The sequence below is a fragment of the Microcoleus sp. D2_18a_D3 genome, from assembly GCF_036702455.1.
Classification (GTDB): Bacteria; Cyanobacteriota; Cyanobacteriia; order Cyanobacteriales; family Microcoleaceae; genus Microcoleus.
The window spans coordinates 1-41,081 of record NZ_JAUBTK010000072.1; the positions used below are offsets into that span (position 1 = coordinate 1).

At 46.0% G+C, this 41,081-nt stretch carries 32 protein-coding genes; 20 read left to right on the plus strand and 12 right to left on the minus strand.

The window, feature by feature from the left end:
• The first annotated feature begins 682 nt into the window (after positions 1-682).
• The 5 genes from QUB06_RS25915 (at position 683) to QUB06_RS25935 (ending at position 8,670) form a co-directional block, all read left to right on the plus strand.
• The gene (locus tag QUB06_RS25915) at positions 683-1,969 is read left to right on the plus strand and encodes a chemotaxis protein (protein WP_333437728.1); all 1,287 of its coding nucleotides are present in this window, start codon (positions 683-685) and stop codon (positions 1,967-1,969) included.
• A gap of 202 nt (positions 1,970-2,171) precedes the next feature.
• Complete coding sequence (locus tag QUB06_RS25920; protein WP_333437729.1) at positions 2,172-4,094, plus strand: response regulator; 1,923 nt, start codon at positions 2,172-2,174, stop codon at positions 4,092-4,094.
• Positions 4,095-4,352: 258 nt separating this feature from the next.
• Positions 4,353-4,514 carry a hypothetical protein gene (locus QUB06_RS25925; protein ID WP_333281436.1) on the plus strand — a complete coding sequence of 54 codons (162 nt, stop codon included), beginning with the start codon at positions 4,353-4,355 and terminating at the stop codon, positions 4,512-4,514.
• A gap of 24 nt (positions 4,515-4,538) precedes the next feature.
• Positions 4,539-8,000, plus strand: a complete 3,462-nt coding sequence (locus tag QUB06_RS25930) for a PAS domain S-box protein (RefSeq protein ID WP_333437730.1) — start codon at positions 4,539-4,541, stop codon at positions 7,998-8,000.
• Positions 8,001-8,283: 283 nt separating this feature from the next.
• Entirely contained in the window at positions 8,284-8,670 is a 387-nt protein-coding gene (locus QUB06_RS25935; protein ID WP_333437731.1) for a response regulator, read from the plus strand.
• Positions 8,671-9,361: 691 nt separating this feature from the next.
• Here QUB06_RS25935 and QUB06_RS25940 read toward each other — a convergent pair.
• A complete protein-coding gene (locus QUB06_RS25940; RefSeq protein WP_333281442.1) occupies positions 9,362-9,505 on the minus strand; it encodes a hypothetical protein in 144 nt (47 codons plus the stop codon).
• Positions 9,506-9,866: 361 nt separating this feature from the next.
• Here QUB06_RS25940 and iscB point away from each other — a divergent pair, with 361 nt between their 5' ends.
• From iscB to QUB06_RS25955, 3 genes are all read left to right on the plus strand, one after another.
• Positions 9,867-11,141, plus strand: a complete 1,275-nt coding sequence (gene iscB, locus QUB06_RS25945) for an RNA-guided endonuclease IscB (protein ID WP_333437732.1) — start codon at positions 9,867-9,869, stop codon at positions 11,139-11,141.
• Between the two features lie 200 nt (positions 11,142-11,341).
• The gene (locus QUB06_RS25950; protein ID WP_333437733.1) at positions 11,342-11,653 is read left to right on the plus strand and encodes a DUF1830 domain-containing protein; all 312 of its coding nucleotides are present in this window, start codon (positions 11,342-11,344) and stop codon (positions 11,651-11,653) included.
• A gap of 5 nt (positions 11,654-11,658) precedes the next feature.
• Positions 11,659-12,078 (plus strand): hypothetical protein, encoded by a 420-nt coding sequence (locus QUB06_RS25955; RefSeq protein WP_333306801.1) that lies wholly within the window; start codon positions 11,659-11,661, stop codon positions 12,076-12,078.
• A gap of 223 nt (positions 12,079-12,301) precedes the next feature.
• Here the strand turns inward: QUB06_RS25955 and QUB06_RS25960 are convergent, their stop codons facing one another.
• The gene (locus tag QUB06_RS25960; RefSeq protein ID WP_333106534.1) at positions 12,302-12,655 is read right to left on the minus strand and encodes a DUF6464 family protein; all 354 of its coding nucleotides are present in this window, start codon (positions 12,653-12,655) and stop codon (positions 12,302-12,304) included.
• A 693-nt stretch (positions 12,656-13,348) separates the two neighbouring features.
• Complete coding sequence (locus tag QUB06_RS25965; RefSeq protein ID WP_333139561.1) at positions 13,349-14,080, minus strand: sucrose-phosphate phosphatase; 732 nt, start codon at positions 14,078-14,080, stop codon at positions 13,349-13,351.
• Between the two features lie 171 nt (positions 14,081-14,251).
• Between QUB06_RS25965 and QUB06_RS25970 the strand changes: the two genes are divergently transcribed.
• Complete coding sequence (locus tag QUB06_RS25970; protein ID WP_333437734.1) at positions 14,252-16,573, plus strand: iron uptake porin; 2,322 nt, start codon at positions 14,252-14,254, stop codon at positions 16,571-16,573.
• Between the two features lie 180 nt (positions 16,574-16,753).
• Here the strand turns inward: QUB06_RS25970 and QUB06_RS25975 are convergent, their stop codons facing one another.
• Together QUB06_RS25975 and QUB06_RS25980 are read right to left on the minus strand one after the other, a co-directional pair.
• A complete protein-coding gene (locus tag QUB06_RS25975; protein ID WP_333437735.1) occupies positions 16,754-20,095 on the minus strand; it encodes a PAS domain S-box protein in 3,342 nt (1,113 codons plus the stop codon).
• Between the two features lie 406 nt (positions 20,096-20,501).
• Positions 20,502-21,161 carry an HAD family hydrolase gene (locus QUB06_RS25980; RefSeq protein WP_333437736.1) on the minus strand — a complete coding sequence of 220 codons (660 nt, stop codon included), beginning with the start codon at positions 21,159-21,161 and terminating at the stop codon, positions 20,502-20,504.
• A 108-nt stretch (positions 21,162-21,269) separates the two neighbouring features.
• Between QUB06_RS25980 and QUB06_RS25985 the strand changes: the two genes are divergently transcribed.
• From QUB06_RS25985 to QUB06_RS25995, 3 genes are all read left to right on the plus strand, one after another.
• Positions 21,270-22,034 carry a Uma2 family endonuclease gene (locus tag QUB06_RS25985; RefSeq protein WP_333437737.1) on the plus strand — a complete coding sequence of 255 codons (765 nt, stop codon included), beginning with the start codon at positions 21,270-21,272 and terminating at the stop codon, positions 22,032-22,034.
• Between the two features lie 293 nt (positions 22,035-22,327).
• Positions 22,328-24,136: an aspartate kinase gene (locus QUB06_RS25990; protein ID WP_333437738.1), complete on the plus strand. Its 1,809-nt coding sequence runs from the start codon at positions 22,328-22,330 to the stop codon at positions 24,134-24,136.
• 289 nt (positions 24,137-24,425) lie between these two features.
• Positions 24,426-24,836, plus strand: a complete 411-nt coding sequence (locus tag QUB06_RS25995) for a hypothetical protein (RefSeq protein WP_333437739.1) — start codon at positions 24,426-24,428, stop codon at positions 24,834-24,836.
• 399 nt (positions 24,837-25,235) lie between these two features.
• On the opposite strand, the gene dcm is transcribed toward QUB06_RS25995, so the two are convergent.
• Together dcm and QUB06_RS26005 are read right to left on the minus strand one after the other, a co-directional pair.
• Complete coding sequence (gene dcm / locus QUB06_RS26000; RefSeq protein WP_333437740.1) at positions 25,236-26,264, minus strand: DNA (cytosine-5-)-methyltransferase; 1,029 nt, start codon at positions 26,262-26,264, stop codon at positions 25,236-25,238.
• A 235-nt stretch (positions 26,265-26,499) separates the two neighbouring features.
• On the minus strand, positions 26,500-26,733 hold the full coding sequence (locus QUB06_RS26005) for a hypothetical protein (protein ID WP_333437741.1): 234 nt from the start codon (positions 26,731-26,733) through the stop codon (positions 26,500-26,502).
• Between QUB06_RS26005 and QUB06_RS26010 the strand changes: the two genes are divergently transcribed.
• Positions 26,725-27,108: a DUF4346 domain-containing protein gene (locus QUB06_RS26010; protein WP_333437742.1), complete on the plus strand. Its 384-nt coding sequence runs from the start codon at positions 26,725-26,727 to the stop codon at positions 27,106-27,108. The two genes, QUB06_RS26005 and QUB06_RS26010, sit on opposite strands and share 9 nt — an antisense overlap.
• Before the next feature lie 59 nt (positions 27,109-27,167).
• On the opposite strand, the gene psb32 is transcribed toward QUB06_RS26010, so the two are convergent.
• Positions 27,168-27,890 carry a photosystem II repair protein Psb32 gene (gene psb32 / locus QUB06_RS26015; RefSeq protein WP_333437743.1) on the minus strand — a complete coding sequence of 241 codons (723 nt, stop codon included), beginning with the start codon at positions 27,888-27,890 and terminating at the stop codon, positions 27,168-27,170.
• 132 nt (positions 27,891-28,022) lie between these two features.
• Here psb32 and QUB06_RS26020 point away from each other — a divergent pair, with 132 nt between their 5' ends.
• On the plus strand, positions 28,023-28,253 hold the full coding sequence (locus QUB06_RS26020) for a hypothetical protein (RefSeq protein WP_006635545.1): 231 nt from the start codon (positions 28,023-28,025) through the stop codon (positions 28,251-28,253).
• A 353-nt stretch (positions 28,254-28,606) separates the two neighbouring features.
• On the opposite strand, the gene QUB06_RS26025 is transcribed toward QUB06_RS26020, so the two are convergent.
• A complete protein-coding gene (locus tag QUB06_RS26025) occupies positions 28,607-29,152 on the minus strand; it encodes an NADPH-dependent FMN reductase (RefSeq protein ID WP_333437744.1) in 546 nt (181 codons plus the stop codon).
• 590 nt (positions 29,153-29,742) lie between these two features.
• Between QUB06_RS26025 and ftsH the strand changes: the two genes are divergently transcribed.
• Complete coding sequence (ftsH, locus tag QUB06_RS26030; protein ID WP_333437745.1) at positions 29,743-31,677, plus strand: ATP-dependent zinc metalloprotease FtsH; 1,935 nt, start codon at positions 29,743-29,745, stop codon at positions 31,675-31,677.
• 176 nt (positions 31,678-31,853) lie between these two features.
• Here the strand turns inward: ftsH and QUB06_RS26035 are convergent, their stop codons facing one another.
• Positions 31,854-32,408 carry a M23 family metallopeptidase gene (locus tag QUB06_RS26035; RefSeq protein WP_445251425.1) on the minus strand — a complete coding sequence of 185 codons (555 nt, stop codon included), beginning with the start codon at positions 32,406-32,408 and terminating at the stop codon, positions 31,854-31,856.
• A 480-nt stretch (positions 32,409-32,888) separates the two neighbouring features.
• Between QUB06_RS26035 and QUB06_RS26040 the strand changes: the two genes are divergently transcribed.
• Positions 32,889-33,269: a hypothetical protein gene (locus tag QUB06_RS26040; RefSeq protein ID WP_333437753.1), complete on the plus strand. Its 381-nt coding sequence runs from the start codon at positions 32,889-32,891 to the stop codon at positions 33,267-33,269.
• Positions 33,270-33,436: 167 nt separating this feature from the next.
• Here QUB06_RS26040 and QUB06_RS26045 read toward each other — a convergent pair whose 3' ends face one another.
• Positions 33,437-34,246 (minus strand): phytanoyl-CoA dioxygenase family protein, encoded by an 810-nt coding sequence (locus tag QUB06_RS26045; protein ID WP_333437747.1) that lies wholly within the window; start codon positions 34,244-34,246, stop codon positions 33,437-33,439.
• A 169-nt stretch (positions 34,247-34,415) separates the two neighbouring features.
• On the opposite strand from QUB06_RS26045, the gene QUB06_RS26050 reads away from it, so the two are divergent.
• The 4 genes from QUB06_RS26050 (at position 34,416) to QUB06_RS26065 (ending at position 38,843) form a co-directional block, all read left to right on the plus strand.
• Positions 34,416-35,864 carry a RecQ family ATP-dependent DNA helicase gene (locus QUB06_RS26050; RefSeq protein ID WP_333437748.1) on the plus strand — a complete coding sequence of 483 codons (1,449 nt, stop codon included), beginning with the start codon at positions 34,416-34,418 and terminating at the stop codon, positions 35,862-35,864.
• 195 nt (positions 35,865-36,059) lie between these two features.
• A complete protein-coding gene (locus tag QUB06_RS26055) occupies positions 36,060-37,025 on the plus strand; it encodes an RluA family pseudouridine synthase (RefSeq protein ID WP_333437749.1) in 966 nt (321 codons plus the stop codon).
• Between the two features lie 209 nt (positions 37,026-37,234).
• Positions 37,235-37,723: a hypothetical protein gene (locus QUB06_RS26060; RefSeq protein WP_333437750.1), complete on the plus strand. Its 489-nt coding sequence runs from the start codon at positions 37,235-37,237 to the stop codon at positions 37,721-37,723.
• On the plus strand, positions 37,713-38,843 hold the full coding sequence (locus QUB06_RS26065) for a formylglycine-generating enzyme family protein (protein ID WP_333437751.1): 1,131 nt from the start codon (positions 37,713-37,715) through the stop codon (positions 38,841-38,843). The genes QUB06_RS26060 and QUB06_RS26065 overlap by 11 nt, the downstream gene beginning before the upstream one ends.
• A gap of 24 nt (positions 38,844-38,867) precedes the next feature.
• Here the strand turns inward: QUB06_RS26065 and QUB06_RS26070 are convergent, their stop codons facing one another.
• The gene (locus QUB06_RS26070) at positions 38,868-40,832 is read right to left on the minus strand and encodes an AAA domain-containing protein (protein WP_333437752.1); all 1,965 of its coding nucleotides are present in this window, start codon (positions 40,830-40,832) and stop codon (positions 38,868-38,870) included.
• Between the last annotated feature and the right edge of the window lie 249 nt (positions 40,833-41,081).

Consider the following 41,081-nt stretch of genomic DNA (forward strand, 5'->3'; position numbering starts at 1 on the left):
TTTAGTCGGGGTACTTCGCGTAGCGCTCAGATTAATCCCCTCTAAATATACCGAGGGACTTCCCGGCTGGAAGTTAAAGAACAAAATATGAATGCCCCTGTTGTGAGGACGGAACCTGGGGCACAGCAGGCGCGGTCGATCCAACAGACTTGATATGACAGTAGTCAGAAAGTAGGTAATAGAAGGCCCGGGAGCCAGAGAGCTAATTTCTCCCTATAGTTGTCATCTTTCTTCTGGGCGAGTGACCCGCGCTCCAGCGCTTTACGAGCGCGAAAGCGGTAGGAGAAAACGGGGGGAAGGGATACGGCTGTATAATCGATCGCTTCTGGTCGTGTTTGTAAACCGGGTTGTTGATGGAAACTAAGCAATTCCACTCCCATTGCTGGGGTGAAGTTAGCACGCGCCTTTGTTTTCTGAGCTGATTCGGCTAATGGTACGTCCTTAACCCAAATAAAAATGTTTAACCCTTAACGACAGAACAGGGGACTAGCTACGCATCCGCTTGGTGTCATTACTCAAAAAACCTAGACATCAAAGGTGTCAGGCTGCTCAACTGAAAATGAAGTTTTAGGCCCGAAGCCCAGTCACTTCCGTGCTGGGTCGTTGACTACTTTCAACAATGTTATTCCAGTATTATATTAATATATAATTTGTTAACTTGTACTTAACACTATCCGGGTAAATGAGCAATCCAACTCAACTCACCCCCGATTTCACGATCGGACATCTGCCGTGTCACGACTTCCAAGTGAGCGCTACAACTCCAGGACAGGTAGTGGCTGAAAGATTTGAGCAAGAACCAGACCTGCCGGGAGTCATTATTACTCATGAATCACAAGTATTGGGCATGATTTCTCGCCTCAAATTTCGAGAGCAAATGAGTTTTCCCGATCGCGTAGAACTGTACGGGTCACACCCGATTCGATCCTTGTTAGATTTTCTGAGAATTCCGCCTTTGCTGCTTTCGGAAAACTGGAAAATTGACGATGCCGTGCAAGCGTCTTTCAACAGGCACAAAGACTTAATTTATGAACCGATTATTGTGGTAATGGAAAACCAAAGCTACCGCCTGTTGGACGTTCAAACTCTGGTAATTACCCAGTCACAACTTTTAGCGCAAGCTAACAAAGTTATTCAAAAATACCGAGTAGAAAGACACAAGTATTTGGCGCTACTTCAACAAGAACAGGCTAAGGTTCACGAATGTAATGAGCTTTTAAAAATCCAACAACGTCAAATAGAAAAGTTGCATACGAATCCCAGTGCCCAGCAAGTGGCACTGGTCAAACAAGCTGAAGAAATTGCTCAAATGAATCAGCGATTTGTGAGGATTGCGAAACTGATTTCTTCCGAAGGTCGCCAAGCATTTCAAGCTACTTTTCAAGGTGCTACTTCTATTTGCAACAATACAGAGAAAATTTTGGGCGTGGGCAAAGCAATAGCTAATGATTTAGAAACGGTTAACCGCACTTCCCGAACCATCCGGGAGGCGATCGAACAAGTCAGGCATTTAGCAGTACAGGTGGCTGTAGTTACCAATCAAATGGGAAGTCAGCCCAGCGGTCTGAGCAAAGTGAGTCTAGAAATTGGCAGACTGGCAAGTAAAACTTTTGAATTGGGGACTCAAATGGAGCAAATTGCCAGTCGGTTTAAACTGCGAGTTCACGAACTCACGGAGGCAGCAAGAGCGGGTGCTAATGTCGCTAAATCCGTGACGATCAAGATCGATCGCGCAGAAATGGCCCTGCTAGAGTTGGAAGAATTAATAGCGGAAAAAAAATTTAATTCATTGAGCGCTATCCAAGAACCTTTGGCAGGCATAAAAAGTGTTACCGCTGATTCTTTAGTTCAAGAGATAGAACACGCCGAAGTAGCGGTCTCCGAGTTAGAAGACTTAGTTAAACATCAAGATTCCTCGCAATATCTGATTCAAAAGATTCAGCAGGCCCTGAAGTCCAAAAAGCCATAAAATCCCAGCCCGAATCTAATGAAATATTTCGAGAAGAAAACAAATAAAATAAAAATAATAATTTAGAATTATTCTATTTGCAGAAGACTATTTGTTATACTGAAGGTGGGGAATTTTTAAATTAAGTTGTAAAAAGGCTATTTAATTAGCCCCAAAAACCGATAAAAAGTTCCAATAATAGTTGGAAGGACAGGTGACGTTTATGAAAATCCTGCTGGTAGAAGATGACACAATTACAGTCAGTTTGCTGACTCAAGCGCTGAACTCTCACAATTACAATGTGAATGCTGCTGCCGACGGTGAAACAGCGTTGCATTTGGTGCAGGCATACGATTACGACCTGATTGTTTTGGATGTGCTGATTCCTAAACTCGACGGCATTAGTTTGTGTCGGAAATTGCGATCGTCCGGCTGCCAAATGCCGATTTTACTGCTGACAGCGCTAGATAGCAGCAACGATCGAGTCCAAGGTTTAGAGGCGGGTGCAGACGATTATGTGGTCAAACCCTTTAATCTCGAAGAATTAATCGCTCGAATTCGGGCTTTGCTGCGCCGGGGTAAGGCAACTTTGTCGAGTACAAATTTAACATGGGAAAAACTGCAAGTCAACCCGGACACTACGGAAGTAACTTATGCCGAAAAAGTGCTGCACTTGACTCCCAAAGAGTACAATTTGCTAGAACTTTTCCTGAGAAATCCTCGGCGCATTTTCAGTCGCAGCGCCATCCTCGATCGCATTTGGTCGGCCGGCGAATTTCCTCAAGAAGAAGCCGTTACCGCTCACATCAAGGGGCTGCGGCAGAAGCTGAAAGCAGCCGGGATGACAGTAGATTTAGTGGAAACCGTGTACGGATTGGGCTATCGGCTCAAAAGTCTGCCGGAGGAGATTGAGAGCCAACAAGTTGAGCAGGAAACGCCAGAAACTGCTAAAACTCAAGAGACTTTATCTACTGAATCTAGCGGGTCGAGTCAGGAATTAAACAAAGATGAGCGCCGTCTCAAAGTCTTGAATGCGATTGCACAAATGCGGGAAAATTTAAAAGCTAATTTTATAGAAAAGGTGGCGATATTCGATCGCGCGATCGCTCAACTGAAAAACGGAAGCTTGGAGGGCGAAGTGCGCGAGGAAGCCCAGGCTCAAGCTCACAAATTAGTCGGTTCTTTGGGCACGTTAGGGCTGCCGAAAGGTTCGGAAGTTGCGCGCCAGATAGAACATTTGTTCAAGCCTGAAAACATCTGGAAACCGGATACGGCTCAGCAGATTGAAGGCTTTCTGCATCAGATCAAACAGATATTCGATCGCCCGTCGCCCGAACCAGAAGGCGATTTGGTTCCTGCGGTTTCCCAAAAGCGCCGAATGCTGATTGTTGAGGATGATAATTTTGGGAGCGATCAACTCAAAACAGTAGCATCCGGTTCCGGCTTCCAGATAGAAGTCGCCAACTCTCCGCAAGCGGCAAGAAATGCGATTTCTCAACAGCCTCCCGACGCGATTTTGCTGGATTTGACATTTTCCAGAGCTCAGGAAAACGGACTTTCTCTCTTAGCCGAACTCCGCAGTGAAAAGCCCGAAATTCCGGTGATGGTTTTTAGCGGGCACAATCAATTGAGCGATCGAATAGAAGTTGCTCGTTTGGGAGCTTCCGGCTTTTTACACAAATCTATGCCCCCAGCAGATATACTCAAAGCAGTCGCCCAAGTTCTCGACCAGACTGGCCCTGCTGAAGCTAAAGTTATGGTGGTAGACGATGACGTGCATCTATTGGCTGCACTGCAAGTGATTCTAAAACCTTGGGGATTTCAAGTAACAACATTGGACGATCCCGAAAAGTTCTGGGAGGTACTCGAAACGACTTGTCCGGATTTGCTAATTTTAGATGTGGAGATGCCCGGTTACAGCGGTATCGAGCTGTGTTTGGCAGTTCGCAACGATTTGCGCTGGAGCAAGCTCCCCGTGCTATTTTTGACAGCTCATTCCGAATCGGAAATAGTGCGCCAAATGTTTGTCGCAGGTGCTGACGACTACGTGAACAAGCCGATCGTGAAACCGGAATTGATTGCTCGCCTCCTGAATCGTTTGGAGCGGACTCAACTGAGAAACAGACTGGCTCAGGCACAGCGCTAATCCCATTTTAGATTTAAAAAATTAAAGAATTAAAGAATTGAAGAAGTGGGAATGACTGATGAGATATGGGTTTCGATCGCGTACCTACACTTGTATTCTTTTTTTTTAATGGGATAACTAGGAGCAAATATGCAGTGCGTGTCCGAAACAAATCAGGAAGCCTTAGCCAAGACTGGGGATTGTTAGATTGTGTGATTGCGACGCGGTGCTGTTGATTGATGCTAGCCCGCCGAGAACACAGACGGGAGCATCTCACTTATGCAGCCCTCCGCTAGAAATTGGAGCCAGGAGTCAGGAGTCAGGAGTCAGGAGGAAAGAAGAAGAAGGAAGAAGGAAGGAGGAAGAAGGAAGGAGGAAGAAGGAAGGAGCCATAATAAGTGTTTTTACAAATATGAGATGCTCCCACACAGACTAATTTAGAGAAGTATTAATCAGTTGAAAGCAATGGTATTGCCCTCAGACACAGGCACTCTCAATAACAGCGACTGCGAACTAATTTACGCCCCGGGTTCCATTCAACCTCACGGCATCCTTTTGGTGCTGGAATCTCCGGCGTTGAAAATTTTGCAAGTTAGCAACAATACTTTTGAGGCGATGGGCCTTTACCCCGAACAACTTTTGGATCAATTTTTAGAGGAGTTTGTCGAGACTGAGGAAATTGAGGCTATTGAAAAAGCTTTATTTGAAAACGACCAACAACGTAACGCGCTCAGATTATCATTCAAAAGTCAAGACCGCAAGTCTTTTTTTGAGGGGACGCTACATCAATCAAATTCAGCATTAATTGTTGAACTAGAGTCGGTTGTTTCCCCAAAAACAACCGATTGTTTCAATTGTTATAATTTAGTCCAAGAGCCGATCGACAAAATCCACAGAACACCAAACCTACAAGTGCTGTGTCAGACAGCAGTTGAAGAAGTGCGGAGGATCATCGGTTTCGATCGGGCGATCGTCTATCAATTTGATGCCACCGGGGCGGGGCAAGTTGTCGCCGAAGACAAAGTAGAAAGTTTGGCTCCTTTATTGGGACTGCACTATCCGGCTACCGATATCCCCGCCCAGGCAAGAAACCTCTTCCACATGAATTTAATTCGGTTTATTCCCGATATTAACTGTCAGCCTGTAGAACTAATTCCTCACTGCAATCCGCTGACGGGTCGCCCTTTAGATATGGGCGGTTCTTTGTTGAGAACCGTTTCTCCTTGCCACGTTCAATATCTCACAAATATGAACGTTGCCGCTAGCATGACCCTAACATTAATCAAAGATAAAAAACTCTGGGGATTGATCGCCTGTCACCACCCAACACGAAAGTATGTCAACTACGAAACAAGAACCGCTTGCGAACTGCTAGCCAAGTTTGTAAATCTAGAACTCAGCTACAAAAAAGATAGCGAAGACCGGGAATATGCAATTTATTTAAAAGCACTTTGCCAAAAATTTATCACGGAAATTTATCAAAAAAACTGCTTTGTAGAAGGTTTACTAACATACCGAGATGAATTGCTGGCTTTAGTGGGTGCTACTGGTGGAGTTGTGTGTGCAAATGAAAGTTTAACAACCATCGGGCAAACCCCGGAATTGGTAGAAATCGAAAACTTAATTGCTTGGATAAAAACTCAAATAAATAATGAGGTTTTTTATACAGATTCTCTCTCAAAACTGTATCCGCCCGCCGAGAAGTTTAAAGAAGTTGCTAGCGGTTTGCTGGTACTTGCCATGTCCGAGATGCAAAATTATTACATTTTGTGGTTCCGTCCCGAAGCACTTCAAACTGTCAACTGGGCAGGTCCACCAGAGGGGCAAATTGAACTTAAAGCGGATGGCAGCCGATTGATGTCTCCTCGCATTTCCTTTGAGTTGTGGCAAGAAACTGTGAGGTCAAAATCTTTGCCTTGGCAGCCGTGCGAAATCGAAATAGCCCGAGAACTTCGAGTTGCTATTACTAGCATTGAGTTGCGGAAAACCAATGAGCAACTCAGCTTAGCTTTGTCGGCTACCAAAATTGGATTTTGGGACTGGGACGTGCAGAAAAATCGCATAGTTTGGTCGAGGGAACACGAAGAGTTGTTTGGGTTGATCCCGGGCACTTTTGCCGGAACTTATCAAAGTTTTGCAGCTTGCGTTCACCCCGAAGATTTAAAAAGTATGGAGAATGCTATAAATCAGGCGATCGCCCAGCGATCAGATTTCTGTCACGAAAAGCGCGTGGTTTGGCCCGACGGCAGCATTCACTGGATGGAGGGGAAAGGTAAGTTTTTTTACAACGAAGCAGGCGATGCAGTGCGGATGGTGGGGACTGTTACAGAAATTACCGATCGCAAAGCTAGAGAATTACAGTTGCGCCTGTTGGAATTAGTAGTCACCACCACTAACGACGCCGTGTTAATTACCGAAGCTGAACCGATTGAGGAACCGGGCCCGCGAATTCTTTATGTCAACCCAGCTTTCACGCGGATGACCGGCTATACCCTAGAAGAAGTTGTGGGCAAAACGCCGCGCATCTTGCAAGGACAAAAAACAGATCGCGCCAGTCTCCATCGAGTTCGGACAGCTTTGAAAACCTGGCAGCCGGTGCGGGTTGACTCGATCAATTACCGCAAAGACGGGACGGAATTTTGGGTAGAAATGAGCATTGTGCCGATAGCGGACAAAAATGGTGAGTTTACCCACTGGGTATCAGTGCACCGGGATATTAGCGATCGCAAATTTGCTGAAGCCGCCCTCCAACAGCTCAACGAACGGTTAGAAATGCGAGTTTTGCAGCGCACCAGAGAACTAGAAAGCTCTCAAGCAGAACTCCGGGAAAGCGAAGCTTTATTTCGCTCTCTGAGCGAGAGTTCCCCCGTGGGTATTTTCAAAATTGATACTGAGGGGAAATGTACCTATACAAATCCTCGCTGTCAAGCAATTGGTGGCTTCACACCTGCAGCAGCTTTAGGAAACGGCTGGATGCGGTTTGTTCACCGCGAAGACCTCAAACTAATTCTGTCTAAGTGGCCCCAATCGCAATCGCTAGATGGGGAATTTTCCTGCGAATTCCGCCACATCCAGCGAGACGGAACCATCCGGTTTTGTCGGCTTAAAACAGCTCCGATTTTTTCCGACAGAGATCAACTAATTGGTCACGTCGGCACAGTCACAGATATCACAGAAAGTCGGGCAATTGAAAAAATGAAAAATGAGTTTATTTCGATTGTCAGCCACGAACTGAGAACGCCGCTTGCCTCGATTCGCGGTTCTTTAGGTTTGCTGGCGGCTGGGGTACTAAAAAATAAACCGGAAACTGCCAAACAGATGTTAGAAATCGCTTCGAGCGATACCGAACGGTTAGTGCGTTTGGTAAACGATATTCTAGACTTAGAGCGGCTCGAATCAAGCCAAGTTATCCTCGTCAAGCAGTGGTGCGATGCCCAGGTTTTGATGCGGAAGTCTGCAGAATCTGTACTTTCTTTGGCTGCTGAAAATAACATTGATTTGTCGATTTTGCCCCAAACAGCAAAAATTTGGGCTGACCCCGACAGAATCGTTCAACTCCTGGTAAATTTGTTGAGCAATGCGATTAAATTCTCGGCTCCAGGGAGTACAGTAACTGTCAGGGTTGAAGATTTGGGCGATTCCCTACGGGATAGCTACGCTTCACGGGTTTTATTTGAAGTCAAAGATCGAGGGCGGGGGATTCCTACTGATAAACTAGAAACTATCTTTGGACGGTTTCAACAGGTGGATGCTTCTGACTCCCGCCAAAAAGGAGGTACGGGTTTGGGTTTGGCTATCTGTCGCAGCATAGTACAGCAGCACGGGGGCAGAATTTGGGTCGAAAGTGTTGTCTCACAAGGAAGCAGTTTCTATTTCACAGTGCCCGCACAGTTGGAAGGCGAAGGGGGAAAAAGTTTTGAGTTTTGAGATTGCTTTGATAAGACATCGCGAAAGCTAACGTTCCTCGCAACGCACGCGGGGAGAATGAGTTTGCAAGGGCTATATATCGATTTTTCTGTTCTCGGTTTAAGTAGGTGAGCGGCATAATATAGCAAACGCGCCCGACGATTAGGACGTTTTTAAGTGCTGAAACTCTTAATTTTATTGCTTCTTCCTTCTGCTATATCTGTCAAGAAACCCGGTTGAGGAGGCAGCGTGCGTAAGTTTTTTTTCGGTTTACCATGATTAATTTAAAATTTGAGTTTTAATTATGTCAGCAAAGCGCATTTTGGTAATCGATGATGAAAAAAACCTCTGCAGCGTGATTCAGGCCTGTCTGGAACATTTAGGCGGCTGGTTTGTACTAAGCGCGCCCGACGCCAGCCAAGGATTGCTTTTAGCTGAAACTCAACTCCCTGACGCTATTCTGCTAGATGTGATGATGCCGGATATGGACGGAGTTACTCTGTTTGGTTTGCTGCAAAACAATGCGGCTACTCGCGGGATTCCGGTGATTTTCCTGACGGCTAAGGTGCAGGCGATGGATTTGAGCGAATTTGCTGATTTGGGGGTAGCGGGGGTGATTGCAAAGCCTTTCGATCCTTTGAGTTTGGCACAGCAAGTGGCGGAAATTCTGGGTTGGGAACCGTTGCTTTAAACTTGGGGAAAATGCGATCGCAGATAGGATATCAAACTCGGCAGTTGAAACCGCTACTAGACAAACAAAGTCGGCCCAGGCCGACGGAAGAATCAAAGTGGCATTAAAGCCGGATGACGATCGAAAATCCCCTTTCTCATTCCCTTGATTCTTGCAAAATTCACGCAATTATGTTATTAAACCGGGTTTATGCGTCCAGGAAAGTTCTAGTTTTTCCTGCTATTTTCATAATTTCCTCATTTTTTTGATTTAGCTTTGAGGTGGATCGGTGATTGGTTAATTTAAACTCTGATTCCCTAGAAGTTCTAGAGATGATCTCAGGGAGTCGGGGTTTTTTGTTACCCGCAAAGGCGATCGGCTATCATCGTATTTACAGGCAGAAGAACTCCTCCAGAAGTTACGCACACTTGCCTCAAAAACGGTTTTTTTAAACCCGGAATCACAGATGCAGCCAAGTTTTTTGCTAAAAAACCCGGTTTCAGCCTGCTAATCCAAGATTTACGCAGAATTCCCTCAGAAACCGGGTTTTTTAACCCCGGAGCACAGATGCAGCCAAGTTTTTGGCTAAAAAACCCGGTTTTTGCCTAAGTGTTGTAATCCCTGCTTCGGCAAAAGTATATTTATTAAAAAAAATGATGGTCTTCATAATTTCCTCATATTTTTTAGATAAAGTTTACTCCTAGCTCTGGATCTAAAGGTCGATCGCACTCTCAGCACCATTCCGCTGCCAAAGAGCGAACCTGTTGTCAGGAGAGTTCGGGGCAGTGACGGTACTTTCGATTAACTCGTGCCACAGCACAACCAACCTAAATAAGTCAGGATCTAGGCCCTGCATACCAAACAAACCGGGTTTTTTACCGGGAAAAACCGGGTTTCTGCGCCAGTCCTCTAAGTGTTGGCAGGATAACTAAATGCTAAAAAAATTAATAACTGAGGATGTAAGGAACCCCACGCTTAAAAGCGGGGGCTTTTAGGAAGTCCGGCTCGTTCCGAGCGGTGCAAGAAGAAAGCCCGAACCTTACCAGAGACAGGATTAGACCTACGTTTTTAGAGTCATGATACCGGAAAATGCGACGCTAGTTTTCCGCTCTATCGCCAAAAGTTAAACAGGATTAACGGGGTTAAACCAGTGCTTTTGGCATAACAAGCTCCTAAAACATTCTCGAAGCGAACTTTACCCAGCAATGGAGGACTTTGTGTCTAATTTCGTTTTTCTACTTGATATCCACAAACGACCGCTCAATCCAATTCGTCCAGGATTGGCTCGCAAATTGCTAACCACTGGCAAAGCTGCTGTTTTTAAAAGATATCCATTCACACTCATTCTCAAGGTAGAGATAACAGCACCCCAGGAACCAATCACTCTTAAATTAGACCCTGGCTCCAAGGCTACTGGAATCGCATTAGTGCGAGGAGAGAATATAATCTTTGGTGCAGAGCTAACTCACCGAGGTCAAGCTATTAAAGCTAGTTTGGAGTCTCGCCGTTCATTGCGTAGAGGTAGGAGAAATCGTCATACTCGTTATCGGAAAGCTAGATTTCTAAATAGAACTCGCCCGAAAGGGTGGTTGGCTCCCAGCCTACAACATCGTGTCGAAACAACCCTAACCTGGGCAACTAGATTGATGAAAGTCGCTCCCATTGGTTCTATTGTTCAAGAACTTGTGCGGTTCGACTTACAACAACTAGAAAATCCAGAGATTAATGGACTGGAATATCAGCAAGGCGTTTTATGTGGTTACGAGATCCGCGAATATTTGTTAAACAAATGGGATAGAAAGTGCGCGTATTGTGGAGTTACGGATACACCGCTACAAGTCGAACACATTCATCCCAAAGCCAAAGGTGGATCTAATCGCATTTCTAATCTTTGTCTTGCTTGCGATGCTTGCAACAAAAAGAAAGGCACTCAAGATGTTGAGCAATTCCTATCTAAAAAGCCAGAGATTTTGAAGCGGATTCTATCTCAAGCACAACGTCCCTTAAAAGACGCAGCAGCCGTTAATTCGACTCGTTGGGCGTTATTTAATCGACTCCGTATGACTGGTTTACCAGTTTCTACTGGTAGTGGCGGCTTGACAAAATTCAATCGCACTCGTTTGCAGCTACCTAAATCTCACTGGTTAGATGCTGCTTGCGTAGGTAAAGTCGAAGAATTAAAGGTGCCGACTTCTCAACCGCTGCTAATAAAAGCAGCAGGACACGGTACTCGACAAATGTGTGGCACGGATCGGTTTGGCTTCCCAATTCGTCACAAGTCGAGAAAGGAAATTCATTTCTGTTTTCAGACTGGCGATATCGTTGGCGCGACAGTCACCGCAGGCAAGAAAGTCGGCTATTATGTGGGACGAGTTCTTTGTCGTGCATCCGGCTCGTTCGACCTTGCTACAACGAAGGGAAGAGTAGCAGGAATTAGTCATAAATATTGCAAGCCTATTCACAAAAAAGATGGCTATTCCTATGGATTTTGATTCAAGGCGACTGAAGTCGCAGCCGCTTTCCTCCCCATGTCGGTAGCCCGGGGCTTCTCGCTCGTTTTCTGGTGATTCGCGCTCTCGAATAACACCCCAAAAATAAGTCGGTCGTTTGAACAAGAGCCAAACTCGTAATTGCTACTAACAGGCAAGGCCAAGTCTCAGTAAGTTTTTGAAAGAGTGTGGAGATTTTTTAAATGTCTGATCAGCTATCTTATAAAGGTAACAACCAGATTCTGTGCTATTACGCAAATGTTAGCAACCAAGTTCAGGTGGTTCGGATTGGGAACATTCCTAATTGGTACTTTGAAAGAGTGATGTTTCCGGGACAGCGACTGATGTTTGAAGCTGCTGCTGAAGCAGTCTTAGAAATTCACACTGGTACGGTGGCAAGTGCTATTTTATCCGACAAGATTCCCTGCTACGTGCTGCGGGTTATAGAAGAGGTAAGTTCCGAGTTCGAGCTGGTGATGACCGAAGAACGATGGGCGGTATTAGCAGCCGGTTAAAATTCATGAGAAATCAGACGAGATCGAGAACGGCCACAAAAATATTAGTTAACGAGTGTTTGGGGACGGGGAAAATGCAGAAAAATCTTGTCAATATTACCTTAGCTGTAGTCACAGAGGAAGTAGAAATTATCTTGGAGTCTTATCCGAAGCACCCATACCAACAAGCTTTTTCGCCTTCGGGATTGCGACAGGATTTAATTGCTTATGTGCTCAGCCGAGTTCCTAATAGATATACTGCGATCGACTCCCGCGAGTCTGTGTCAAACCAAACAGTTCAGGTTCGCTGTTCTTCAGAACAGTTGCTGCACATAGAAAATTTGATTCATACTGGCATTCGCGACGTGCTGCACAGCTATCAGAAGATAGATTACCGCGTTCCTGAAGAAGTTAAATTCGATTCCAGAGTTGCTAGTTGGTTGTGATAGTTTCTTGTAATTGAGGGAGACGCCGAGATTCTCGGCACTCTCGGTTGGACGAGGTGGAATTGTGTACTGACCGAAAGCATCCAGGATACAAGCCCCCGGATTCATCCGTCCAGAAATAAAAAACCTGTATCCGATAAAGGCGCCCCCGAATTTATCCGTGGGGTCAATGCTTAAATCTAAAATCTAAAATCTAAAATCTAAAATCGATTGACTTGATGGTTCAAGACTTTTGGTAATCGCAGCAGCAGTTGCACGGGCCATTGGGATTGACAGCACAGCGCAGAATTTCCGATCGAGCATTAAAGCGACAGCTAGCATCTCCGATAACCCAGATGCCGCTTACAAAAGTTCTTTCCGTCGGCGGTGTGGCCGACTGCACGTACAGGGCAATTTTTTGCAGTCGGTAGCGGCCGGATTTGAGTTGATAGCGGTGGTGGCGTTCCAAAACAGCGTAGGTTTGTCCCTCTAAATCTACATAGTTCCCCGGTTGTGGCGTCCAATCCAGCCGAAGGCTACCTAAATATTGGCGGGGGTGAGAGAGAATCACCTCTACGGGTAAAGTATTTTGTTCCATGTGGCGGTGCGTTGGCGAACTGAACTAAAGGGGCAAATAGTTGACTCAACCTACATCTTGTTCATCTAGAAAGATAAGTTTTTATAGAGAGAGTAATTTAGGTTTAGGCGCTCAACTTAACTATAGAACCTTTGGCGATCGAGGAATAGGCGACTCCCTCCACTACGTTGGGCCCAACAGGCTAGGAAATAAACTTCAACTCGCTTGAGGTAACTAAAGTTAAGTTCGATTAGGTTTGATAAAGCAGTACACGCTGATGGTATCGCAACTCGCAGGTTCGATCGATACGCGGTTGAGATTCCTGAACAGATTTTAAGTAACCACACAAAATTAACCCTCTTTTGTCACTCTGGGAAATTAAAAATGAGAACCAAATTTTCAACTGTAGGTTTATCAAGGATTTGAGCATTTATTTTCCAACAGAATGGCCCAAATCAAGGTTTTTGGTAAAAGTCTTATGCTATAACCATCCCACATTATTTTCTGCCGAAAGTGACAAAAGAGAGTTAATTACATAAAGACTCCTTGCTAGGCAAGGGTTTCAGTAGAAATATTGTGTAATTAATTCTGCACACCTACTTAACGGTTTGCAGGACTTGGGGTGCTTTGGGTGCGTTTGTAGTGATCACTGAAGTCCTCTGATTTGTATGAGGACTTCAGTGATCACTACAAACCAAAGGGAATTTGTGGCAATCAAAATTCCCAAAAATATGCCATTCCTTCCATGATTCCCCAAGCGCAAGCAGAACCAGCTAAATAATGATTTTCAGTGCCGCATTCGCGATGCCATTCTAAGAGTTCTGATAGAGCATTAGCGACGATTACTCCCCGGACATCCTGTTCAAACATACTGATATCATTGCCAGAATCACCGCAAACTAATGTTGCCTCAGATGGAATTTGTAGGCGTTTTTGTAAATAAGTAAGGGCATTGCCTTTATTGCTAGTTTGCGGTAAAAGATCCACATCGCTATTGCTGCTAAAAATGATTTGAGCTGGCAGTCCCGATTCAGTTAACTTTTCCTGCAAAGCCTGGACAGTCGAGCTATTTTCTGCTGCTGGTTCCAGACTATAACTGATTTTCCAAGGATTTTGTTCTTTTGGGGATTGGGGTTTAAGCTGGGAAAACTGCTGAGCTAAAGAGGCGATCGCCATTTTATCCCAGCCTTGAGAAAGATATTCCGCCCAATCTAAATCGAGGGTTCCGTCTTTGTAAATTTCACTGCCTACACCTGCGATCAAATAGTCCGGTGCTAGCAGTTGCTTTTGGGCAATTAATTCGCAAGTTGAAGCATAAGAACGCCCGGTAGCGTAAACCAAACAAATTTGCGATCGCTGTGATTGCAAGCGCTGGTTTAAAACTTGAGTTGCTTCGTCATCTCCGACTAGCGTGTTGTCTAAATCTGTAACTAATAAAAACTTCATTTGGGGAATTAGTCAGGAGTCAGTAGTCATCAGTGATTAGTGATGGGGAATCGAGCGCTTCCTAAAATAGTTTTAACTATTTATAAGAATTTGTTAAAAAAAATACATTTATAAGCAAGCTTATCGGTTAAGCTTGGCCAGATTTAATTTTCCACAAGTGGTGTGAGTTTTATGGTGAATAATGCAACCTCGGTTAAAGCTTTTTGGCTGTCTTTCTTGATTTCTGGTGCGGCAGTGCCTTTGGGGCCGATCTCCGCAACAGCTCAAATTCAGGATACCTCAACTCCAGAAGTTGCGCTAGAAGCGAGTGCCGTCCCTACGGCTACCCCAGACGCAGCGCTGGCAGCAGGTAAGATTGAGATACCGCAGTTAGCGGCGATTACCGCAGAGACTAACTCCGCAGTCGATCGCGCTTTACCCGACACAGATGCAGCAACAGTCGATCGCGCTTTACCCGACACAGATGCAGCAACAGTCGATCGTGCTTTACCCGAAACAGATATAGCATGGGTGAATCGCGCTTTACCCCAAACAGATGCAGCAACAGTCGATCGTGCTTTACCTCAAACAGATGCAGCAACAGTCGATCGCGCTTTACCCCAAACAGATGCAGCCACAGTCGATCGTGCTTTACCCCAAACAGATGCAGCCACAGTTGATCGTGCTTTACCTCAAACAGATATAGCATGGGTGAATCGTGCTTTACCGCAAACAGATATAGCAACAGTCGATCGTGCAACAACCACCCCAGAAATAACGGAGGCAATTCGCGAATTGCCTCCACAGAAGTTAGAAATTGCAAACTCTCCTCAGTCTCAACAAGTTGCTGAAGCCAGCAAAGTTGCCGACATCAGCAGCGAGACAGGCACCGCTGATGACCTCAGCATACAAGAAGACGCAGCACAAGTCACTTCTGTTTCCCAACTCTCCGACGTGCGGCCGACAGATTGGGCTTTTCAAGCCTTGCAATCCCTAGTAGAAAGATACGGCTGCATTGCGGGATATCCAGACGGCACATTCCGAGGCAATCGAGCAATGACTCGGTATGAATTCGCCGCCGGATTAAACGCTTGCTTAGACCAAATTACCAAACAACTTGGCGGTTCTACTGGGAATTTAGTCAAGCGAGAAGATTTACTTGCTTTGCAAAGATTGCAAGAAGAATTTGCAGCCGAATTAGCTACATTGCGCGGTCGAGTAGATGCTTTAGAAGCCCGCACGGCCGAATTGGAGGCCAACCAATTTTCAACTACTACTAAACTCAACGGATTTGCTTGGTTTAATCTGAGTGGAGCTTTTGCGGACAAGGGAGTCCGAGTTGAAGCAATAAATGCAGATGCTGCTCCGCTCGATCGAGTAGCCGGACGCGATCCTGTCACCAACAGACCGATCGTGCAGAGAGTGGACGACCCAGAAATTACTTTCAGCCACTTAATTTGGTTAACCCTCACTACTTCTTTTACAGGCAAAGACCAATTGGTTACACAGCTAGCTGTAGGTAACGGAAATTCACCAGCCAATCAGTATACTTCTCCGGGTCTTTTTAATACCTTTGGCACTCCTTTTCTCGACCAGACTGCTGGGGTGAATCCCAATGAAGTTATCCTGCGAGAACTTTATTATCAGTTCCCGGTTAGCAACAGGTTGCAATTAGTAATCGGCCCCAGAATTAATTTCTACCGCTACTTTGACAACAATAATTTTAGCTTTTTCGTGGACGGTGCGAGCAGTTTTAATTCTAACAATAGCACTTTGTTAACTGCTACCAAACGCGGCGCAGGTGCTTTGGCTTTGTGGGATATCAGCCGCCGATTGAAACTGCGTTTAGGCTATTTGGGCGAGAGTATGGAATTTTTGCCCAGTTCGGTGTTTAATTCGGCTTCCAATCCGTCTCAAGGCTTGTTTGGTGGGACAAATACGAGTACCGCCGAACTAACATTCAGTCCGAGCGATCGGGCAAATTTGCGGTTTTTGTACAGCCGTTCCAACATCCAGCAAATTGGCGGGCTAATCGGAGCACCGAATGGCAGGCCCCTTAACGGTTTGGCAGATGACGGTTTCGGTGGCCGTCTCGGCAATGCTACTGCCAATACTTATAGCTTTAATTTCGATTGGTCGCTCAGCCGCCGTTTCGGTCTTTTCGGCCGCTACGGCTACGCCGAAACCAATATATTTCCCAAGACTGACCGACCCGACGGCACGATCAAAACTCAATCTTATATGTTAGGATTTGCACTTCCTGATTTATTCAAAAAAGGAGCTGTGTTTACGGCCTCATTTTTAGTACCTTTTGACGTTACTGGCGGTCGGAGGTTTCTGGTTTCTGGCGGGGGGAATGGTGGCAAGCAGTACGAAATTGAAGCCACTTATTATTTCCCTGTCACCGAGAATATTTCGCTCGTGCCGGCATTTTATGCGATCTGGAATGCCAATAATTTCGATAACAACCCGACAATTTTTGTGGGCAATTTGCGGACGCAGTTTAGTTTTTAATTCCCAGCATAAATAGATACCGTAGGGTGCGTCGCTACCCTCCAATCTGCAATTAAAATAGAAAATCTGGTAGCGACGCACCATACAAGATACCCACGTTGCAGCCAAAAGAAACCGGGTTTTTTGGAAAAACCCGGTTTCTGGATATCGTACTGCGTCCAGGACGGTTCCTTTTTCCTTCTACTTAATTGGAATTTCGATGATAAATTCACTACCTTTACCGGGTTCTGAGAGGCACTGCAATTTGCCGTTGTGTTTTTCAACGACAATTTGGTGAGAAATTGATAAACCCAAACCTGTGCCTTTACCTACGGGTTTTGTGGTAAAAAACGGGTCAAACAAACGCACAATCTGATCTTCGGGAATGCCCTGACCGTTGTCTTTAATCCGAATTAAAATGATCTGGTCATCAATCGTTTCAGTTTGAATCGTGATAGTAGGAAAGGTAGAATCTGCGGTGTCTTTGGCTTGGCTGCTGCTTTCTTCCAAGGCGTCGATCGCATTTGCCAATACATTCATAAATACCTGATTTAAGAGTCCGGGATGACAGTTTATTTGCGGCAGTTCTCCGTATTCTTTAATCACTTTAATGCCCTGCCATTGGGCCTTGGCTTTCAGCCTGGTGTTCAACATTAACAAGGTACTTTCTAAACCTTCGTGAATGTCGGCAGTCTTGATTTTAGCTTCGTCCGCCCGCGAGAAATTGCGGAGAGTTTGAATAATTTCTACAATGCGCTCGCATCCGGTCTGCATCGAATTGAGCAACTTGGGCAGGTCTTCTGCTAGAAATTCTAAGTCTATATCATCGGCTTGTTGCTGAAGTTTTGCTGGAGGATTTGGGTACTCTTCTCGATACACTTGCACGATTTCTAATAAGTCTAGAACGTAGCCTCGGACGTGGCAGAGGTTGCCGGCGACAAAGCCAACTGGGTTGTTAATTTCGTGGGCAATTCCTGCTAGCACCTGTCCGAGGGAAGACATTTTTTCGGTTTGTACTAACTGCATTTGAGTTTGCTGCAAGTCGCTCAAAGCTGTTTGCAGTTCTTGGGATTTTTGCCGATCGCGATCGGCGGCGGCGGCCCGTTCTTCCTCAACTCCGATCGCCCCGGCAATAATTCCGATCAGCTTGCAGTCGGCTTCTGTGGGCGCGATCGACTCAGTGTTGACAACGCACACGGCACCCACGTAATTGTCGCCCAGCCGCACTGCTTGTCCCAGATAGCTTCGCAGTTGGTAGCGGATGACAGCGGGATCGGTTTGGGCGTAGATTGTGTTCTGCAAGTCAGGAATGGCAACAGCCCGATCGCTTCCTTTGCTGCATACGTCAGTGCAGACGTGGCCTTCGGCGCGATCGACCAGCGGGTAGTCCGGCGGCGCTTGCCAAGTCCCGATTGCGTGCAGCAGTCCGCCACCTAAGCGGCTGTAGATGGCGCAGCTTCCGCCCAAAAGCTCGCCGGCTAAGGATGTCAGCCGCTGGATGTTCTCAGCGGCGTCGGTGGTGAATCCCAAAAAGCACTCGTTGATTTTGCTGAGGCGGTACTCTGCTTGCCTGCGCGCCGTCATGTCGCGGGAGTTGATCACAATTCCTTTCACAGCGGGGTCTGCTAGCAAGTTGATGCCGACACCTTCGAGAAAACACCAAGAACCGTCAGCGCGGCGGAACCGACCTTCTAGGGCGATCGGATCGCCTGGATTTGCGATCAGTTTTTCGCCGTCGGACATCACCGAGGGCTGGTCGTCAGGGTGGATCAAATCGAGAGCAACTTGACCGGCGACTTCATCGGGTTCGTAGCCCAAAACTCTTTCTACAGAAGGGCTTTCGTAAACAATGCGACCGCTGGCGTCGAGAATAGTAATGATGTCGGAACTGTTGAGAATCAGCGATCGCCACTTAGCCTCATTTTGGAACAAAGCTGACTCGGCTTGTTTGCGATCGGTAATATCCTCTACCATTTGCAAAATAAACTGTGGCGTTCCCTGACTGCTGTCGATGACAGAGGCGCTGAGGCGTCCCCACCTGATGCTGCCGTCTTGGCGGAGGTAGCGCTTCTCGATTTGGTAAGCTTCGCGGGAGCCCGCCGCCAACTGTCGGTGCAACTCCCCCGAAACTGGCGCGTCTTCCGGGTGCGCCCAGTCGTCGAGGCCGACACCCCGCAGTTGAGCTTCCGATAGCCCTAGCATAGTTTGAAATGCCGGATTAGTGGCGAGCGCAACACCTTCGAGGGTAGCGACTACCATGCCGATCGCAGCGCGTTCAAAAATTGCTCGAAACCGCTGTTCGCTGTCTCGCAAAGCTGCATCCGCTTCTACTTCCTGGGTGATGTCCCGCCCCGCGACGGCTAAACCTTTGCGCGAACCGTCGGGGTTGAACAGCGGCACTTTCCGCACTTCAAACAAATTGCTGCCGCCTGTGGGCAAGGAGACAATTTGGCGGCTGGAGGTAAGAGTGCCTGCTTGCCAGGTGGTTTCGTCGGTTTCCTGCCAAGTTAGCAGGATTTCTCTGACTCTCGGATCGGCGGCGCCAGCTAGTTCGGCAGTAGTTTTGCCCTGGTAGTCTGCGGTTTCCCAGCCCAAAAGTTGGAGGGCGCAGTCGTTGGCAATCAGCCAGCGCCCTTCGCTGTCTGTGAGGTTGATCGCGTCGGGCACGGCGTTAATCGCGGTTTTCAGCCAATATTCTTGATTTCGCAGGGCTGCTTCGGCGCGCTTGCGATCGGCGATTTCGGCGACGGTTCCTTCGTAGTAAAGGAGTTCGCCGCTTTCGTCGCGGACTTCGCGAACGTTTTCCGAGATCCAGGTAGTGCTGCCGTCTTTGCGGCGGACGCAGGACTCAAACTCTTTCAGGGAGCCGTTTTTGCTGATTTCTGCCATGAAGGAAGCGCGGCGGGTGCGATCGGCGTAAAGGTTTTTTGCCGAACATTTTGCGATCAGTTCTGAGGGGGAATCGTAGCCGTACATTCGGGCGAGTGCCTGGTTGGCGCTGAGGTAGCGTCCGTCTGGGGCGGTTTGAAATATGCCTTCGGTGGCGTTTTCAAAGATGCTGCGGTATTTTGCCTCGGCTTGTTTGAGGGCTTCTTCTGCTTGGAAGCGATCGGTGATATCAGATTGAACGCCGATGAAGTGGGTAACGATCCCGCTGCTGTCGCGCACCGGCGAGATGGTGAGTTCGTTCCAGAAGGCGGTGCCGTCTTTGCGGTAGTTTTTCAGAACTACTTTGCAGTCATGCTGTTCTTTCAGGGCCACGCGGATTTGATCGACGGCTGCGCCATCGGTATCCGGGCCTTGCAGGAAGCGGCAGTTCTGCCCGATTATTTCGCTGCGATTGTAGCCTGTAATCCGCTCGAAAGCCCCGTTGCAGTAGACTATAGGCTTGTCCGGCCGGGTAGCGTCCGCGATCGCGATGCCGTTGCTGGTAGCTGCCAGGGCGCGATCGTACAGCCTCCATACTTCTTCTATTAAATTCGGTGTGCCGCCAGTACGAGTCGGCGATAGCGTTTCAGAAGGAATGCTTATATCTATCTGCATGAGTTTCTATAAATTGAGTTTATTGTAGATCCCGACTGGCAGCACACCCTAGACTTTAACAAAATTGCCTGTTTTCCACAGGCAGAAGTTAGAAGGCTATTATGCAGAATGTGGGCGGTAAATTCTACCTAAAAAAAATCTGGCTTCCCTCGTTTTTTTCTCTTTGCTTCTGCCTTGTGCCTTCTACCTTCAAAGGAATCCTACTTGTTAATTTATAATAGCTGTTCTTGGGATCACTCTATCTTTAGTATGGTTTACTTGGTAGGGTTTAGGTAGCTTACAAATTCGCGCACTTATTTTTTTTATTGAACCAAAATCAGATACCAGGAGTCTCTATTGAAATATTTTTAATAAAAAACCTAGGACTTAAACGATTCAAAATATGCTAATAAAAAACCAGTAAAAATTAATGTTGAACGAACACAGCAAGTTCTGAAATATCGTCGATCGCGAAAGTCGGTTCTAGGGCGAGACACTGATCGCGATCGCCATATCCGTAAGTCGCCCAACAAACATCTATCCCAGCATTTTTAGCAAACAGCAAATCAATCGCCGTATCGCCAACCATTAAAATTTGACTGTTATCCAACTCCGGGAACAGCGGTTTAATAATCGAGTGAAAAACCGCTGGGTTTGGTTTCATAATTATTTCTCCATTATCACCTAAAATTAAATCAAAAAAACTGTGAATTTTCAGTTTTTGCAGTAACAAATCCACAAAACTAACGTGTTTATTGCTGAAAACTCCCAGGCTCAATCCCGACTGGCACGCCAACTGCAACACTTGCTTGGCCCCGGTAAATAACTCTACCTGCTTTTCACCTTCCGCCCGATAATAAGAGCGGTAAGTTTCAACCCATTCAGGAATTGCGCTTTCCTCGATCGCCGGATGGAGGATTTTAAAAGTATTTGGTAAATTGATGCCGATGGTACCGATAATAGTATCAGCAGTAGGTGGAGTAATATTGAAATTTTCAAAAGTTTTAGTAAAGCAAAATACAATAGCTTTGTGAGTAATTGCCAAAGTGCCATCGAAGTCAAAAATAATTAACTTGTACTTACTCATATTTCTGAAAATTTTCTATATAGCAATCCGAGGTTTCCAATGACCTAATAGCCTTAATCTCTCATTCACCAATTATAAGTAAAATTTTTCAACATTCAAGAGGTCAACATGAGTGTCACCGAAAAACCAGAAATTATAGCAACAGATTTCCCAGACCACACTCAATTACCAGACTCCGACGGTACTTTTGTTAAAAACTTCCAAGAACATCCTCAAAGCATCCTGTTAACAACATCAATTCGACCCATTTTAGACCAAATTCATCCCGACGGACAATACTGCATCGGTCAAGATTCCGGTATTTACTGGCGAGTGGCCAGGCCCCCGGTACCGCCAGAAAGAGGAGCCGAAGCGCCTGATTGGTTTTACGTGCCCGACGTGCCGCCAACTCTTGACAGAAATATGCGCCGCTCCTATGTCATCTGGCAGGAATTAATGCCACCCCTGATTGTACTTGAATTTGTTTCTGGTGATGGCAGTGAAGAAAGAGATAGGACTCCTCGCCAGGGCAAATTCTGGATTTACGAGCGGATAATTCGGCCTGCTTTTTACGGCATTTATGAAGTCAAAAAGGCACAAGTTGAAGTGTATCATTTGGTAGAGGATCGCTTCGAGTTAGTCCCACAAAATCAGCGCGGACATTACCCGATCGCACAAATAGGAGTGGAATTAGGCATTTGGCAAGGGGTTTATCAGGGCGTAGAACTGCCTTGGCTGCGCTGGTGGGATGCTTCCAGGAATTTGCTGCCGGCCGCCGAGGAACGGGCAGAACAAGCCGAATTAGTGGCAGAACAAGAACGACAAAGGCGCATAGAAGCTGAGTTGCGAATTCAAGCTTTGGAAGCGCGTTTGCGAGAGTTAGAAGGCGAGTAATTCGATTTTAGATTTGAGATTTTAGATGTTAGATTGGGGATGACTGATGATTATCGGGATTGGGTTCTTCCTAAGTCATTGGCAATTCTTCAATTCTTTAATCAAAAATCTAAATTCCCATCAGTCGCAGGTTCCGGTAGGGACACGGCAATTCAGTGTCCCTAGGAATATCATGTGCGGTAAAAACCCGATCGCCTAGCAGCCTCCTCAGAAACTATATAAACATTCATCGGTTATTATCAAAAATTTGCGTATATTAACTTAAGTATTGCATCACTTTTTGTGTAAGTCCTATGGCACTAATTGTTCAGAAATATGGCGGAACCTCGGTTGGTACAGTCGATCGCATTTTGGAAGTAGCCAGACGAGTAGTAAAAACAGCACAGCTCGGCAACTCTCTCGTTGTCGTACTTTCGGCGATGGGCAAAACCACCGACGGTTTAGTTAAACTCGCCAAGGAAATTTCCGCAAATCCCAACAAGCGGGAAATGGATATGTTGCTTTCCACTGGGGAACAAGTCTCGATCGCACTTTTGAGCATGGCATTGCAGGAAATGGGACAGCCCGCAATTTCCCTTACCGGCGCCCAAGTCGGCATTGTCACCGAAGCCGCCCACACCCGCGCCCGGATTTTGCGAATTGACCCGAATCGGCTTGAAAGCCAGTTAAAAAGCGGTAAAGTCGTTGTGGTTGCTGGGTTCCAAGGTATCGCCGATGCCGGAGAATTGGAAATTACCACCTTGGGCCGTGGCGGTTCCGACACAACAGCAGTTGCCCTCGCTGCAGCGCTGCGGGCAGACAGATGCGAAATTTATACCGACGTGCCCGGAATTCTGACTACAGATCCGCGCTTGGTTGCCGACGCCCAATTAATGGACGAAATCACTTGCGACGAAATGCTGGAATTGGCGAGTTTGGGCGCAAAAGTCCTCCACCCGCGCGCGGTAGAAATTGCCAAGAATTACGGCGTGCCCCTAGTAGTGCTTTCTAGCTGGAGTGACGCCCCCGGTACCCGTGTAGTGTCCCCACCCCCGCAACCCCGGCCTTTGGAGGGCTTGGAGCTCGCAAAAGCGGTGGATGCGGTGGAATTTGACTTGGATCAGGCAGGGGTGTCGCTACTGCGTTTGCCCGATCGCCCCGGCGTAGCTGCGCGGTTGTTTGGTGCGATCGCGCAGCAAAACCTCGATGTAGACTTAATTATTCAGTCAATTCATGAAGGAAATACTAACGATATTGCCTTCACCGTGACGCGAAAATCTCTGCAACAAGCCGCAGCCGTTGCAGACGCAATTATCCCCGCCCTCGGCAAGAATTCTCGCCCCGAATTGGGAGAACCGGAAGTGAAAGCAGAAGAGCGGCCAATAGCTAAAGTTAGCATTGCGGGTGCGGGAATGATCGGTCGTCCGAGGGTAGCCGCGCAGATGTTTAAGACTTTAGCGGATGCAGGAATTAACATTCAAATGATTTCTACATCCGAGGTGAAAGTTAGTTGTGCGATAGATGCCGAAGATTGCGATCGGGCTGTTGCCGAACTCTGCAAAACATTTGATGTTGCCAACTCCCCTATTGGGCTGCGTTCATCCTCCCACAAACCGCCCGCAGTCCGCGCCGTTGCGTTGGATCTCAATCAAGCGCGTCTAGCAATTCGCCAATTGCCCGATCGACCCGGAGTAGCAGCAAAACTGTTTGGACTTTTAGCCGAGGAAAATATCAGTGTAGACACGATCATTCAGTCGCAGCGCTGTCACAATATTGACGGCATATTAACTCGCGACATTGCATTTACCGTAGCACAAATTGACGCAGAAGCGGCTAAAAACGCCCTCGAAAAAGCCGCCCCCGAATTTGGATGGGGCGAAGTAGCAGTCGATACACAAATCGCCAAAGTTAGCGTTGTCGGTTCCGGGATGGTAGCGCATCCGGGAGTAGCGGCAAAGATGTTTGAAGCGCTTTCCCGCCAGCAAATCAACATTCAAATGATTGCCACTTCCGAGATTAAAATTAGCTGCGTTGTGGATGAGGAACAAGGAGTAACTGCTTTGAAAGCAATTCACGCAGCCTTTGAACTTGCCGGCACCGAAAAAATCCAAGTTCCCGCCTAATCGAGGTTTGTAGTTGCGCTTCAGCGCCGGCAGACTCTGAATCCCAACTACAAGCTTAAAATTTTCATTAATTAGAGTTTTCGGTAGGGATACGGCAGTGCCGTGTCCTTGCAAATATCGCGGACACAGCAGTGCTGTATCCCTACAAATATATTCGGATTTGGACACCGTATTGCCGTGTTCATACCAATATCGATCGACCGTCAACGATCGAGTTTTGAGTGCAAATTTCACAGCATGAGGCTGTGTTAAAATAAAACTGGCGATCGGCTAAAAGGGATTGAATCTTATGACTGTAGCTAAGGAAGAGATTACTGATAGCAATAGCAATAGCGGTTTATTGAATTTCCGAATCACTGTTGAACGTCTGATCGAGCTTTTAGATTTAGAAGAAGAGGATGAGTACGGAATTTTGAAACCGACTGAATATGCTTTCAGGACAGCGATGAAATTAGTTGTTGAGGCTTATGATAGCATGGGAAACAGTTTTCCAAAATGCTCTACAGGTACAGATGATCGAGGCAGTATTACACTAGATTGGACAAGCTTAGAACCCGATCGTACAGTGCGCCTCTTTTGTCCCTTCAGTGCTGAGAAACCAGTTGACATTTATCACCATGCAAATAATGAAAATGCGGTCGAAGATATCGCTTCATCATCAACATTAGTTTACTGGTTGCAGTGGTTTAACAAAAGATGATAGAAAAATCTTCAGCGAGTGCATCAGAGTTTGAAAATTTACCCGATCATACACTTGTTTACCGAGCTCTCCGAAAAGGATGGATAGATCGGGATAGATCGATCGTCAAATCGGACGCCTACTATTTGCGGAAAAATATAAACGAACAGGGTATTTCTGTCAATTTTTCCATAGAGCAATCTTTGAGTGCATTGAGAAATTGTCAAGGAGTTGCTAGCCTGGATTTAGATAAAATTCGAGAACTAGGTCTAAATGTAGTACGTGACTCTTCATCTCATGGGAGTATTATAGGCTTGCCCTATCGTGAAGATAACCGTCCAAGGGCTGATGAGCTTGCACTTTTATTGGCAAGACAGTCTCGAATTGTATGGGAATCTCCGTCAAGTTGATATCAGCAATTTAAAAGGACAACCTGTATATATTCTTCAGTTTTTTCTGGAGTTCATTTAGCTCATTTGACAATAAATTTTGACTTACTATTTCTTGCGCGATCGCCTCCACCACCGGTACACAAACCGAATTCCCAATTTGCTTGTAACTTTCCCCCGCACTAGGATAACTCTTAAAATCTTCAGGAAAACCCATAAGACGGTAACATTCCTTCAGCGTCAACTTTCTCACCATATCTTGCTCAGGAATGTAGATAAAAAACCTGCCAGATGTTTCTTGCGAAGGAATTGTGGGATGCACTCCATCTACCGAATAAATGCGATTAGGCTGTCTGTGAACTCTCGATAAATGTTCTGTATTTGGCCTCACGCCAGTTTTCCAAGTACCTTTATTTCTGTAACCTACAAACAAAAGTCCCGAATCTTGCTTTCTCGGAGACTCAATTAAAGTATACTCGGATTTGTCCAATATTTCAAAATCCCCTGTCTTGTCTAGAAATTCCCTGAGTTGTGGAGGAAACTTGCTTTTAAGTATAGAGAAATTAAATTCTTTACCTTTAGTTGCAATAATAAATATTCTTTCACGATGTTGAGGAATTCCAAAGTCTTTAGCATTCAGCGTTTTGTAATTCACGCTGTATCCCAAATCTTCAAGGCTGGCAATAATTACTTTTAAGGTATTTCCCTTGTCGTGATGGATTAAGTGCTTGACATTTTCGAGAACGATAACTTTAGGCTGCTTGATTGTGATAATTTTACAAATCTCGAAAAATAGCGTGCCTCTAGTATCTTCAAAACCTAGCTTTTTGCCGCAGATGCTAAAAGGTTGGCACGGAAACCCGGCGACTAAAATATCAAAGTCTGCTAAATTGGTGGGATTGATGTTACTGATGTCGGCAAAAGGAACCTCACCGAAATTTGCTGTGTAGACTTCTCGGCATTTGCTGTTAATTTCGCAGGAAAAAACGCATTCAAAGCCTATCTTTTCAAAGCCTTGTCTGAAACCTCCAATTCCTGAAAATAAATCTATAAATTTCATTTATAATTAAATCCCAAAATTACTCACCCCAATGATAACTCACCGAAGAGCAGTATTCTCAAGAACAGGCTTTCCGGCCTGTTCCACAAAGAGTGAATTTCTGGTGGTGGGCAGGACAACCCGGCATTGAAAAGCTGATTGCAAATGGTGCAATATCTCAGTGATAACATATTTTGTTTCTCTCTCTTATTTCACTCTGCGTTTTCTGCGTTCTCTGCGGTTCATTCTATCAAGTTCAACAAGTCTTGTGACAGTCCTCAATCTTATACCACTCATTAAAAGTCGCAGCAGCCAGCGCCGGACACGGCAATGCCCTGTCCCCACAGATATCGGATAGAATGTCGATCGCCCGAAATTTCCCCCCGCATTCAACCAACCAACCTGCCAAACTTGTCCCGCAGCCGACTAAACTAGAAATAGCAAAAAAAATATAGCTATTGTTTACTTCCTTCCACCAACCATGAGTCAAACCTTAGAAAATCTCACCGCCATCGATGACAAGCTATCCAAACGCCACATCGACCTCGATCCAGGCGGCTACTTCATCATCTATCTCGATCGCGAAACCAGCTTAATTTGTGCCAAACATTTCACCAACATCATCGACGATCGAGGCCTCGCCATCGATCCCGAAACTGGTAAACCCATCCCCGCCCGTGGCAAAGTAGAACGCACTCAGTCCACACTTTTTACCGGCAGAACCGCCAAAGAACTTTGTGTCAAAATCCTAGAAGAAACCCGCCCCAGCCCGGTGACAATGTTAGATCACGCGGCTTATCTGGGACGGGAATTTGTACGGGCAGAAATTGCTTTGTTGAGCGATAGAGAATACGTTCAAGATTAGTGCAGCCCTGCCATATTTTCTTGACAAAACGGCAACCGATCGAATTTATCAGCACCCGATCACGAAAAACCTTGATACCAGAAATAAGTCACCATCGGAATCACTGTCGCCAACACCAACAGCACAACCACAACAACTGTGGCATTGCCTTGGTCTGTTTCTTCAGCTTTTTTAAACGTGCCTTCAACTTGAATGTTGTCAACAACTTCAGGAGCACCCGGATCGGGTTCGCCTGACAAAACAGTTGCAATGCGCGTACTTGCAGCCGCAAATGCCTCGTTGTATTTATTGCCTTCCCTCAGCGGGACTTGCACGGTTTCCCCAGCTACACTTTGGGCAATTTCATCGGTTAGCAGGGATTTCACCCCTTCCCCCGTCCGAATTGCCGCGCTGTTGGTAACAGTGTCGAGAACGAGTAAAATTTGATTAGTCTGGTCTTCTTTTGCGGGAAACCACTGTTCAAACAGTTGGTCGGTGAAAGTGGCAGTCGTTTCGCCGTAGTCTAAGCGGTGGATGGTGACAAATCGGACTTGTTTCCCTGTTTTGTTTTCCAGGTTGTCGAGCACGCTGCTAATATTGCTTTCGCTGCTGCGGCTGAGTACGTCGCCTTTGTCGAACACCCAAGTTCGATCGCCCGCCGACAACACCGGCATTTCGTAAACGCCAGTCGCCAATGCCGGCAATACCGCCATCTGGGATGCGATTAGGACGATCGCGAGCGCCGCGGCTAAAGGTTGGAGATATTTTCTCCAGTTAAATAATTGCTTCCGGAGTCGGGTCATGAGGTTAACCGTAAAACTGACTTTTTTCCAAAAATACTATAGAAACCCCCGTAAAATTCATTTTATGCAGGGCAATATTTACAATTAGCTCGCCAGTGGAACTCCCCGCCCGATTATTTTAGGATTCTAACTATGGAACCAGCAGACACTTATAAAGGTTGGATTATTCAATCCCAGAAAGTCTTCTACGTCGAGGTTTGGGATAGCCGCGGCAACCGCCACGTCGCTGTCCAAAATGCCAAGACTGAGGAGGAAGCTTTGGAATTGGCCAAAAAGTGGATAGACAAATATGAGTCAAAACCCGGAAGAATGCCGATCGACGTACCCCATCCTTTCGGAGACATGATTGATATGCCATTTTAAGTCATTAGTCATTAGTCATTAGTCATTAGTCATTAGTCATTAGTCATTAGTCATTAGTCATTAGTCATTAGTCATTAGTCAGTAGTCATTATAGCGGTTCTCAAGCGTGGTGAGGTATGCCCTATGCCCTATGCCCTATGCCCTATGCCCTATGCCCTATGCCGGATAGTACCTCATCTTGCGCTCGAAAGGCTATAGCTGGTTGCTACAAATTACCAATTGCCAATAACCAACACCAATTACTGCTTACCCATTACCAATAGTCATTACTTATTGGTTATTGGTTAGTTACTACCAATTCCCAATTCCCAATTACCCATTACCAATGACTATTGGCGAAAGCAAGCCCTCTGCTAAGAAATTCCTCGCAATTTCCGCGTATTTTCTACTAAACTCCGAGCAAATTCGTCGAACCTTTCAGACAGTTTTTCATCCAATAATTTACCATCAGGACTAAAAGCTTTCCAAGCTTGTCCGATCGCAATTTGTTCGGGAATTACCCAAGCGTGCACCCATCTCAAAATGGTTCGCAAATCGTTGAGTGCGTTGCTGTTAACTTGCCCTCCCAAAACGCTAATCGCACCCGCAACCTTCCCGTCCAAATGCTCAAAACTCATCAAATCCAGGGCATTCTTGAGAGCACCGCTGACGCTACCGTGATACTCCGGCGTTGCCAAAATCAAGCCGTCGGCTTCCTTAACCGCATTCTGCAGCTTTTCCACATCCGGGTAATCGAGATAATCATTCTCACCGTCGCAGAAGGGCAGATTGAGCGATCGTAAATCGAATATTTCAACTTCCGCGCCCAGGGCCTGCGCCCGTTCTGCTGCCACCTTCAACGCTAACTGGCTGTAGGAGACAGCCCGCAAACTTCCACCAATGCCGACAATTTTTACCATAAAGCTTAAAAACAATAACTACTTTACTAAAACGTACTCATTACGAGTATGATTAACATAGCAAGTTCGATCGGCAACTGTCAATCGATTTGAGATTTGAGATTTGAGATTTGAGATTTACCGACGCAGCCCAGAAACCGGGTTTTTTGAGCAAAATCCATCGATTTGAGATTTGAGATTTACCGACGCAGCCCAGAAACCGGGTTTTTTGAGCAAAATCCATCGATTTGAGATTTGAGATTTGAGATTTACCGACGCAGCCCAGAAACCGGGTTTTTTGAGCAAAATCCTTGGTTATAGCCCGCAGATCCGGTAAAAAACCCGGTTTCTTGAGGATGCGTGGGTAAGTTCAGTGAAGGGGGCCCAGAAACCGGGTTTTTTGAGCAAAATCCTTGGTTATAGCCCGCAGATTACGTAAAAAACCCGGTTTCTTGAGGAAGCCGTGGATTCAAAACCCCCCCTCTTGAGGGGCATCTTAAGATGCCCGCGAGAGATAAACCCATTCAACACCCGCCATCTTGTTAAAATAAATGAACGTAGCAAACCACAAGCGGTCAATCTTGGCAGTCTTCAACCTTGGGCAAAGCAATATGAAAAATTCTTGGAAACACGCATGGCTGGGGCATCTAGCTGTAAACAAAGACAAGTCGAGCCAGAATCCTAAAAAATCAATTCCAGGACGGAATCTTTGGCGCATCCTGGGCAGTTTGGTGATTTCTCAAGGAATATTGCTCTCGACCCCGGTGTTTGCCGACAGCGCGCCAAACACCATGAGTTACAGCCAACTGATCGACAACATAGAAAAAGGGCAAGTCAGTAAAATCGAAGTAGACGAAACTCAAAAAACTGCCAAGGTTAGGCTAAAAAATCAAAAAAGCGATCTAACCCAATCAGTTAGTCTGTTCGATTACAACAACCGAGAACTGTACTCGCAAATCCGCGCCAAAAAGATTGACTTTGAAGTCAAACAAACAGCCGACAACGCCGCCGCAGTCAGTTTAGTAGTAAACTTGCTAGTGATTTTTGCAGTGTTGGCAGTGCTGATGGCAATCCTGCGCCGATCGACCCAATCTCAAGGAAATGCCATGAACTTCGGCAAATCCAGAGCCCGTTTCCAAATGGAAGCCAAAACCGGCGTGATGTTCGACGACGTAGCAGGCATCGAAGAAGCTAAAGAAGAACTGCAAGAAGTCGTAACCTTCCTCAAAAAACCCGAACGCTTCAACGCCATCGGCGCAAAAATTCCCAGAGGAGTTCTGTTAATCGGGCCTCCGGGGACCGGCAAAACAATGCTGGCAAAAGCCATCGCAGGCGAAGCAGCCGTTCCCTTCTTCAGCATCTCCGGTTCGGAATTTGTCGAAATGTTTGTCGGAGTTGGCGCCTCCCGCGTCCGCGACTTGTTCAAGAAAGCTAAAGAAAATTCGCCCTGCATCGTCTTCATCGACGAAATAGACGCCGTAGGAAGGCAGCGCGGCGCTGGTATCGGCGGCGGCAACGACGAACGCGAACAAACTCTCAACCAGTTGCTGACAGAAATGGACGGCTTTGAGGGTAACAGCGGCGTGATTGTGATTGCAGCTACTAACCGCCCCGACGTACTCGATACCGCCCTGCTGCGGCCCGGCAGGTTCGATCGGCAAGTAACGGTAGATTTACCCAGTTACAAAGGGCGTTTGGGCATTTTGCAAGTTCACGCGCGCAACAAAAAACTCGACCCAGAAGTGGCCCTAGACACGATCGCCCGCCGCACTCCCGGCTTTTCCGGCGCCGACTTGGCAAACTTGCTCAACGAAGCAGCAATTCTCACAGCGAGGCGTCGCAAAGACACGATTAGTAACTTAGAAGTTCACGACGCGATCGACCGGATCACGATCGGGCTTACCCTCAACCCGCTGCTGGACAGCAAGAAAAAGTGGATGGTAGCATACCACGAAATCGGACACGCCCTAGTCGGGACGATGCTCAAAAATACTGACCCAATAGATAAAGTGACGATTATCCCCCGTTCCGGCGGCATCGCAGGCTTTGTTAGCTATGTGTACGACGACGAAATGATCGACAGCGAAGGTTTGATGAGTCGGGCTTGGCTGTTAAGCCGGATTACAGTAGCTTTGGGGGGAAGGGCGGCGGAGGCTGAAATTTACGGCGCTGCCGAAGTAACTCTCGGTGCCAGCGAGGATATCAAACAAGTCACCAGCCTCGCTAGGAAGATGGTAACGCTTTATGGAATGTCGGATTTGGGGCCTGTGGCTTTTGAAAGTCAGAACAATGAGGTGTTTTTGGGGCAGAACTGGAATTCTCGAAGTGAGTATTCCGAAGACATGGCAATCAAGATCGATCGCCAAGTCCGGGAAATTGCCTTTGAGTGCTACGAAGAAGCTCGCCGAATTATCCGCGAAAACCGCGCTTTGGTAGACAAACTTGTCGAAGCGCTGTTGGATGAAGAAACGATCGACGGCGATGAATTCCGCCAAATTGTAGCTCGGTACACCGAGTTGACAAAAAAAGAGTTAGCCCCAACGTAAAGAGTCATTAGTCATTGGTCATTAGTCATTAGTTATTAAAGTTTGTAGTGAGGACTTTAGTCCTCATTACCGAAAAAATAAGGACTTTATTCCTTACTACAAACCAATAAAAATGACTACTAACTAATGACTAATGACTAATGACTAATGACTAATGACTACTAACTAATGACAAATTAAGATTGTTGGGAGTACATTTCCCGCAATACCAAAGCCGGGTCTACCCAGCGGCCGCCATACTTCAATCCCCAGTGCAAGTGAGGCCCACTCGTGCGGCCGGTCATCCCCACTCTGGCAATTCTCGCACCCGCAGGCACTGTTTGACCTTGCCAAATTTGCAAGGTACCTTCGCGATCGGTATAATAACGTCCGCCGTTAGCCGTTAGCACTCGGCCTCTGAGGTGACAGTAGATATGTTCCCAATTTCCCGATCGCACCACCATACCAGTGCCGCATCGGCCATCTTCCCAAACTTCCACAACTTGGCCACCCCACCAATTGCGGATATAGCTGCCTTCCGGGGCGGCCAAGTCCAAACCGTAATGAAAATCCCCGCCACGGGGGCCGAAGGGGGAAGTGTATGTTTCAAAGTTTTCGACTGGAAAAGAAGCTTCTTGCCACAAATTACCCGTCGCTACTCTGCTTGGTAAGCCTGACTGAGCTTTGACCACCTGCTGCTGCACATAAGGGCTGATCAACACAATGCCGATCGAAAGTGCCAGCAGCAGCATCTGTCTGAAACGAAAAAAGCGTTTTGCCGTCAGCGGGCCTCTAGAGTCTTGCAGGATTTTTTTCACGGCTCAAAGTTAAATGTGTGTGGGAGTTTGCGTTGTCTGTTAGGCTCACATCTTGCACCCTTGTCAATAAAGCTTTCAGGGGCGGGCTTTGGGGCCCACCCCACAAAAAAATCATTCTTTGTGGGGTGGGCCCCAGAGCCCGTTTCTGAGGTGCAAGATGTAAATTATGCCAATTCGCTGCAAGATTGGCTTTGAGCTCTACCCGCGATCGCGAATCAGTTTAATAACAACGTGTATCTTACTCCATCCAAAACCCGTGTCAAGGCTTCCGGGTAAATGCCCAGGGGTGATCAAAAAAAATTGGCCGAGGAATTCGTGCTGCGGTTGAATTCGATCGAGCTTTTGCTTGACACTATAGTTAGTTCCGGGATTTTGGATAACATCCAAAATCTCAAATTCATAACACATCAAGCAATGCTTACTGAAATTTTTCCCTTTAGTTTTGCCATAGACGCAACAGCGATCGCCGGTGCGTCCTTGTGGTCTTTGGCCCTATACTGGGGCCTGTCGCCCATCACAGAATGGGTAATCCTGCAACTCAACCGCTGGATGAATTTTGCCGAAAGATCCCTCTACACCTCGGAAGCCGAGTTTGAAAGAACCCGCCAAGCCAGAGAAGCTCAAAATGCGTTTTACGCTTCCCTGTTGAGCATTTTGCCCTTTTTGATTGTGGGCGGATTGTGCAATTGGGGCGTCGAATTGTCTCTGGGCACTGGTTGGGCGGTATCTATGGGTACGATCGCCTGTATTGGTGGTGGCGTGTACGAGCTCGGCCGCCGTGACGGTCAATCTTAGGCGATTTTAGATTTTGGATTTTGGATTTTGGATTGCTGAAGATATTCGGAGATTTGCCAGCCTCTAGAATTGATCGTCATCTCAAATCCAAAACTCCAACTCTCAAATAAATATGACATTTCCCGTTTATTTATCGATCGCGCCTCAAACAAAATTCATAATGTATCTTAACCGTAATTTGACTCAGGATGTTTGCCTAAAAGCCGCAGTTGCCGTTCGGTAGCGGTAGCGAGAATTTCGGGATTGAACTGCCACGGCCAAGGCGAAAATTTCTGCGCGATGTTGCGGTGGGAATAATGCACTTGCAGTAAGTAGCGAGTTCCATCTGTCGTCGTATTTTTGCCGCCGGAGTGCCAAATTTCACTGCGGAAAAACAGCACATCTCCTGCTTTGCACAAAACAGGTTCTGGGGAATGTCCGTTCCAAGTTTCTTCCCCGCGATCTGGTTTTCGACCAGATTTGTGACTACCGGGAATAATATAGGTAGGACAGAGGTCTTCTGCGATGTCGCTGAGATAGAAATGGGCTGTACAAATCCATACTGGCAGTTGAAAAGTGCGATCTGCAAACACGCTTTCGGGCACGGGTACAAACACCTGATCGACGTGGACGCGCCAACCATCATAACCGGGCCCGCTTTTCCACGCAGTCATGCCGATAATGTGGCAATCGCTGCCCATTAATGCTTCTGCTAACTCAATTATACCCGGTCGATCGACATAGGAAAGCCACAGCCGATCGCGATTAAAAACGCACTTAAAATGCTGGTTCAATTCACTCCAACTGCTACCATCGAGTCCGAAGGGTTGCAGGCGATCGAGTGCTTCCTTGGTTTGCGCCACTTCCGACGGACTGAGTACACCAGGAATCAGCGCAAAACCATCTTCATGCACCGCATCTACCGCCCCCGCTGTATCGAAAAGATCACAAGTCTTTTGCCGATAGCTGAAAACTTCGCTTAACGTGCTTGCGTTCATAATTCAAAAAGTAAAATTATTAACTGTTATTAAATTAACACTTATTCTGCTCGATACTTGCATACTATGAAACCAGCCACCCGGTTTATTGGTACATCAGGACTTACAAAAAATTTAATTATGTCGGGCACGCACTGCTCACATTACGTCTGATTTGGGGATAAATAAAATGAAATACCAACCAGAACCAGTATCATTAAATCAAGCCCGCGCCGCCTTCCAAAAAATCTGGGGATACGATGACTTTCGACCGCCCCAAGGAGAAATCGTCGGTAGTTTATTAGCCGGGAAAGATACAATTATAATTATGCCGACAGGTGGCGGCAAATCAATCTGCTTTCAACTGCCAGCTTTGTTACAAACAGGCTTAACGTTGGTAGTTTCGCCGTTAGTCGCACTGATGGAAAATCAAGTGCAAGAATTGCGCGATCGCAATCTTCCCGCTTCCCTCCTCCACAGTCAATTGCCAACAGCGCAGCGCCGACAAACTATGCAATCGCTGCAACAAAACAAATTAAGATTGCTGTACCTGTCTCCCGAAACATTGCTCAGCAAACCAGTCTGGGAAATTATCAGTCAACCGCAAATACAAATAAACGGTTTAATATTAGATGAAGCTCACTGTTTAGTTCAGTGGGGTGATACTTTTCGACCAGCTTACCGCCGTTTGGGAACAGTGCGATCGGCTTTATTGAAAACCAAGCCGGAAGCTAGTAAAATTGCGATCGCAGCTTTCACCGCTACCGCCAACCCGGAAGCACAGCAGACAATCAAAAACGTGTTGCAACTGCAAAAACCCGAAGCATTTCTGCTAAGTCCCTACCGTTCTAACCTGCACCTGCAAGTGCAGACTGTCTGGACGCCGAGAGGACGCAAGCAGCAATTATTAAATTTTATCAAAGCTCGACCAAAACAAGCAGGTTTAGTCTATGTCCGCACTAGAAAAGATAGCGAAAATTTGGCGGATTTGTTGGACGCAGCAGGTTATGAAACAGCGGCATATCATGCAGGTTTGAGTCCAGAATCACGACGAAAAATAGAAACAGCTTGGCTGAACAATGATATTAAATTCGTGACTTGTACCTCAGCATTCGGGATGGGAATTAACAAGCCCGATGTCCGGTGGGTTGTTCACTTTCAAGCACCTTTGCTATTATCGGAATACATTCAGGAAATTGGTAGAGGAGGACGCGACGGCAAATCGGCGATCGCCCTGACATTGATTAGCGAACCGACGGGTTTGCTTTATCCCGAAGATAAACAAAGAAAGGAATTTTTTCAAGATAAATTGCGATCGCAATACCGAGAAGCTCAGCAATTAGCCAAAAAACTGCCAGTTAAAGGGGATATAGAAGCAGTTTCCCGCGAATTTCCCGAAAGCGCGATCGCCCTTTCAATCTTGCACAGCAGCGGACAATTAAAATGGCAAGATCCTTTTAATTATGCGATCGACAAATCCGCACAGCAAAAAGGCGAAAAACCCAACTTTAGCGCAGCGGAAGAAATGGCAAAATATCTCAAACATCGCGAGTGTAGGTGGCAATTTTTGCTGCAAGCTTTTGGGTTTGCCAAGGAAGCTACCTCAATGCGCTGCGGCCACTGCGACAATTGTCGATAGAATTGACGATTATACTCAAACAACTTAACCACTCCGACCCAAGAAACCGGGTTTTTTACCCACTCTGCGGGCAGAAACGAAGTATTGCCGTGAAAAAACCCGGTTTCTCGCTACCCGTGCGATCGCGAACTCACTCACAGATGTTATGATGAGGATATTTGCTTTACACACTTGGCAAAAAATAGTAAAAAGTAAATGATAGAAACAGACACTGTGGCACAGATTTACACAGTAGAAAATACAGAGGAATTCGATCGCAGTAATGTCAATCAGCGATTAGATATTTGGCTGTCAAACCAGATACCGGACTTATCCCGATCGCGAATCCAAAGCCTCATATCACAAGGTAACGTCAAAGTCAACGACGAAACCTGCACCTCGAAAAAAATATCAGTAAAAACGGGCGATCGCATCCACCTCACATTACCTGAAGCCCAGCCCACAAAGTTGCAGGCCGAAGCAATTCCCCTCGACATCCTCTACGAAGATGACAGCCTAATTATCATCAACAAACCAGCCGGATTAGTCGTCCACCCAGCCGCCGGACACCAAGACGGTACATTAGTCAACGCTTTGTTAGCGCACTGTCCCCTAGCAGAAATAGGCGGAGTTCAGCGGCCGGGAATCGTACACAGATTAGACAAAGATACAACAGGTGCGATCGCGATCGCCAAAACCGACATTGCTCACCAACATCTGCAAGCCCAACTCAAAACTAAAACCGCCCGCCGCGAATATTTAGGCATAGTTTACGGTGCTCCCAATACCGAAACAGGCACAATAGACCTACCCATCGGCCGGCATCCCACAGACCGCAAAAAAATGGCGGTAGTACCTGTAGAAAAAGGCGGTCGCCCCGCAGTTACTCACTGGACAATCAAAGAAAGAATCGGCAACTATTGCTTAATGCACTATCAATTAGAAACCGGCCGCACCCATCAAATTCGCGTGCATACAGCGGAAATAAAACATCCCATTGTCGGCGACCCGATGTACAGTTCCAACCGTTCGATCGGCGTCAATTTAACCGGACAAGCCCTCCACGCATGGCGGCTGACTTTGCAGCATCCCGTAACAGGAGAATTAATAGAGGCGATCGCACCTTTACCCGATCAATTCAACACCTTGTTAAAAATATTGCGGTTGCGGGCTAATATTTGATAATTACTATACCATTTGTCTAAGCTGTGAGGACAAGCTGCCATCAAACGCTTGGATAGCCTTTATTCAATTTTTGTTCTCATCTGCCTGTCGGCTGCTATAAGTAGATCAAAAGCTGTACTTTTGTGATAAGCAACCCTAAAGTGGTATAAGCCTCAATCTACTATTTTCAAAGAAATTTACTCAAACCGTAACGGGAGAACAAAAACATGATCGATCCATTGTCTGTTGTTGCTGGAACAGTTATCACGGTAATACTGCCCAAAGTTTGGGAGAAAGTTGGTGAAAACATAGGCCAAGCTGTCTGGGAAAAAAGTGCAGAAGCAATTAAGACTGTACATCTGACTGTCAAAAACCAATTGCAAGTAGCTGGTACAGGGGGGTTACTGACACGAGCAGAAGCAAATCCAACTCAGGCTAATGTACAGGTACTTGAAGCGGAATTGGTAAGCCAGATGGAAGAAGATCGAGAGTTTGCTGCCCGGTTAACAGAATTGGTTAACCAAATTCAGTCTCAATCTCCCGCCGTGCAAGTGATTTTGGATAAACTGCGGATCACAGGGAAGCTAGACTTAGGAAACATTACACAAATCAAAGAGGGGCAAACCTCTGCCAAGCAGTTGCTAGGCAGAGACTGGCAAGTTGGAAGTGATGCGAAAGTTGGTGACATAACCCAGGAAAATCGAGGTGACAAATAATCAGCCAGGAGATGACCCAAGCCCAGAAACTCAGCAGAACCTGCTGAACAAGATTACAGTCGGTGGCAGTCTGACTGTCGGGGACATTAATCAGCAGCTCGTCACGCAGAATATTGCCACGCAAAATATTTTTCTCATCGCATCGCCTGATCAGCAGGAACAAATTAGTCGAAAAATTCATGGAGTTGCACCTCCAAGTTCTACTGCCAGTAGAAATGCAGCAGTAATCCCACCCCTGTGTTCTCCCCCAGTAATCTCAACATTTGAATTTGAAGTAGTAAAGGTGGATGCTAAGGGGAGAGAAGTTAACCCTTGCTGTAAACAGGCGCAGCACTTCATAGACAGTTTGGGCGGTGCAGTTGAGCTGGAAATGGTTTCCATCCCAGGTGGTAAATTTACAATGGGAGCGCCCCAAGAAGAACTTGAATCCCGCGAGGATGAACGTCCCCGACATCTAGTTACTGTAAAACCCTTCTTTATGGGTAAGTATCCCATTACTCAGGCACAGTGGAGAGCGATCGCCTCCCTTCCAAAAATCAAGCATGACCTCGACCCCGATCCATCGTCTTTCAAAGGGGATAATCGACCCGTTGAGCGGGTTTCTTGGTATGATGCCGAGGAGTTTTGCGATCGACTGTCGAAGGAAACAAAACGGGTTTATCGTTTACCAAGCGAAGCCGAATGGGAATACGCCTGTCGCGCCCAAACAACAACCCCATTTCATTTTGGTGCAACCATTACAACAGAACTAGCCAACTATTGCGGACAGGATAAAAATACAAAAGCTTGTTTCTATAAAGGAACTTATCGGAATGAACCCCAGGGAATTTATCGTCAAGAAACAAGCGAAGTTGATATTTTTTCAGCTAATACCTTCGGACTACACGATATGCACGGTAATGTCTGGGAGTGGTGTGCTGACTATTACCACAACAACTATCAGGAAGCACCATCTGATGGCAGTATGTGGCTGATTAATGGAAATGAGGAAGGTCGAATATTGCGCGGTGGTTCGTGGAATTCGCCTCCCCACATATGCCGTTCTGCATCTCGTTTTCTTGGTAATCCCAGTAGCAGTAATAAAAATATTGGCTTTCGAGTTGTCTGCTCTTTTGTATAAAGTCTAAAGTCCATTGTTAAATGGTTACGACTCTTCTTGCATGAGTCCAGCTATATTTTCCTTCAATAATGCAAGGCTTAAGGGATCAGAAACCAAAACACTCGTCTCCTCACGTATTTGAGCGTCTGGATTCATTAGTGATTTATCACACTTATCACACTTATCTCGATATCGGTGAGAAAGCCAGTCCCAACTGCCTACTACTGCCAATTTATTATCCCATAACAAAATTCTTTGATTTGTTCCTTCACTGCGCGAACGACTGAGGCACGACTTGGGATATGAAGTAAATAAATCCCTCAGAAGTTTCTCAGATTCAGCATCATTATCATCATTGTTTGCATAACTTTCACGAGCAGGATTGACATATCCGTAAACTACTTTCACCTGAACACCTCTTTCCAAGGCTGAAACAATATTATCAGCAAATTGTTTGGGTTCGTCTCCTCGAATCCAAGGAGTTACTACTATCAGTTCTTGTTCTACTTCCTGAATAGCTCTATTAAAATACTCCAAATGCTGGCAATTAGAAACTATAGGAATATCAATAGCAGAGTCTTTATAAGGATTTTCTAAGTCAGATTTAGATTTATAATCGAAAACCAATCCATTTTTTTGAATATGTTTGACAAGCAGATCGGTATAGCCCCCTGCTTTCTCCAGTCGATAAAGGTTGCCGACCAAAATAAAAAGTTCTTCGGCTCTAGATACAGCTACATTAAGAAGGTTGAGTTTTCTGTTAATAAAACTAAAGTTATCCTGCGAGCGGCATACTTTGGTGGATAGAATTATTACTCGCTTCTGCGAACCTTGAAAACGATGAATAGTCCCAATATCATCTTTCTGAAATCCCGGAAAATTTATTCTACTACGTAAATCATTCCTCAAAGCATCAGCATGAACTTTAAAGGGTGAAATTATACTAATGTCTGCAAGGGAATAACCTTGATTCAAAAGGCGCGGAATTAACTCACGTATCGCAGTAACTTCTTGCTGATTTACATTCCCCTCAATATTTCCCTCAACATGGTGAGCAATTAAGTTTGTTTTCAATGGTGAGACTCTTGGTTGTGTCTTTACCTCTAATCCATATCTAGCAATATTATTGCAATATTCAATAATACTAGGTTGGCAGCGGTAATGCTCCATCAAACGAATCCCATTACCTGTATTGCCATCTTCTCCAGTTGCTCCGGCGGCGCGATGATAGGTAGTCGCCTTATCTATCTTTTCGGGACTGTAACGAAGATAATCATTTTCAGTTAACCCTTTGTTAAGAAATGCTGTCTGACAGTAGTCCTCGCGTCTCTGGTTACTCAGAGTGATTATAGGCTCAATTTGAAGCGGATCGCCTACAATAATAGCCTTGCGAGATCGCACCAGTAAAGGAAATGTCTGATGCTGCGGTATCATTCCAGCTTCGTCTATTATTGCACAGTCAACACATTCCTCGATATGCGGCAGCATATTACTTACTGAAAGCAACGTGCAGGTGATGACAGGAAATATCAAACTCAACGCTTTCATATTCTCATCCAGATTGCCAGACAAATTTTGCCAAGCTTGAGGATGGTATGACAGAAAATTGGAATAGAGGGTCAACGCCTGTTTTACATTCTCCTTACGTCGCAGTGCTTCTTGATTAAGAAATTGCCACGATAGTTCAAATAAACTTTTGTGTTCTTCATGGTAACGCTTATGGAAGGTGTAAAAATCGTCTATTACAACATCTAATCTGTTGTTTAAAGCAGTTAATTCTCTAAGATATTGCTCGGACTCTTTCTCTAAAATGACTATATTTTCAAAAGTTTCTATTTGGTTAGATTGAACTGTTTGTAACTCTCTAGCTAAGTCTAGCGCTCGCCGAACAAAATGCAAATTTTCAACTAGGACACTGCGACTTCTAGGAGCTTCCAAGCGAAAAGAGGTATTTGGGTGGTTTAACGTTTGCAGTATATCTGATTCACAAGCTTGCTTCAGCTTGTCCAATACATTTTTTTCGGTGCTACGAGTAAACCAAAGCCACAACCTTTTCCACCAAGGTAATATGCCTTCGGATAATCGCGACAGAGCCGTATCAAATCTGACCCGAATTCTTTCATAAGAATCTATAGGAATCTGTGCATAGTCTGCCAGTTCTTCTGCTCGCCTTTCAAGCTGAGTTATACCATTTTTTTAAAGATGTGATAGAGATAAAGCCTGTAAAATCCAGGACCATCCGGTGAGAAATCCAATGAC

Bases quoted from the DNA above. Each gene is read 5' to 3' on its own strand.
- QUB06_RS25915 (WP_333437728.1), top strand. From the start codon at position 683: ATGAGCAATCCAACTCAACTCACCCCCGATTTCACGATCGGACATCTG.
- QUB06_RS25920 (WP_333437729.1), top strand. From the start codon at position 2,172: ATGAAAATCCTGCTGGTAGAAGATGACACAATTACAGTCAGTTTGCTG.
- QUB06_RS25925 (WP_333281436.1), top strand. From the start codon at position 4,353: ATGCAGCCCTCCGCTAGAAATTGGAGCCAGGAGTCAGGAGTCAGGAGT.
- QUB06_RS25930 (WP_333437730.1), top strand. From the start codon at position 4,539: ATGGTATTGCCCTCAGACACAGGCACTCTCAATAACAGCGACTGCGAA.
- QUB06_RS25935 (WP_333437731.1), top strand. From the start codon at position 8,284: ATGTCAGCAAAGCGCATTTTGGTAATCGATGATGAAAAAAACCTCTGC.
- QUB06_RS25940 (WP_333281442.1), bottom strand. From the start codon at position 9,505: ATGCAGGGCCTAGATCCTGACTTATTTAGGTTGGTTGTGCTGTGGCAC.
- QUB06_RS25950 (WP_333437733.1), top strand. From the start codon at position 11,342: ATGTCTGATCAGCTATCTTATAAAGGTAACAACCAGATTCTGTGCTAT.
- QUB06_RS25955 (WP_333306801.1), top strand. From the start codon at position 11,659: ATGAGAAATCAGACGAGATCGAGAACGGCCACAAAAATATTAGTTAAC.
- QUB06_RS25960 (WP_333106534.1), bottom strand. From the start codon at position 12,655: ATGGAACAAAATACTTTACCCGTAGAGGTGATTCTCTCTCACCCCCGC.
- QUB06_RS25965 (WP_333139561.1), bottom strand. From the start codon at position 14,080: ATGAAGTTTTTATTAGTTACAGATTTAGACAACACGCTAGTCGGAGAT.
- QUB06_RS25970 (WP_333437734.1), top strand. From the start codon at position 14,252: ATGGTGAATAATGCAACCTCGGTTAAAGCTTTTTGGCTGTCTTTCTTG.
- QUB06_RS25975 (WP_333437735.1), bottom strand. From the start codon at position 20,095: ATGCAGATAGATATAAGCATTCCTTCTGAAACGCTATCGCCGACTCGT.
- QUB06_RS25980 (WP_333437736.1), bottom strand. From the start codon at position 21,161: ATGAGTAAGTACAAGTTAATTATTTTTGACTTCGATGGCACTTTGGCA.
- QUB06_RS25985 (WP_333437737.1), top strand. From the start codon at position 21,270: ATGAGTGTCACCGAAAAACCAGAAATTATAGCAACAGATTTCCCAGAC.
- QUB06_RS25990 (WP_333437738.1), top strand. From the start codon at position 22,328: ATGGCACTAATTGTTCAGAAATATGGCGGAACCTCGGTTGGTACAGTC.
- QUB06_RS25995 (WP_333437739.1), top strand. From the start codon at position 24,426: ATGACTGTAGCTAAGGAAGAGATTACTGATAGCAATAGCAATAGCGGT.
- dcm (WP_333437740.1), bottom strand. From the start codon at position 26,264: ATGAAATTTATAGATTTATTTTCAGGAATTGGAGGTTTCAGACAAGGC.
- QUB06_RS26010 (WP_333437742.1), top strand. From the start codon at position 26,725: ATGAGTCAAACCTTAGAAAATCTCACCGCCATCGATGACAAGCTATCC.
- psb32 (WP_333437743.1), bottom strand. From the start codon at position 27,890: ATGACCCGACTCCGGAAGCAATTATTTAACTGGAGAAAATATCTCCAA.
- QUB06_RS26020 (WP_006635545.1), top strand. From the start codon at position 28,023: ATGGAACCAGCAGACACTTATAAAGGTTGGATTATTCAATCCCAGAAA.
- QUB06_RS26025 (WP_333437744.1), bottom strand. From the start codon at position 29,152: ATGGTAAAAATTGTCGGCATTGGTGGAAGTTTGCGGGCTGTCTCCTAC.
- ftsH (WP_333437745.1), top strand. From the start codon at position 29,743: ATGAAAAATTCTTGGAAACACGCATGGCTGGGGCATCTAGCTGTAAAC.
- QUB06_RS26035 (WP_445251425.1), bottom strand. From the start codon at position 32,408: ATGCTGCTGCTGGCACTTTCGATCGGCATTGTGTTGATCAGCCCTTAT.
- QUB06_RS26040 (WP_333437753.1), top strand. From the start codon at position 32,889: ATGCTTACTGAAATTTTTCCCTTTAGTTTTGCCATAGACGCAACAGCG.
- QUB06_RS26045 (WP_333437747.1), bottom strand. From the start codon at position 34,246: ATGAACGCAAGCACGTTAAGCGAAGTTTTCAGCTATCGGCAAAAGACT.
- QUB06_RS26050 (WP_333437748.1), top strand. From the start codon at position 34,416: ATGAAATACCAACCAGAACCAGTATCATTAAATCAAGCCCGCGCCGCC.
- QUB06_RS26055 (WP_333437749.1), top strand. From the start codon at position 36,060: ATGATAGAAACAGACACTGTGGCACAGATTTACACAGTAGAAAATACA.
- QUB06_RS26060 (WP_333437750.1), top strand. From the start codon at position 37,235: ATGATCGATCCATTGTCTGTTGTTGCTGGAACAGTTATCACGGTAATA.